Source organism: Geodermatophilus sp. URMC 64 (assembly GCF_053502555.1).
On record NZ_CP199955.1, the window covers coordinates 1 to 56,705 of the forward strand.

General features: G+C 72.6%; 50 protein-coding genes and 3 rRNA genes (1 of these 53 running past the window's edge). 30 read left to right on the forward strand and 23 right to left on the reverse strand.

Going from position 1 to position 56,705, the window contains the following annotated elements; all coding sequences use genetic code 11:
* From rrf to ACWIYF_RS00025, 5 genes are all read right to left on the reverse strand, one after another.
* Positions 1–116, reverse strand: a 5S ribosomal RNA gene (gene rrf, locus ACWIYF_RS00005).
* Between the two features lie 119 nt (positions 117–235).
* A 23S ribosomal RNA gene (locus ACWIYF_RS00010) occupies positions 236–3,364 on the reverse strand.
* Positions 3,365–3,820: 456 nt separating this feature from the next.
* Positions 3,821–5,341: ribosomal RNA gene (locus ACWIYF_RS00015) — 16S ribosomal RNA — on the reverse strand.
* Together the 16S, 23S and 5S rRNA genes form the textbook arrangement of a ribosomal RNA operon.
* Before the next feature lie 517 nt (positions 5,342–5,858).
* Positions 5,859–6,458 carry an alpha-ketoglutarate-dependent dioxygenase AlkB gene (locus tag ACWIYF_RS00020; RefSeq protein WP_448626059.1) on the reverse strand — a complete coding sequence of 200 codons (600 nt, stop codon included), beginning with the start codon at positions 6,456–6,458 and terminating at the stop codon, positions 5,859–5,861.
* A gap of 58 nt (positions 6,459–6,516) precedes the next feature.
* Entirely contained in the window at positions 6,517–8,742 is a 2,226-nt protein-coding gene (locus tag ACWIYF_RS00025) for a RecQ family ATP-dependent DNA helicase (protein WP_448626060.1), read from the reverse strand.
* A gap of 80 nt (positions 8,743–8,822) precedes the next feature.
* Here ACWIYF_RS00025 and ACWIYF_RS00030 point away from each other — a divergent pair, with 80 nt between their 5' ends.
* Both ACWIYF_RS00030 and ACWIYF_RS00035 read left to right on the forward strand, forming a co-directional pair.
* Positions 8,823–9,641, forward strand: a complete 819-nt coding sequence (locus ACWIYF_RS00030) for a PHP domain-containing protein (protein WP_448626061.1) — start codon at positions 8,823–8,825, stop codon at positions 9,639–9,641.
* Entirely contained in the window at positions 9,638–10,159 is a 522-nt protein-coding gene (locus ACWIYF_RS00035; protein ID WP_448626062.1) for an arsinothricin resistance N-acetyltransferase ArsN1 family B, read from the forward strand. The genes ACWIYF_RS00030 and ACWIYF_RS00035 overlap by 4 nt, the downstream gene beginning before the upstream one ends.
* 10 nt (positions 10,160–10,169) lie before the next feature.
* Here ACWIYF_RS00035 and ACWIYF_RS00040 read toward each other — a convergent pair whose 3' ends face one another.
* Complete coding sequence (locus ACWIYF_RS00040; RefSeq protein WP_448626063.1) at positions 10,170–10,619, reverse strand: pyridoxamine 5'-phosphate oxidase family protein; 450 nt, start codon at positions 10,617–10,619, stop codon at positions 10,170–10,172.
* A 96-nt stretch (positions 10,620–10,715) separates the two neighbouring features.
* On the opposite strand from ACWIYF_RS00040, the gene ACWIYF_RS00045 reads away from it, so the two are divergent.
* The 3 genes from ACWIYF_RS00045 to ACWIYF_RS00055 all read left to right on the forward strand — a co-directional run bounded on the left by ACWIYF_RS00045 (position 10,716) and on the right by ACWIYF_RS00055 (position 13,617).
* A complete protein-coding gene (locus ACWIYF_RS00045; RefSeq protein ID WP_448626064.1) occupies positions 10,716–11,762 on the forward strand; it encodes a carbamate kinase in 1,047 nt (348 codons plus the stop codon).
* Positions 11,763–11,775: 13 nt separating this feature from the next.
* Positions 11,776–12,879, forward strand: coding sequence for a barbiturase (bar, locus tag ACWIYF_RS00050; protein WP_448626065.1), 1,104 nt, complete (start codon positions 11,776–11,778; stop codon positions 12,877–12,879).
* Between the two features lie 147 nt (positions 12,880–13,026).
* Entirely contained in the window at positions 13,027–13,617 is a 591-nt protein-coding gene (locus ACWIYF_RS00055; protein ID WP_448626066.1) for a hypothetical protein, read from the forward strand.
* A gap of 7 nt (positions 13,618–13,624) precedes the next feature.
* Here the strand turns inward: ACWIYF_RS00055 and ACWIYF_RS00060 are convergent, their stop codons facing one another.
* From ACWIYF_RS00060 to ACWIYF_RS00070, 3 genes are read right to left on the reverse strand one after another with little or no spacing between them, the layout of a single operon-like run.
* Entirely contained in the window at positions 13,625–14,866 is a 1,242-nt protein-coding gene (locus ACWIYF_RS00060) for an MFS transporter (RefSeq protein WP_448626067.1), read from the reverse strand.
* Positions 14,863–15,450 carry an ArsR/SmtB family transcription factor gene (locus tag ACWIYF_RS00065; protein WP_448626068.1) on the reverse strand — a complete coding sequence of 196 codons (588 nt, stop codon included), beginning with the start codon at positions 15,448–15,450 and terminating at the stop codon, positions 14,863–14,865. Before ACWIYF_RS00065 ends, ACWIYF_RS00060 begins: the two co-directional genes overlap by 4 nt.
* 57 nt (positions 15,451–15,507) lie before the next feature.
* Complete coding sequence (locus ACWIYF_RS00070; protein WP_448626069.1) at positions 15,508–16,098, reverse strand: hypothetical protein; 591 nt, start codon at positions 16,096–16,098, stop codon at positions 15,508–15,510.
* A gap of 311 nt (positions 16,099–16,409) precedes the next feature.
* On the opposite strand from ACWIYF_RS00070, the gene ACWIYF_RS00075 reads away from it, so the two are divergent.
* Positions 16,410–16,898 (forward strand): beta-class carbonic anhydrase, encoded by a 489-nt coding sequence (locus ACWIYF_RS00075; protein WP_448626070.1) that lies wholly within the window; start codon positions 16,410–16,412, stop codon positions 16,896–16,898.
* A gap of 94 nt (positions 16,899–16,992) precedes the next feature.
* Here ACWIYF_RS00075 and ACWIYF_RS00080 read toward each other — a convergent pair whose 3' ends face one another.
* From ACWIYF_RS00080 to ACWIYF_RS00090, 3 genes are all read right to left on the reverse strand, one after another.
* A complete protein-coding gene (locus tag ACWIYF_RS00080; protein WP_448626071.1) occupies positions 16,993–17,622 on the reverse strand; it encodes an NADPH-dependent F420 reductase in 630 nt (209 codons plus the stop codon).
* Positions 17,623–17,696: 74 nt separating this feature from the next.
* Positions 17,697–19,118 (reverse strand): DUF1116 domain-containing protein, encoded by a 1,422-nt coding sequence (locus ACWIYF_RS00085; RefSeq protein ID WP_448626072.1) that lies wholly within the window; start codon positions 19,116–19,118, stop codon positions 17,697–17,699.
* The gene (locus tag ACWIYF_RS00090; RefSeq protein ID WP_448626073.1) at positions 19,115–20,632 is read right to left on the reverse strand and encodes an FdrA family protein; all 1,518 of its coding nucleotides are present in this window, start codon (positions 20,630–20,632) and stop codon (positions 19,115–19,117) included. The genes ACWIYF_RS00085 and ACWIYF_RS00090 overlap by 4 nt, the downstream gene beginning before the upstream one ends.
* Before the next feature lie 181 nt (positions 20,633–20,813).
* Here ACWIYF_RS00090 and ACWIYF_RS00095 point away from each other — a divergent pair, with 181 nt between their 5' ends.
* The 5 genes from ACWIYF_RS00095 (at position 20,814) to ACWIYF_RS00115 (ending at position 26,832) form a co-directional block, all read left to right on the forward strand.
* The gene (locus tag ACWIYF_RS00095) at positions 20,814–22,319 is read left to right on the forward strand and encodes a uracil-xanthine permease family protein (protein WP_448626074.1); all 1,506 of its coding nucleotides are present in this window, start codon (positions 20,814–20,816) and stop codon (positions 22,317–22,319) included.
* Entirely contained in the window at positions 22,316–23,188 is an 873-nt protein-coding gene (locus tag ACWIYF_RS00100; RefSeq protein WP_448626075.1) for an FAD binding domain-containing protein, read from the forward strand. The genes ACWIYF_RS00095 and ACWIYF_RS00100 overlap by 4 nt, the downstream gene beginning before the upstream one ends.
* Positions 23,185–23,703 (forward strand): (2Fe-2S)-binding protein, encoded by a 519-nt coding sequence (locus ACWIYF_RS00105; protein WP_448626076.1) that lies wholly within the window; start codon positions 23,185–23,187, stop codon positions 23,701–23,703. Before ACWIYF_RS00100 ends, ACWIYF_RS00105 begins: the two co-directional genes overlap by 4 nt.
* Before the next feature lie 64 nt (positions 23,704–23,767).
* Positions 23,768–26,176, forward strand: a complete 2,409-nt coding sequence (cutA, locus tag ACWIYF_RS00110) for an aerobic carbon-monoxide dehydrogenase large subunit (RefSeq protein ID WP_448626077.1) — start codon at positions 23,768–23,770, stop codon at positions 26,174–26,176.
* Positions 26,173–26,832 (forward strand): SRPBCC family protein, encoded by a 660-nt coding sequence (locus ACWIYF_RS00115; RefSeq protein ID WP_448626078.1) that lies wholly within the window; start codon positions 26,173–26,175, stop codon positions 26,830–26,832. Before cutA ends, ACWIYF_RS00115 begins: the two co-directional genes overlap by 4 nt.
* Before the next feature lie 143 nt (positions 26,833–26,975).
* Here ACWIYF_RS00115 and ACWIYF_RS00120 read toward each other — a convergent pair whose 3' ends face one another.
* Both ACWIYF_RS00120 and ACWIYF_RS00125 read right to left on the reverse strand, forming a co-directional pair.
* A complete protein-coding gene (locus tag ACWIYF_RS00120) occupies positions 26,976–27,614 on the reverse strand; it encodes a LuxR C-terminal-related transcriptional regulator (RefSeq protein ID WP_448626079.1) in 639 nt (212 codons plus the stop codon).
* Between the two features lie 390 nt (positions 27,615–28,004).
* Positions 28,005–28,733, reverse strand: a complete 729-nt coding sequence (locus ACWIYF_RS00125) for a LuxR C-terminal-related transcriptional regulator (protein WP_448626080.1) — start codon at positions 28,731–28,733, stop codon at positions 28,005–28,007.
* Positions 28,734–29,120: 387 nt separating this feature from the next.
* Between ACWIYF_RS00125 and ACWIYF_RS00130 the strand changes: the two genes are divergently transcribed.
* From ACWIYF_RS00130 to ACWIYF_RS00200, 15 genes are all read left to right on the forward strand, one after another.
* Positions 29,121–29,447 carry a TcmI family type II polyketide cyclase gene (locus ACWIYF_RS00130; RefSeq protein WP_448626081.1) on the forward strand — a complete coding sequence of 109 codons (327 nt, stop codon included), beginning with the start codon at positions 29,121–29,123 and terminating at the stop codon, positions 29,445–29,447.
* 62 nt (positions 29,448–29,509) lie between these two features.
* Positions 29,510–31,231 carry an acetyl-CoA carboxylase carboxyltransferase subunit alpha gene (locus tag ACWIYF_RS00135; RefSeq protein WP_448626082.1) on the forward strand — a complete coding sequence of 574 codons (1,722 nt, stop codon included), beginning with the start codon at positions 29,510–29,512 and terminating at the stop codon, positions 31,229–31,231.
* A gap of 1 nt (position 31,232) precedes the next feature.
* On the forward strand, positions 31,233–31,760 hold the full coding sequence (locus ACWIYF_RS00140; RefSeq protein WP_448626083.1) for an acetyl-CoA carboxylase biotin carboxyl carrier protein: 528 nt from the start codon (positions 31,233–31,235) through the stop codon (positions 31,758–31,760).
* The gene (locus ACWIYF_RS00145) at positions 31,757–33,508 is read left to right on the forward strand and encodes an acetyl-CoA carboxylase biotin carboxylase subunit (protein ID WP_448626084.1); all 1,752 of its coding nucleotides are present in this window, start codon (positions 31,757–31,759) and stop codon (positions 33,506–33,508) included. Before ACWIYF_RS00140 ends, ACWIYF_RS00145 begins: the two co-directional genes overlap by 4 nt.
* 22 nt (positions 33,509–33,530) lie before the next feature.
* Positions 33,531–34,028, forward strand: a complete 498-nt coding sequence (locus tag ACWIYF_RS00150; protein ID WP_448626085.1) for an SRPBCC family protein — start codon at positions 33,531–33,533, stop codon at positions 34,026–34,028.
* A complete protein-coding gene (locus ACWIYF_RS00155) occupies positions 34,025–34,993 on the forward strand; it encodes an ACP S-malonyltransferase (protein WP_448626086.1) in 969 nt (322 codons plus the stop codon). The genes ACWIYF_RS00150 and ACWIYF_RS00155 overlap by 4 nt, the downstream gene beginning before the upstream one ends.
* Positions 34,990–35,412, forward strand: coding sequence for a cupin domain-containing protein (locus ACWIYF_RS00160; RefSeq protein ID WP_448626087.1), 423 nt, complete (start codon positions 34,990–34,992; stop codon positions 35,410–35,412). The genes ACWIYF_RS00155 and ACWIYF_RS00160 overlap by 4 nt, the downstream gene beginning before the upstream one ends.
* Complete coding sequence (locus ACWIYF_RS00165; protein ID WP_448626088.1) at positions 35,409–36,701, forward strand: beta-ketoacyl-[acyl-carrier-protein] synthase family protein; 1,293 nt, start codon at positions 35,409–35,411, stop codon at positions 36,699–36,701. The genes ACWIYF_RS00160 and ACWIYF_RS00165 overlap by 4 nt, the downstream gene beginning before the upstream one ends.
* The gene (locus tag ACWIYF_RS00170; protein WP_448626089.1) at positions 36,698–37,933 is read left to right on the forward strand and encodes a beta-ketoacyl synthase N-terminal-like domain-containing protein; all 1,236 of its coding nucleotides are present in this window, start codon (positions 36,698–36,700) and stop codon (positions 37,931–37,933) included. Before ACWIYF_RS00165 ends, ACWIYF_RS00170 begins: the two co-directional genes overlap by 4 nt.
* Positions 37,930–40,428: an FAD-dependent monooxygenase gene (locus ACWIYF_RS00175; RefSeq protein WP_448626090.1), complete on the forward strand. Its 2,499-nt coding sequence runs from the start codon at positions 37,930–37,932 to the stop codon at positions 40,426–40,428. The genes ACWIYF_RS00170 and ACWIYF_RS00175 overlap by 4 nt, the downstream gene beginning before the upstream one ends.
* 24 nt (positions 40,429–40,452) lie before the next feature.
* Complete coding sequence (locus ACWIYF_RS00180) at positions 40,453–41,724, forward strand: cytochrome P450 family protein (protein WP_448626091.1); 1,272 nt, start codon at positions 40,453–40,455, stop codon at positions 41,722–41,724.
* A 12-nt stretch (positions 41,725–41,736) separates the two neighbouring features.
* A complete protein-coding gene (locus ACWIYF_RS00185) occupies positions 41,737–42,708 on the forward strand; it encodes an oxidoreductase (RefSeq protein ID WP_448626092.1) in 972 nt (323 codons plus the stop codon).
* A gap of 22 nt (positions 42,709–42,730) precedes the next feature.
* Entirely contained in the window at positions 42,731–43,036 is a 306-nt protein-coding gene (locus tag ACWIYF_RS00190; protein ID WP_448626093.1) for a hypothetical protein, read from the forward strand.
* A 34-nt stretch (positions 43,037–43,070) separates the two neighbouring features.
* Complete coding sequence (locus ACWIYF_RS00195; protein WP_448626094.1) at positions 43,071–43,751, forward strand: hypothetical protein; 681 nt, start codon at positions 43,071–43,073, stop codon at positions 43,749–43,751.
* 106 nt (positions 43,752–43,857) lie between these two features.
* Positions 43,858–44,550: a TcmI family type II polyketide cyclase gene (locus ACWIYF_RS00200; RefSeq protein ID WP_448626095.1), complete on the forward strand. Its 693-nt coding sequence runs from the start codon at positions 43,858–43,860 to the stop codon at positions 44,548–44,550.
* Between the two features lie 89 nt (positions 44,551–44,639).
* On the opposite strand, the gene ACWIYF_RS00205 is transcribed toward ACWIYF_RS00200, so the two are convergent.
* Positions 44,640–45,716 (reverse strand): alkene reductase, encoded by a 1,077-nt coding sequence (locus ACWIYF_RS00205; protein WP_448626096.1) that lies wholly within the window; start codon positions 45,714–45,716, stop codon positions 44,640–44,642.
* A gap of 109 nt (positions 45,717–45,825) precedes the next feature.
* Between ACWIYF_RS00205 and ACWIYF_RS00210 the strand changes: the two genes are divergently transcribed.
* The gene (locus ACWIYF_RS00210; RefSeq protein WP_448626097.1) at positions 45,826–47,502 is read left to right on the forward strand and encodes a Na+/H+ antiporter; all 1,677 of its coding nucleotides are present in this window, start codon (positions 45,826–45,828) and stop codon (positions 47,500–47,502) included.
* A gap of 52 nt (positions 47,503–47,554) precedes the next feature.
* On the opposite strand, the gene ACWIYF_RS00215 is transcribed toward ACWIYF_RS00210, so the two are convergent.
* Both ACWIYF_RS00215 and ACWIYF_RS00220 read right to left on the reverse strand, forming a co-directional pair.
* A complete protein-coding gene (locus ACWIYF_RS00215) occupies positions 47,555–48,316 on the reverse strand; it encodes a hypothetical protein (protein WP_448626098.1) in 762 nt (253 codons plus the stop codon).
* Positions 48,317–48,355: 39 nt separating this feature from the next.
* Positions 48,356–49,231: an ABC transporter ATP-binding protein gene (locus tag ACWIYF_RS00220; RefSeq protein ID WP_448626099.1), complete on the reverse strand. Its 876-nt coding sequence runs from the start codon at positions 49,229–49,231 to the stop codon at positions 48,356–48,358.
* Between the two features lie 182 nt (positions 49,232–49,413).
* Between ACWIYF_RS00220 and ACWIYF_RS00225 the strand changes: the two genes are divergently transcribed.
* A complete protein-coding gene (locus tag ACWIYF_RS00225; protein ID WP_448626100.1) occupies positions 49,414–50,553 on the forward strand; it encodes a sensor histidine kinase in 1,140 nt (379 codons plus the stop codon).
* On the forward strand, positions 50,550–51,209 hold the full coding sequence (locus ACWIYF_RS00230; RefSeq protein ID WP_448626101.1) for a response regulator transcription factor: 660 nt from the start codon (positions 50,550–50,552) through the stop codon (positions 51,207–51,209). Before ACWIYF_RS00225 ends, ACWIYF_RS00230 begins: the two co-directional genes overlap by 4 nt.
* A gap of 1 nt (position 51,210) precedes the next feature.
* Here ACWIYF_RS00230 and ACWIYF_RS00235 read toward each other — a convergent pair whose 3' ends face one another.
* The 3 genes from ACWIYF_RS00235 to ACWIYF_RS00245 all read right to left on the reverse strand — a co-directional run bounded on the left by ACWIYF_RS00235 (position 51,211) and on the right by ACWIYF_RS00245 (position 54,006).
* Positions 51,211–51,921, reverse strand: coding sequence for a DUF4386 family protein (locus ACWIYF_RS00235; protein ID WP_448626102.1), 711 nt, complete (start codon positions 51,919–51,921; stop codon positions 51,211–51,213).
* Positions 51,922–52,129: 208 nt separating this feature from the next.
* Positions 52,130–52,876 (reverse strand): alpha/beta fold hydrolase, encoded by a 747-nt coding sequence (locus tag ACWIYF_RS00240; protein ID WP_448626103.1) that lies wholly within the window; start codon positions 52,874–52,876, stop codon positions 52,130–52,132.
* Positions 52,873–54,006 carry a serine hydrolase domain-containing protein gene (locus ACWIYF_RS00245; protein ID WP_448626104.1) on the reverse strand — a complete coding sequence of 378 codons (1,134 nt, stop codon included), beginning with the start codon at positions 54,004–54,006 and terminating at the stop codon, positions 52,873–52,875. The genes ACWIYF_RS00240 and ACWIYF_RS00245 overlap by 4 nt, the downstream gene beginning before the upstream one ends.
* A gap of 172 nt (positions 54,007–54,178) precedes the next feature.
* Between ACWIYF_RS00245 and ACWIYF_RS00250 the strand changes: the two genes are divergently transcribed.
* Entirely contained in the window at positions 54,179–55,387 is a 1,209-nt protein-coding gene (locus ACWIYF_RS00250; protein ID WP_448626105.1) for a globin domain-containing protein, read from the forward strand.
* Between the two features lie 49 nt (positions 55,388–55,436).
* On the opposite strand, the gene ACWIYF_RS00255 is transcribed toward ACWIYF_RS00250, so the two are convergent.
* The 3 genes from ACWIYF_RS00255 to ACWIYF_RS00265 all read right to left on the reverse strand — a co-directional run.
* Positions 55,437–56,075, reverse strand: coding sequence for a dihydrofolate reductase family protein (locus tag ACWIYF_RS00255; protein ID WP_448626106.1), 639 nt, complete (start codon positions 56,073–56,075; stop codon positions 55,437–55,439).
* 99 nt (positions 56,076–56,174) lie between these two features.
* The gene (locus ACWIYF_RS00260; RefSeq protein ID WP_448626107.1) at positions 56,175–56,696 is read right to left on the reverse strand and encodes an SRPBCC family protein; all 522 of its coding nucleotides are present in this window, start codon (positions 56,694–56,696) and stop codon (positions 56,175–56,177) included.
* Positions 56,696–56,705 carry the end of an ArsR/SmtB family transcription factor gene (locus ACWIYF_RS00265; protein ID WP_448626108.1) on the reverse strand. The gene runs 305 nt beyond the window's last position, so the window shows 10 of its 315 coding nt (coding positions 306–315); its start codon lies beyond the right edge, outside the window — the gene reads right to left on this strand; the stop codon is at positions 56,696–56,698. The genes ACWIYF_RS00260 and ACWIYF_RS00265 overlap by 1 nt, the downstream gene beginning before the upstream one ends.

Consider the following 56,705-nt stretch of genomic DNA (forward strand, 5'->3'; position numbering starts at 1 on the left):
TCCGGCGGCGTCCTACTCTCCCACCCCGTCCCCGGGGCAGTACCATCGGCGCTGAGAGGCTTAGCTTCCGGGTTCGGAATGGGTCCGGGCGTTTCCCTCTCGCCATGGCCGCCGTAACGCTGTGAACATGTCAAACCGGGCACCCCGGGTGGGGGTGGGCTGGTTTGTGCGTTCAGAACCGCACAGTGGACGCGAGATCTCCCTGCCGCTGCCGGCAGGAGAACAAGTAGATGAGTGTGTCAAGTCCTCGGCCTGTTAGTACCGGTCAGCTGCACACCTTGCGGTGCTTCCACTTCCGGCCTATCAACCCGCTGGTCTGGGCGGGGGCCTTACCCTCTCGTGGAGGTGAGAGACCTCATCTTGAAGCGAGCTTCCCGCTTAGATGCTTTCAGCGGTTATCCCTGCCGAACGTAGCCAACCAGCAGTGCACCTGGCGGTACAACTGGCACACCAGAGGTTCGTCCGTCCCGGTCCTCTCGTACTAGGGACAGCTCTTCGCAAGTCTCTTACGCGCACGGCGGATAGGGACCGAACTGTCTCACGACGTTCTAAACCCAGCTCGCGTACCGCTTTAATGGGCGAACAGCCCAACCCTTGGGACCTACTCCAGCCCCAGGATGCGACGAGCCGACATCGAGGTGCCAAACCATCCCGTCGATATGGACTCTTGGGGAAGATCAGCCTGTTATCCCCGGGGTACCTTTTATCCGTTGAGCGACACCGCTTCCACCTGCCGGTGCCGGGTCACTAGTCCCAGCTTTCGCTCCTGCTCGACCCGTCGGTCTCGCAGTCAAGCTCCCTTGTGCACTTGCACTCGACACCTGATTGCCAACCAGGCTGAGGGAACCTTTGGGCGCCTCCGTTACATTTTGGGAGGCAACCGCCCCAGTTAAACTACCCACCTGACACTGTTCCTGATCCGGATCACGGACCGAGGTTAGACATCCAATTCGACCAGAGTGGTATTTCAACGGCGACTCCACGAACACTGGCGTGCCCGCTTCCCAGTCTCCCACCTATCCTACACAAGCCGAACCGAACACCAATATCAAGCTGTAGTGAAGGTCCCGGGGTCTTTCCGTCCTGCCGCGCGTAACGAGCATCTTTACTCGTAGTGCAATTTCGCCGAGCCTGTGGTTGAGACAGCTGAGAAGTCGTTACGCCATTCGTGCAGGTCGGAACTTACCCGACAAGGAATTTCGCTACCTTAGGATGGTTATAGTTACCACCGCCGTTTACTGGCGCTTGAGTTCTGAGCTTCGCCCCGAAGAGCTAACCCGTCCCCTTAACGTTCCAGCACCGGGCAGGCGTCAGTCCGTATACCTCGTCTTACGACTTCGCACGGACCTGTGTTTTTAGTAAACAGTCGCTTCTCACTGGTCTCTGCGACCCCCTCCCGCCGCCCACCGCGAGGGTGTTGACGGGCTGGGGTCCCCCTTCTCCCGAAGTTACGGGGGCATTTTGCCGAGTTCCTTAACCACAGTTCGCTCGATCGCCTCGGTATTCTCTACCTGACCACCTGAGTTGGTTTGGGGTACGGGCCGCTCGGAACTCGCTAGAGGCTTTTCTCGGCAGCATAGGATCATCGAATTCGCCTCATTCGGCTATGCGTCAGGCCTCACCCTGATGTGGAGCGGATTTGCCTACCCCACGGGCCACACCCTTGCACCGGTCCTACCACTCACCGGCCCGACTACCTTCCTGCGTCACCCCATCGCTTGCCTACTACCAGTCCGGGTCCCACGCTCCGCCGCGCCTCGCTCGAAAGCTCGGCGCGGTTTCGGGTGGTTAGCATCGCCGGGTTCGGCATGGGCGCTCCTTCGCGGGTACGGGAATATCAACCCGTTGTCCATCGACTACGCCTGTCGGCCTCGCCTTAGGTCCCGACTCACCCTGGGCGGATTAGCCTGGCCCAGGAACCCTTGGTCTTCCGGCGGGGGAGTTTCTCACTCCCCTCTCGCTACTCATGCCTGCATTCTCACTCGCGTGGCGTCCACGGCTGGATCCCTCCGCCGCTTCACCCACCACGCGACGCTCCCCTACCCACCCCAGCCCCTGGCCGCCGACTCGAGGCCGGCGGCGGGGACGTGCTGAAGTGTCACGGCTTCGGCGGTGTGCTTGAGCCCCGCTACATTGTCGGCGCGGAACCACTTGACCAGTGAGCTATTACGCACTCTTTCAAGGATGGCTGCTTCTAAGCCAACCTCCTGGTTGTCTCTGCGATCCCACATCCTTTTCCACTTAGCACACGCTTCGGGGCCTTAGCCGATGATCTGGGCTGTTTCCCTCTCGACTACGAACCTTATCGCCCGCAGTCTCACTGCCGCGCTCTCACTTACCGGCATTCGGAGTTTGGTTGACTTCAGTAAGCTTGTGGGCCCCCTAGGCCATCCAGTGCTCTACCTCCGGCAAGAAACACGCGACGCTGCACCTAAATGCATTTCGGGGAGAACCAGCTATCACCGAGTTTGATTGGCCTTTCACCCCTACCCACAGCTCATCCCCCAGGTTTTCAACCCTGGTGGGTTCGGTCCTCCACGCGGTCTTACCCGCGCTTCAACCTGGCCATGGGTAGATCACTCGGCTTCGGGTCTAGAGCACGCGACTCAAAGGCGCCCTGTTCGGACTCGCTTTCGCTACGGCTACCCCCCACGGGTTAACCTCGCCACGTACCACTAACTCGCAGGCTCATTCTTCAAAAGGCACGCAATCACCCCGCCACACGGATGCGGCTAAGGCTCTCACGGCTTGTAGGCACACGGTTTCAGGTACTATTTCACTCCCCTCCCGGGGTACTTTTCACCTTTCCCTCACGGTACTTGTCCGCTATCGGTCACCAGGGAGTATTCAGGCTTAGCGGGTGGTCCCGCCGGATTCACACCGAATTCCACGGGCTCGGTGCTACTTGGGAAACAGATCCGGGAGGCGACACGCTTTCGTGTACGGGGCTCTCACCCTCTACGGCGACCCCTTCCAGAGGCCTTCCACTAACGACGCCGCTTTCTCACTCCCCGCCACTCCGGCAGAAATGGCTGGATCGTCCCACAACCCCGACCGCACAACCCCTGCCGGGTCTCACATGCGACCGGTTTAGCCTCCTCCGCTTTCGCTCGCCACTACTCACGGAATCACGGTTGTTTTCTCTTCCTGTGGGTACTGAGATGTTTCACTTCCCCACGTTCCCTCCACACGCCCTATGTGTTCAGGCGCGGGTCACACCACATGACTGGTGCGGGGTTCCCCCATTCGGACACCCTCGGATCAACGCTCGGTTGGCAGCTCCCCGAGGCTTATCGCAGCCTCCCACGTCCTTCATCGGCTCCTGGTGCCCAGGCATCCACCGTGTGCCCTTACCAACTTGACACAACAAAACCCCACCCACACCACCACACCCCCGAAGAGGGTCCGGCGATCCGGGCGGGCCTACACACCCTGCAAAACAGAGTCAGAAGATGCTCGCGTCCACTGTGCAGTTCTCAACGAACAAACAGCCACCGGTTGAGCCTCCGCCGCCGGCCCCGGGAACCCACGGCCCCGGGCGGTACGACAGACAACCGGCCCTGTCGGCAAGGAAGCATGCCCGCTCCCTCAGGACCCAACAGCGTGCCTACGACCGACCCCCCCGAGCACACCGCGCTCCACGCACCCCGCGGACGGGAGTGCAGTACTAGCGGCGCCCACCGGACGCACCGGCCGAACTGGTCAGCGTTCCACCCTCGAGCACCACCCAGACGACCCGGCAGCACCCACCACGGGCGCCGCTCCTGTTCTGGCGTGGCCCTGCACCACCCGGGGCTCCCGGGCGGTGAGTGCTCCTTAGAAAGGAGGTGATCCAGCCGCACCTTCCGGTACGGCTACCTTGTTACGACTTCGTCCCAATCGCCGATCCCGCCTTCGACGGCTCCCTCCCAGGGGGTTGGGCCACCGGCTTCGGGCGTTACCGACTTTCGTGACGTGACGGGCGGTGTGTACAAGGCCCGGGAACGTATTCACCGCAGCGTTGCTGATCTGCGATTACTAGCGACTCCAACTTCATGGGGTCGAGTTGCAGACCCCAATCCGAACTGAGACCGGCTTTTTGGGATTCGCTCCACCTCACGGTATCGCAGCCCTTTGTACCGGCCATTGTAGCATGTTTGCAGCCCTAGACATAAGGGGCATGATGATTTGACGTCATCCCCACCTTCCTCCGAGTTGACCCCGGCAGTCTCCCATGAGTCCCCACCATTACGTGCTGGCAACATGGAACGAGGGTTGCGCTCGTTGCGGGACTTAACCCAACATCTCACGACACGAGCTGACGACAACCATGCACCACCTGTGCACGGCCCTTACGGACCCCCCATCTCTGGGAGATTTCCGTGCATGTCAAGCCTAGGTAAGGTTCTTCGCGTTGCATCGAATTAAGCAACATGCTCCGCCGCTTGTGCGGGCCCCCGTCAATTCCTTTGAGTTTTAGCCTTGCGGCCGTACTCCCCAGGCGGGGCGCTTAATGCGTTAGCTGCGGCACGGAGACCGTGGAATGGCCCCCACACCTAGCGCCCAACGTTTACGGCGTGGACTACCAGGGTATCTAATCCTGTTCGCTCCCCACGCTTTCGCTCCTCAGCGTCAGTATCGGCCCAGAGACCCGCCTTCGCCACCGGTGTTCCTCCTGATATCTGCGCATTTCACCGCTACACCAGGAATTCCAGTCTCCCCTGCCGAACTCCAGTCCGCCCGTATCGACTGCAGACCCGGAGTTGAGCTCCGGGATTTCACAGCCGACGCGACGAACCGCCTACGAGCTCTTTACGCCCAATAATTCCGGACAACGCTTGCACCCTACGTATTACCGCGGCTGCTGGCACGTAGTTGGCCGGTGCTTCTTCTGCAGGTACCGTCACCTCACGGCTTCGTCCCTGCTGAAAGAGGTTTACAACCCGAAGGCCGTCATCCCCCACGCGGCGTCGCTGCGTCAGGCTTTCGCCCATTGCGCAATATTCCCCACTGCTGCCTCCCGTAGGAGTCTGGGCCGTGTCTCAGTCCCAGTGTGGCCGGTCACCCTCTCAGGCCGGCTACCCGTCGTCGCCTTGGTAGGCCACTACCCCACCAACAAGCTGATAGGCCGCGGGCCCATCCCCAGCCGGAAACCCTTTCCACCACCCGACCATGCGGTCAGCGGACATATCCGGTATTAGCCCCAATTTCTTGGAGTTATCCCAGAGCTGAGGGCAGGTTGCCCACGTGTTACTCACCCGTTCGCCACTGATCCCCCACCGAAGCGGGTTCACCGTTCGACTTGCATGTGTTAAGCACGCCGCCAGCGTTCGTCCTGAGCCAGGATCAAACTCTCCGTAGATGAATTCGAAACCAGGCCGAGAACCAAGAGCTAGCACTCTTGATGTCAATCAACCCAAAGAAACCCACAAAGGGGTTGTTACTTGGCACTGACTTTCGGCACGCTGTTGAGTTCTCAAGGAGCGGACGCGCAACAACTAGACCCTCACGGGCTTCGTCACTGGCGACTTTTTCCACTGTACGCCGCTCTCGGAGATGTTCACCCGGCGGGTTTCTCCGGGGCCCTTTCGGGCCCGGCGGCGCAACGGAGACGAAGGTACACGACCCGGAACACCCTCTGCACGGGGGGTCTCGGTCCGGACCGTCGTCCCAGCCGGACATCGGCACAACGCCGCAGGTGGGGCCCCGTATTTCGGTTCACGTGAGAGTCGGGCCACGCCTCACGGGGACCTCTGTCGCACCCGGTGGAACACCTGACACAGCGCCCAGTCACAGCCGGCCATGGGTCACCGGCGCGCGACCACCCCCTGACGGGTGCCGCCTGGGTCAGAGGACGCCGGCGGGCCGAAACTGGACACTCACGCGCGGCCCCACCGGCTTGTCGTCTTCGGGATGCAGTGCTCCCAGGTGCGCTGGCACGAGCCGCCCATCACGACGAGATCCCCGTGCCCCAGGGGAAAGCGGAGGCTGGGGCCACCGCCACCAGCAGGGCGCAGCATCAGCGGCCGCGGAGAGCCGAAGGACACGATCGCCACCATCGTGTCCTGGGAACGGCCACGGCCGATCCGGTCGCCGTGCCAGGCCACGCTGTCCCGGCCGTCCCGGTAGAGGCACATCCCCGCCGTGACGAACCGCTCGCCGAGTTCCGCCGCGTAGTAGCGGTTCAGGGCCTCGCGCGCGTCCGTCAGCAGCGGGTGCGGCAGCTCCTCGTGGCCGGCGTACCAGCGCAGCAGCCGGGGGACGGCCACCTCGCGGTCGTACATCTGCCGCCGGTCGGCACGCCACCCGATGTCGCCGAGCAGCACCTCGAGGACGGCGTCGGAACCGGTGACCCAGCCCGGCAGGTGGTCCACCCAGGCCCCGCGGCTCAGCTCGTGCCGGACCACCGCGCCCACCAGCGGGGTGAGAGCGGCCTCCTCGGCGAGGTCCCACATCGAGGGCTGGTGCGCCAGGGTCATGCCGGCACGCTACTCCACGTTTCGCACATGTGTGCGAAAACCTGTGGAGAACCGGAGGTCAGGCCGTCAGGGCGAGCGCGAACGGGAGCACCGCGCCAGCTCCCGCCCGGCGCAGCTCACGACCGGCGACGGTCATCGTCCACCGGGAGTCGGCGAGGTCGTCGACCAGCAGCACCGGCGCGGGGCCGATGGAGCAAAGCACCTCGGCCAGCTCCGGCCCGACGACGATGCGCCCCCACACCCCCGCCAGCCGGAAGGCGCTGTTGCCACCGGGCTGGCCGGTGGGCCCGCCGTGGGCGAGCGAGAGCGCCCCCAGGAAAGGCAGACGTCCCATCCGGGCCAGCCCCTGCGCCACCCCGGTGATCAGCGTGGGGCGGCGCCGGGACGGCATCGCGACGACCGCCCCGGGGCGCTCGGCCCAGTCCCACGCCTTGAGCACCCGGGCGCAGGCGGCCAGCAGCTCGTCGTCCGGAGGCAGGTCCGACACCGACCGGCGGACCGGCACGTCGAAGGCGGCGTCGGGATCCTCCTCGATGCCGGGCGCCTCCAGGTCCACGACCCCGCCGACGCCGTCGTCCCCGAGCAGGCTGCGCAGCCGCTGGCCCCAGCCCAGGTCGGTGAGCCGGGCGACCGCCCGGCCGGGGGCCAGCTGCTCGTGGGGCGAGATCTTGCCCTTCACCTCGACGCCGAGCCGGTCGGCGCCGGTCGGCCACTGGGCCCGCGGCGGGAGCTCCACGCCCGGCCGGTCCAGCACGGCGGCCGCGGCCTCGGCGGCCCCCGCCAGCACGTCCACCGCGTACCAGGGACCCGCGCAGACGTCGCAGCGGCCGCACGGGGCGGCGGTGGGGTCGTCGAGCGCCTCCTGCAGGAAGGCCATCCGGCACAGCGCCTCGTCGACGGGCTTCGCGTAGGCGATCATCGCCCGCTGCTCGGCCTCCCGGGTGCGGTGCACGCGGGCGTAGCGGTCGCCGTCGTAGACCCAGGGCTGCCCGGTGGAGCGCCAGCCGCCCTGCACGCGCTCCACCGCCCCGTCGACGGCGAGCACCTTGAGCAGCAGCTCGAGCCGCGACCGGCGGACGTCGGCGACCGTCTCCAGCCGCGCCACCGACCACGCCTTGCCGTCCGCCATCGCCGTGAGTACGGCGGCAGCGTGGTCCTCCCGCGGCATGGACGACGTCGCGAACCACTGCCAGATCGCGAGGTCCTCCGGCCCGGGGAGCAGCAGGACGTCGGCCGACTCCACGGCGCGGCCCGCACGGCCGACCTGCTGGTAGTACGAGACCGGGGAGGACGGCGCACCCAGGTGGACGACGAACCCGAGGTCGGGCTTGTCGAAGCCCATGCCGAGCGCCGACGTGGCGACCAGTGCCTTCACGCGATTGGCCCGCAGCGCCTCCTCTGCCTCCTTCCGGTCGGCATCGTCGAGCCGGCCGGTGTAGGCCCGGACGTCGTAACCGGCGTCGCGCAGCAGCGCGGCGGTCTCCTCCGCCGCGGCGACGGTGAGCGTGTAGACGATCCCGCTGCCCGGCAGGTCGCCGAGGTGTGCCGCCAGCCAGGCCAGCCGGGCGCGGTCCGTGGGCAGCCGCAGCACGCCGAGGCGCAGGGAGTCGCGGGCCAGCGGTCCGCGCACCGTCGTCACCTCGACGCCACCGGCGCCGAGCTGCTCGGCGACGTCGGCGACCACCCGCTCGTTCGCGGTGGCGGTCGTTGCGAGCACGGGGGTGCCGGGAGGCAGGGTGCCGAGCAGGTCGCGGATCCGGCGGTAGTCGGGCCGGAAGTCGTGCCCCCAGTCGGAGACGCAGTGCGCCTCGTCGACGACGAGCAGCCCGCAGCGGCGCACGAGGTCCGGCAGCTGCTCCTCGCGGAACCGCGGGTTGGTCAGCCGCTCGGGCGAGACCAGCAGTACGTCCACCTCGTCGGCGGCCAGGCGGGCGGCGACGTCGTCCCACTCGGTGGCGTTGGCGCTGGAGATCTCCACCGCCCGGATGCCGGCTCGCGACGCCGCGGCCACCTGGTCGCGCATCAGCGCGAGCAGCGGCGAGACGAGCAGCGTCGGGCCGGTGCCGCGCCGGCGCAGCAGCGCCGTGGACACGAAGTAGACCGCCGACTTGCCCCACCCGGTGCGCTGCACGACCAGCGCGCGCTGCGAGCGCTCGACCAGCGCGGCGACGGCGGCGTCCTGCCCCTCGCGGAAGACGGCGTCGGGGCGGCCGGTCAGCTCCCGGAGGACGGCGAGGGCCTCCTCGCCCACGGAGGTGGTCAGGCCGGCAGGGGGAGCGCTCACCCGTCCGACAGTAGGCAGCGGCACCGACAGGAGGCCCCGCCCGCGCCGAGACCTGTGGAGGGAGAGCAGAATCGGCGGTGATGCGACCGCCGGACAACCACGTGCACACCGAGTGGTCCTGGGACACCGCGGACTCCGCCTCGATGATCAGCGCCTGCACGCGCGCGGTCGCCGAGGGCCTGCCGGCGATCGCGTTCACCGAGCACCTGGACTTCACGGTCTGGCACGACGAGGACCGCGCCACGACGTCCGGGATGCTCGGCCGCCACCCGGGCCAGCAGCTGCCGATCGACGTCGAGGGCTACTTCGCCGACATCGCCGAGTGCCGGGAGCGTTTCCCCCAGCTGCGGATCTGGTCGGGCGTGGAGGCCGGCGAGCCGCACCTGTTCGCCGCGAGCCTCGGCCGCCACCTCGAGCAGTCGCCGGTCGACCGGATCCTCGGCTCCCTGCACTCGCTGGAGCTGGACGGGCACCTGGTCGGTGTCACCCGGCTGCTGTGGTCGGACCCCGACGGCACGATGCGCCGCTATCTGGCCGAGGTCGTGGACATGGTCGAGTCCAGCGACGTCTTCCAGGTGCTGGCGCACGTCGACTTCCCGCGCCGCTACTGGCCCGGGGGGACGGACCGGTTCGTCGAGAAGGACTTCGAGGAGGAGTACCGGGCCGTGTTCCGGGCGCTGGCCGGCACCGGCCGGGCGCTCGAGGTCAACACGAGCAGCCCGCTGGCCTCGGTGGACCTGGTGCGGTGGTTCCGCGAGGAGGGCGGGGACGCGATCAGCTTCGGCAGCGACGCCCACCAGCCGCGCTCGGTCGGCCAGCGCTTCGACCTCGCGGTCGACATCGTCGAGGCGGCAGGGTTCCGGCAGGGTCGCGACCGGTTCGACTTCTGGCGCCGGTGACGACGATCCGCGACGCGACGCCGGAGGACGGCGCCGCCTGCGCCGCCATCTACGCGCCCTACGTCACCGACACCGCGATCACCTTCGAGTACGAGCCACCGACACCGGCCGAGATGGCCGAGCGGATCGCCACGGCGCAGAAGAACCACGCCTGGGTCGTGGCCGAGGACGACGGCCGGGTGGTCGGCTACGCCTACGGCGGCCCCTACAAGCAGCGGGCGGCCTACCGCTGGTCCTGCGAGGTCAGCGTCTACCTCGAGCAGGGACGACGGCGCAGCGGCACGGGCCGCGCGCTCTACGAGGCGCTGTTGGAGCGACTCGCCGCGCGCGGGTTCCGGACCGCCGTCGCCGGCATGACCCTGCCCAACCCCGCCAGCGAGGGCCTGCACCGGGCCCTGGGCTTCGAGCCGATCGGTGTCTACAAGAACATCGGCTGGAAGCACGGCCGCTGGCACGACGTCGCCTGGACCCAGAAGGCGCTGGCGACGGGCCAGGGCCCGCCGGCCGAGCCCCGCTGAGCGCCGCGGATCACTTCCGGCGCCGCTCCTCCAACCCGCGGCCGGGGTGCCACGACTGGATGACCAGCAGGCTCCGGGTCTCGTCCAGGCCGGTCCACACCACCTCGTGCAGGTCGATGTCGAACACGTGGGCGCCGTCCTTCGTGTCCGGCTTCGCGACCGCCCGCCCCGCCACCTTGCCCTCCCCGGGCCAGTCCGCGCCGCCCTCTCCCGGCTCCGCGGTCGGGCTGTGCAGCGCGACGCGCGGATCCCGCAGCAGGTCGCGCGCCTTGACCGCCCCGGGCATCGAGCCCAATCGGAGCGCGCCGTCGTCGCTGAACTCGACCTCGGTCCCGCTGATGCGCGGGGACCCGTCGGCCCGCAGGGTGGCCATGGTCGCGTGCTTGCCGCGACCGAAGGCCGCCCGCACGCGGGTGGCCAGGTCGGGCGCCTCCTGCTGGAACTCCCGCCAGCTCACCATGCCCGCAGTCTGCCGCCAACCGCCGACAACTCCGGACGCTTTCTCACCCCGGACAACTACTTCACCGCTAAGAGAAACGCCGCTAGGCTCCGCCGGGTGAGCAATGACGGCACCGTGGCCGACCGGCTGCGGGCGCGGATGCGCCGGGCCGCCGCCTCCGTCGTCGCCGCGGACCAGGCGGCCGCCCGACGGGTCGTGATCGCGCTGGGGGGCAACGCGATGACCGGGCCCGACGGCTCCGCCACGCCGAGCGCGCAGCGGGACGCGATCGCGGCGGCCTCCGCCCACATCGCCGACGTCGTCGCGACCGGCGCCGAGGTCGTGCTGACGCACGGCAACGGCCCTCAGGTGGGCAACCTGCTGGTCAAGAACGAGATGGCGGCGCACGTCGTCCCGCCCGTCCCGCTGGACTGGAACGTCGCGCAGACCCAGGCGACCATCGCCTTCACCCTGGCCGACGAGCTCGACGCCGCCCTGGAGGCCCGCGGGCTGACCCAGCGCACCGCCGGCCTGGTCACCCGCACGCTCGTCGACGCCGACGACCCCGGCTTCCGCGAGCCGTCGAAGCCGGTCGGTCGCTTCGTGTCCCGGGAGGAGGCCGAGCGCTTCATCGCTCACGGCCAGATCTGGGAGGACCGCGGCGAACGGGGCTGGCGGCGCGTGGTCGCCTCGCCCGAGCCCCGGTCGGTGGTCGACTACCCCGCCATCCACGCGCTGGCGCTCGCCGGTTTCGTCGTCGTCTGCGCCGGCGGCGGGGGCATCCCGGTCGTGGACGACGGTCAGCCCGGGCACGCGCTGCGCGGCATCGAGGCGGTCATCGACAAGGACCTGACCGCGGCGATCCTGGCGCACGAGCTCGGCGCGGACACGCTGGTCATCGCCACCGACGTCCCCAACGTGATGGTCGACTTCGGCCGGCCCGAGCAGCGGCCGCTCGGCCGGGTCACCGCCGCCGAGCTGCGCGAGCACGCCGCGGCCGGCCAGTTCGCGCGCGGCAGCATGGGCCCCAAGGTGGAGGCAGCACTGCGCTTCGTCGAGCGGGCGCCGTCCGACGGCACAGCACGTCGCGCCGTCATCACGTCGCTCGAGCACATCGCCGACGCCGTCGCCGGAGACGACGCCGGCACCGTCCTCACCGAGTAGAGAGAGGTAAGCCGTGCCCGCACCCATCGAGGTCCGCAAGGTCCCGCTGCACAACGTCAGCGACGCCTCCGAGCTGGCCAAGCTCATCGACGACGGCGTCATGGAGGCCGACCGGGTCATCGCCGTGATCGGCAAGACCGAGGGCAACGGCGGCGTCAACGACTACACGCGGATCATCGCCGACCGTGCCTTCCGCGAGGTCCTGCTCGAGAAGGGCTCGCGGAGCAAGGAGGAGGTCGCGCAGATCCCGATCGTGTGGTCGGGCGGTACGGACGGCGTGATCAGCCCGCACGCCACCATCTTCGCGACGCTGCCCGAGGACGCCGTCGAGAAGACCGACGAGCCGCGGCTGACCGTCGGCTACGCGATGAGCGACGTGATCCTGCCCGAGGACATCGGCCGCATCCCCATGGTGGAGAAGGTCGCCGAGGGTGTGCGCCGGGCCATGGCGGAGGCCGGCATCACCGACCCGGCCGACGTCCACTACGTGCAGACCAAGACGCCGCTGCTGACCATCGAGACGATCCGCGAGGCCAAGGCCCGCGGCAAGGACACCTACTACGACGAGCCGCACGGCTCGATGGACCTGTCCAACGGCACGACCGCGCTGGGCATCGGCGTGGCGCTGGGCGAGATCGAGATGCCGAAGCAGGAGCAGGTCATGCGGGACCTGTCGCTGTACAGCTCCGTCGCCTCCTGTTCCTCGGGCGTGGAGCTGGACCGGGCGCAGATCGTCGTCGTCGGCAACGCCCGCGGCCACGGCGGCAACTACCGGATCGGCCACTCGGTGATGAAGGACGCGCTCGACCAGGACGGCATCTGGGACGCCATCCGCCAGGCCGGCCTCGACCTCCCCGAGCGCCCGCACGTCAGCGACCTCGGCGACCGGCTGGTCAACGTCTTCCTCAAGTGCGAGGCCGACCCGACCGGCTACGTCCGCGGTCGGCGCAACGCGATGCTCGACGACTCCGACGTCTTCTGGCACCGGCAGATCAAGGCCACCGTCGGCGGCGTCGCGGCGTCGGTGACCGGCGACCCGGCGGTGTTCGTCTCGGTCGCCGCCGTCCACCAGGGGCCCTCCGGCGGCGGCCCGGTCGCCGCGATCGTCCGGGTCTGAGAACCCGACGCGAGATCCGCGGTCTCGTGGCCTCCGAGCGCCGGAGGCCACGAGATCGCGGATCTCGCGGGACGAGTGGGACGGCGGGGACGACGTCGCCCCGTGCCTCCCGGGCGCGCGCGGCCGGCCGACCTAGCGTCGCCGTCCATGTCGCTCTTCTCCCGCCGCGGTGGCGCCGACGACGCGCCCGCCCTGCCGTACGACCCGCGCTCCAAGGAGGGGCTGGCCGCCCGCTGGCTGCAGTGGGTCGCCGCCGGCGGCATCAACGACCCGATCGACGACAAGACCGGCGAGCTCGCCGCGGCCAACCAGCCAGAGGACGTCTGGTTCCTCGCCGGTTCGTACGGCAAGACGGTGGAGCGGCGCTGCGTCGTCCCCGAGGGCCGCGACCTCTTCCTCCCGCTGTTCAACGTGTGGGAGCGGGCCGAGCACGGGCAGCTGGTCGTCGAGGGTGCCTACGGGTCCCTCGCCGTCGACGGGATGCCGGTGGAGCCCGAGGTGATCACCACCCCGGTGCCGTTCCCCGTCGCCGGGCGGGCGATGAACGTGGTCACCTTCCGGACCAAGCCGGTGGCCATGACGATCTGGGGCCTGTGGGCGCTGGTCCCGGCGCTGCCGCCGGGTGAGCACCTGCTGCGCGCGGTGGGCGGCATCGGCGACGACTTCGCCGTCGACGTCACGTACCGGCTGAGCGTCATGGCGCCGTTCGTGGCACCGGCGAACTACCCCGCCTGGTAGGCGCGGCTCACGGCAGCGCCGGCTCGGCCTCCTGCTCGGCGAGCGCCTCGTCGGTCAGCTCGGCGGCGTGCGCGCGCAGCAGCAGCCCGAGCACGCCGGCCAGGACCAGCAGCCCCGCTCCGGAGACGACGAAGACGGCGGAGATCCCGAGCACGTGCGCCACGGCGCCGCCGGCCAGCGCGCCGAGCGGGATCGCTCCCCAGACCACGGTGCGGTAGGCGCCCTGGACGCGGCCGAACATGTGCTCGGGGATGAGCGTCTGCCGCAGCGACATGGTCAGCACGTTCCAGACCATGATCCCGGCGGCCGAGGTGGCGAGCAGGGCGGACGCCACGTACGCGTGGTCGACCAGGCCCATCAGCAGGACGGCCAGCGCGCTGACGGTGGCGCCGGCCGTCAGCGCGCGGACCCTGCCGAGCAACCGGCCGACCAGGGGCGTCACCAGCCCGCCGAGCAGCGCACCCACGCCGCCGGCCAGCACGACCCAGCCGAAGCGTGACGTCGGGACCTGCAGCACCTCGAGCACGTACAGCACGAGGACGCCGCTGATCATGCTGTTGGTCAGGCAGGTGGCGCCGGACACGAGCGTGAACCCGCGCAGCAGGCGATGGCGCCACAGCCAGCGGACGCCCGCGGCGACGTCGGCCCGCACCGAGGAGGGGCCGGCGGCCCGCTCCGGCCGCCGCACCCCACACACGGTGAGGACGAGCAGCGCGGCGACGGCGAACCCGGCCGCGTTCAGGCCGAAGGGCAGCGCCACGGCCAGGGCGAACAGCGCCGAGCCGGCCGGCGAGCCGACGAACTGCTGCCCGAGGGACTCCTCGACGGTGAGCAGGCTGTTGGCGCGGTCGAGGTCCCGCCGTCCCACGACCTGCGGCAGCAGCGCCCGCGTGGCGCTGTCGTAGACCGTCTCCGCCGTCCCGAGCACGAAGGCGACGACGTACAGCGCGACGACCGAGCCGGTGTCCAGGACGACCAGCAGCGTCAGGGCGGCGAGGGACAGCGCACGGACGGCGTTGGCGGCCGACATGGCGTAGCGGCGGTCGACGCGGTCCACCACTGCGCCGCTGACCAGCGCGAACATCAGCCACGGCAGGAACGCGAACGTCGTCAGTCCCGAGACCAGAACGGGGTCGCGGGTGTAGGAGGCGGCCAGCAGCGGGAGCGCCACCCGGCCGATCCCGTCGGCCAGGTTCGACGTCGCGCTGCTGGCGTACAGCCGCCAGAAGCCGGAGCCGAGCCCGCTCACCTCGGCTCGCGCTCGGCGGTGGGGAAGACGGCGTACTGGACGTCGACGTGCCGCGCGCCCTCTCCGGGCGGCAGCTCGCGGTAGCGGTCGATGACGGCCTTGAGCTCGTCGGCCATGGCGCGGGTCTGGACGGGGTCGAGGGTCAGCGTGCCGTCCATGTCGCTGGAGGCCTTCTGCCACTCCTCCGGCCAGGTGGTCGCGGTCGCGAACCAGTGGGCGAGCCGGCGGCTGCGGCTGGACTCGAACTCACGGAGCAGGAAACCGGCCGCCTCGCTGGTGTCCGGGTCGGACATGAACCCCGTGCCGCTGATGTGGATCTCGTCCACCGCCATGCGCCACAGCCGGCGGCGGCGGCCGACGGCGTGCTGGTCGCCCTCCTCCGGATCGCCCTCCTCCACCAGGCCGTGCCGGGCCAGCTGGCGCAGGTGGTAGCTGACCGCGCCCGTCGACTCGCCCAGCTCCTCGGCCAGGCTGGTCACGCTCACCTGCTCCCGCAGATCGAGCACCCGCATGATCTGCACGCGCAGCGGGTGCGCGAGGGCCTTCAGGGAGGCGGCGTCGAGTTCCTTGCGGCGGACGGGCACGGCACAAGACTAGTTTGCAAAGAGCTGTTTGCAAACTAACCCGGGGAAATGGCTCGGTCAGCCGGCGAACCAGCTGTCCGGCGGGACGTCGGGCGGCTCAGGGCCCCTCGGCTCGTACGGTGTCGGCGGGCTCCACGGCCACAGCTCGACCACGCCGTCGGCCGCCCGGCGGACGGCCGCAGCGTCGAGTTCGACGTCGCTCTCCTCGATCCTCAGCTCGTCACAGCGGACGACGACGCGCAGCCTTCCGTCCGGCGGGAGGGGGCTGAGCCACCACGCCTGGTCGAACGCGGTGCCGTCGCCGTGGCCACCGGCCTGCTGGAAGACGAGATCGTGGTGCCGAACGCTGCCCCGGCTGGATGCCCGGCGTCCGTCGGCCAGCTCCACCCCGAGGAGGAAGGGGCCGTGACCCCGCCGGCGGCCCCACAGCAGCCCGTCCAGCTCATACCGGGCGGCCGCTTCCGAGCGGACCCGTACGGCGAGGTGAAAGGCGAGCCCCGTGGTGTAGACCTGCAGACCCACGAGCGCGACGGCGACGTCGTCGGTCCGGGCGAGCAGGGTGTTGGCCGGCAGCGCAACCGGGATCTCGTTGTCCGGCGCACTCATCCGCCGGAGCTCCTCGTTGCCCGGGCTCCCCGCCGTCCACATGGCCGGCAGCCTGGCGGGTGGCCGCACCTCCGGCAACCACACCGACCGGCGGTTTTCCTGCGGCCCCTTCCGGAGGCAGTGGTTGAAGGTGCAAGCTCGCGGGGTGCGCGGCGCCGAGCTGGAGGCCTTCTGGCCGAGCCGGCGGCTGAACGCGTTCGACGGGCTGTGTCGACCGGCCGCGCCGCCGCGTGCTGCCGGGGCGCCGGGCCGGTCCCGTCCCTGACCGGTTCGCCGGCAGCCGAACCGCCGCGGGGCGCGGCCACGAGGGACGAGTCCGACCGCTCATCCCCCGCCCAGGAGGCCCCTCCGCCATGACCGTGACCGACGACCTGATCGCCAACAACGCCCGCTACGCCGAGAGCTTCTCCGGCCCACTGCCGCTCCCGCCGGCCAAGCACGTCGCCGTCCTCGCCTGCATGGACGCCCGTCTCGACGTCTACCGCGCCCTCGGCCTGAACGAGGGCGAGGCACACGTCATCCGCAACGCCGGCGGCGTGGTCACCGACGACGAGATCCGCTCGCTGGCGATCAGCCAGCGGCTGCTCGGCACGACCGAGATCATCCTCATCCACCACACCGACTGCGGAATGCTCACGTTCTCGGACGAGGACTTCCGCGGCTCCATCGAGCAGGAGACCGGTGTGCGGCCCGACTGGCACTCCGAGGCGTTCCCGGACCTCGAGGACGACGTCCGGAAGTGCGTCAAGCGGATCACCGAGAGCCCGTTCATCCCGGACAAGTCCAGCGTCCGAGGGTTCGTCTTCGACGTGGCCACGGGCAGGCTGTCCGAGGTGGTCTGACGCCGAGCGAGATGCGCGGTCTCGTGGCTTTCCGGCGACGGAAGCCACGAGACCGCGCATCTCGCCGGACGTGCGCTGCGCCGTCGGCTGAGCGTCAGCCGGTCGGGCCGACCAGCTGCCACGCACTCTGCCACGCCCAGCCGTTGGCCACGTTGAGCGCGATGTTGAGGAAGGCCATCTCCTCGAGCGTGCGCGCGAACCGCAGACCGCCGGCGTCCAGCGGCGCGAACCCGAGTGAGCCGGCCAGCTCGGCGACGCGCGCCTTGGCCGCGGGGTCGTCCCCGGCCACGAGCACCTGGATCGGGGCACCGTCCTCGGTCGGGGCGGCGTAGCGGGCGGCCAGGACGGTGTTGAACGCCTTGACCACCGGCACGTCGCCGGCCCGCCGCTGGACCGCCTCGGCGCCCGAGGTGCCGGCGATGTCGAGGTCGTCGAACGTCGCGTTCAGCGGGTTGCTGACGTCGATCAGGACCGCACCGGACGCCGCGGGCGCGACCTCGGCCGCGATGTCCGGGGCGGCGGAGCCCGCGACGGCGAGCAGGACGACGTCGGCCCCATCCACCGCCTCGGTGTTGCTGGCGGCGGCGCGGGCGCCGACCTCGGCCGCGAGCGCCTGCGCCTTGTCCGGGTGCGCCGCCGCGAGGACGACCTCGTGGCCCGCGGCGGTGGCCGCGCGGGCGAAGCCCGAACCGACGTTCCCGACACCGATGATGGCGATCCGCATGCCGCCGTCCTCCAGGTACTTGATCTCTCAAGGATCCCCGTGGAGGACGACGCTAGGCGTCGCCGCTCGAGCGGTCAAACGGTGCTGCGGGACTCCTCCGCCAGCGCCGCGAGCGCCTTCTCGAAGCACTCCTGAGGCGGCTGCACCAGCCCGGCGCCGACCTGGCCGGTGCCGGCGACCCGCCCGGCCATGCCCGTGTTGATCTGCGGCAGCCAGCCGGTGCGGGCCACCTTGACGACGTCGATGCCGGTGGGCGAGCCGCGGAAGCCGAGGATCGGGATCGCCATCGCCGGGTTCTCCGAGAGCGTGATCTGGTACATCCGCTCGGTCGTGGCCAGGGCGTCGGGCACGGTGCCGCCGACGAAGCGCACGATCGCGGGTGCCGCCGCCATCGAGAACCCGCCGACGCCGTAGGTCTCGGTGATCGCGGAGTCGCCGATGTCGGGGTTGGCGTCGTCGGGGCCGTAGTCGCCGAGGAAGAGCCCCACCGGGGTCTGCGCTGGACCGGTGAACCAGCGGTCGCCGGTGCCGGCGGTCTGGATGCCGAACTCGGTGCCGTTGCGGGCCATCACGGTGAGCATCGTGGAGCCCGGGATGCCGCGCGCCGCGTCCATCGCGAGCTTCGCCGTCGGCATGCCGAGGTTGAGGAAGAAGTGCTCGTTGCCGCCGATGAACCGCAGGACGGCGGCGATGTCCTTGGCCGGGGCGTCCACCTCGACGACGGCCGGGGACAGCTCCCGGAGGGTCATCAGCGAGCCGGCCCGGTTGCGGTTGTGCCCTTCGTCGCCCATCTGCAGCATCTGGGCGAGCACCGCCTTGACGTCGAGCGGGCTCCCGCCGGCGTCGATCGCGCCGCGCACCGCCTTCGACAGCACCGGGCCGAGGACGTCGCGCATCCAGGCCAGCCGGGTGAGCACCTCGTCGTTGTAGGCGCCGTAGCGCAGCACCTTGCCCAGCCCCTCGTTGAGGTTGCAGAAGGCCCGCCCGCCGTGCACCGGGTCCTCGAGGCACCACATCCACATCGATGGGCTGGTCACGCCGGCCATCGGCCCGACCGCGCGGTGGTGGTGGCACGGGTCGAGGGCGATCTCCCCGGCCGCGAGCATCTTCTCGGCCTCCTCCGCCGAGGAGGCCCAGCCCTCGTGCAGTACGGCGCCGATCAGCGCGCCGCGCAGCGGACCGGAGGCGTCGGCCCACTCGATCGGCGGTCCGGCGTGCAGCAGGGTGCGGTCGGCCGGGCCGAGCACCTCCCGCGCCGGCCGGACGTCGACCAGCTGCGACCCGGCAGCCATGACCCGCTCGACCGCCGTCCGGTTGGCCGCGGCGCGGCGGGCGTCGAGGGCGAGCGCCGCGAGGTCGGCCGGGTCGCCGAAGGCCGGCGGCCGCCAGTCGACGTCGTGGACCTCGGCGCCCTGGGCGCGCAGCGCGTCGGAGAAGACGTCGACGCCGGCGGCGACGATCGTCGGCGGGGCCGCGAGCAGCTCGGACAGGCTCATCGAGAGGCTCCCAGCAGGTCGAGGGCGTACCGCGTGGCCGCGGCGTTGGAGGCGAAGACCGCTGCGCCGGCCGCCTGCAGCGCGTCGGCCTGGCGGCTCCAGCCCTGCGGGTCGGCCTCGGTGCCGATCAGCGCAATGACGACCGGCAGCGTGCGCGCGGCCCGGGCGGCGGTCAGCGCGGGCACCAGCGTGGCCGCCGGGTCGGGGTCCGCGCCGTGGCCGAGGACGACGTCCAGCAGCAGGACCGCGGCCTCGCCCTCGGCGGCCAGGGCCGCGATCGCCTCCAGCCGGAGGGTCGGGTCGATCATCGGGTGCGCGCGGCCGACGGTCAGCGCGTCGTCCCCGAAGTCGACGACGACGTGACCGCTGACCGACAGGTCCGCCCCCAGGTCGAGCTCCGGCCGCAGCGGGATGTTGGAGCGGATGTCACCGAGCACGGGGCTGGCGAGCAGCATCGCCTCGTCGGCGAGCGTGCCGCCGGAGTAGAGACCCTTGAGCACCGCTCCGGGCACGGGCGCCTCCGCGGGCCCGGGCCGCGACGGCCACTGCGGGACGTCGAGGCCCATGTCGGCGAGCAGGCCCTCGACGGCGGCGGTGAGGTCCGGGCTGTCGGGCGAGAGGACGGCGGAGCGCACCGGGACGTCGAGCTTCGCGGCCGCCTCCTCCACCGCCGCGGCCACCGACGGCGCCGGCGGCTTGGACACCAGCAGCACCCGCTCGGTGGCAGGATCGGCGTCCAGGGCGGCGAGCGCGTCGAGCGTGGCCAGCCCGCCGACCTCCTCCTTGAGGTCGCGGCCGCCCACGCCGAGCACGTGCGACACGCCGACGCCGGCCATGTCGAGCAGGCAGGAGACCTGCTGGGCGCCGGTGCCGGAGGCCGCCACCAGGCCGACCGGCCCGGGGCGGACGACGTTGGCGAAGCCCAGGGCGACACCGGAGACGATGGCCGTGCCGCAGTCGGGGCCCATGACCAGCACGCCGGCGTCGTGGGCCGCGCGCTTGAGCAGCACCTCGTGCTCGACCGGGACGCCGTCGGAGAACACCAGCACGCTGCGGCCGGCGGCGATCGCGTCGGCGGCCTCCGCGACGGCGTACTGCCCCGGCACGCTGACGATGGCCAGCGCCGAGCCGTCGGGCGCCAGCTCCTCGAGGCCGGCCCCGATGGTGCGCAGCGGGATGGTGGCGGCGGTGGCTGTGGAGCGCTCGCGCTCGGCGAGGGCCGCGTCGACGGCGGCGGTGGCGGCGGCCAGCGCGTCGTCGTCCGTGGCCCGGATCGCGACGAGCAGCTGCTCGGGTGAGGCCTCCTCGGCGGGGGCGAGGCCCATGTTGGCCGCCAGCTCGAGGTTCAGCGGGGTGGCCATGGCGACCAGGACGGCGGTGACGCCGTCCCGCGCGCCGACGTCCCGGCTGACCTGCATGAGCCGCACGGAGTCGGCGTAGACGCCCGATCGCAGGGTGACCGAGCGGACCCCGTCGGGGACGGGAGGGGCGCCCGGGGAGGGTGTGGCAACCACGTCCAGGACCGTACTCACCGGTGTCTCAGCGGTGAAGTATCGGCGGCAAACCGCAATAACGATTTAGCACTGAGGTACTTCCGCCGGGCTGTGTGCGGTGACACAGTGGCGCCGCCCGGTGCTCGCAACGCCCGTTGACCGACACCGGATCGGGTCGTAAGTGCACGTCGAGGAGGCACTCATGGCGTTCAGTTGGAAGCTCTACGGGGACGGCAAGACGCCGCCCTTGGGCGAGGCGGTCGCCCCGGACGAGCGCCTGTCGTGGCCGCGCACGGTCGGCATCGGCGCTCAGCACGTGGTCGCCATGTTCGGCGCCACCTTCGTCTTCCCGATCGTCATGGGCCTGGATCCCAACCTGGCGATCATGATGAGCGGCATCGCGACGATCATCTTCCTGCTCATCGTCAACGGGAAGATCCCCAGCTATCTGGGCACCAGCGCCTCGTTCGTCGGCGGGGTCGCCGCCATCCGCGCCCAGGGCGGCGACTCGAGCGACGTCGTCGGCTCGATCCTGATCGCCGGTGTCGTACTCGCGCTGGTCGGCCTGTTCATCCACTTCGCCGGCGCCCGCGTGGTGCACCGCGTGCTGCCGCCGGCCGTGACCGGCGCGGTGGTCATGCTGATCGGCTTCAACCTGGCCCCGGTCGTGGCCGACATCTACTGGCCGCAGGACCAGTGGGTCGCCCTCGCGACGATGGCGTTCGTCATCGTCTGCGCACTCGCCCTGCGCGGCTTCTGGGCCCGCATCTCCATCCTGCTCGGGCTGATCTTCGGCTACCTGCTCTCCTGGCTGCTCGACGCCACCGCCGGCCCGATCACCTCGGTGCTCGGCGGCGCCACGGAGGCCACGACGCACAACCGGGTCAACCTCGACGGCGTCGAGAGCGCCCCGTGGCTCGGGACCCCGAACTTCACGGCGCCGAGCTTCTCGGTGAACTTCAGCCTGCTCGTGCTCCCCGCCGTCATCGCGCTGATCGCGGAGAACGCCGGTCACGTGAAGGCGGTCAGCGAGATGACCAAGCGCGACCTCGACCCGCTGCTCGGCCGGGCCATCGCGGCCGACGGTATCGCCACCGTCGTCGCCACCTCGGTCGGCGGCTCACCGACCACCACCTACGCCGAGAACATCGGCGTCATGGCCGCGACCCGGGTGTACTCGACGGCGGCCTACTACGTGGCCGCGCTCGTGGCCATCCTGCTCGGCTTCGTGCCGAAGTTCGGCGCGCTCATCAGCGCGACTCCGGGCGGCGTGCTGGGCGGCATCACCGTCGTCCTGTACGGGATGATCGGCCTGCTCGGCGCGAAGATCTGGAAGGAGAACCGCGTCGACTTCGCCAACCCGATCAACCTGGTCCCGCTGGCGGCGGGCATCATCATCGCGGTCGGCGACGTGGCTCTGCAGTTCACCGACACCTTCACGCTCTCCGGCATCGCCCTGGGCACCATCGTCGCCGTGGTGGGCTGGCACGTGGCCCGGGTGCTCGCGCCGGCCGACATGCGGAACGCGCTCCGCCACGAGGCCGGCTACTACGGTGCCGGCGAGACGGTGATCGAGGAGTTCGACTTCCGCGGGGTGCACGAGGCGGAGGGGCGCCACGAGTCCGCCGACCCGTCGTCGGTCGACCAGGTCGGCCGCCCGGGTGCCACCGGTTCCCGGACGCCTGGAGAGGGCACGCGCAACCAGTGAAACCGGCACCGTTCCGCTACGCCGACCCCGGCTCCCTCGACGAGGCCCTCACGGTCCTGTCCGACGAGGGGGAGGGCGCCAAGGTGCTGGCCGGGGGTCAGTCGCTGCTGCCGCTGCTGTCGATGCGGCTCGCGGCGCCGACGACCCTGGTCGACATCAACCGGGTGCCCGGTCTCGACACCGTCGAGGCCACCGGGGACGGCGTGCGGGTCGGTGCGCTCGTCCGGCACAACGCACTGCTCCACGACGACGCCGCCGCGCGGGTGCAGCCGCTGCTCGCCCGCGCGACGGCGAACGTCGCCCACCCCGCGATCCGCAACCGCGGGACGACGGTCGGCTCCATCGCGCACGCCGACCCCTCGGGCGAGATGACCTCCGTCCTCGCCCTGACCGACGGCTCCGTCACGGTGGCCACCCCCGAGGGCGTCGAGACGGTCGGCTGGCAGGACTTCTTCGTCGGGCCGCTCGAGACCTCCGTCCACGGCCCCGCCGTCGTCACCTCCGCCTTCTTCCCGGCGCTGCCGCCCCGCTCGGGGACGGCGTTCGCCGAGGTGGCCCGCCGCAAGGGCGACTACGCGGTGTGCGGCGCCGGCGTCGTCGTCACGCTGGACGAGGACCGCCGCGTGTCCGCCGTCCGCGCCTCCTACATCTCCGTCGGGCTGGTGCCCGAGGTGCACGACCTGACCGAGGCCGTCGCCGGGTCGCCGGTGGAGAAGGCCGACTGGGCCGCCGCCGGCGAGCGGGCGAGGACCCTGGTGGACCCGGACTCCGACATCCACGCCAGTGCCGACTACCGGCGGCTGCTGGTCGGCGTCCTGACCGAGCGAACGCTGGCGGCTGCTGCTGCCGAGGCGAAGGGACGGGCATGACCGCCTCCGTCGACACCGAGCGGAACGTCGTCCTGACCGTGAACGGCGTACCGCACGAGGTGACCGTGCCCGTGCGCCGGCTGCTGTCGGACGCGCTGCGCCACGACCTCGGGCTGACCGGCACCCACGTCGGCTGCGAGCACGGCGTCTGCGGCGCGTGCACGGTGCTGGTCGACGGCCGGCCGATGCGCTCGTGCCTGCTGCTCGCCGTCCAGGCAGCCGGGCACGAGGTGCAGACCGTGGAGGGCCTGGCCCGGGACGACGGCCGCGGCGGGCAGGTGCTGCACCCGGTGCAGGAGGCCTTCCGCGAGTGCCACGCGCTGCAGTGCGGGTTCTGCACGCCGGGCTTCCTCATGACGATCAAGGCGGGGCTCGAGGAGCGGCATGCCTCGGCGGAGCTGACCGAGGAGGAGGTCGACGAGATCGTCGGCGGCAACCTCTGCCGGTGCACCGGCTACGCCAACATCAAGAAGGCGGTCCGCCACGCCGCCGCCGCGATGAAGGACGGCGCCTGATGCGCTTTATCGGGCTGACCCACGGTGCTTCAGCCCGAAAAAGCGCGGGTGAGGGGGGACGGCGGTGACCACGAAGCTGTTCGGGGAGCCGGTCCGCCGCCGGGAGGACGCCCGGCTCATCATCGGCAAGGGCCGCTACCTCGACGACATCGGGCACACCGCGCTGGCCGCCGCCTTCGTGCGCAGCCCGCACGCGCACGCCCGCATCGTGGACATCGACGTCGAGGCCGCCCTGGACGTCGACGGCCTGATCGCGATCTACACCTACGAGGACCTCACCGGCCCGATGGCCGAGCCGCTGCCGGTGCTCATCCCCCATCCGCAGCTGCACGCGCCGCGCACCGGCTACCCGCTGGCCAAGGGCGTGGTCAACCACGTCGGCGAGCCCGTGGTCATGGTCGTCGCCACGGACCGCTACCTCGCCGAGGACGCCGCCGAGAGGATCGTCGTCACCTACGACGAGCTGCCGGTCGTCGTGGGCGTGGACGCCGCCCGTGAGGCGACGGCCGCCGTGCACGACGACGTCCCGGACAACGTCGCCGCCGTCCACCACCAGGAGACCGGGGACGTCGACGCGGCGCTCGCCGCCTCGCCGCGGACGCTGAGCTTCACGCAGTACATCGAGCGCAGCGCCTGCACGCCGATGGAGGGCAAGGGCGTGCACGCGCGGTGGGACCCCGACGACCGGTCCCTGCGCGTGTACTCGAGCACCCAGGCGGCGACGTCGGTGCGCGCGGCGATCGCCGCCAAGCTCGAACTCAGCCTGGACAAGGTCGAGGTGATCGCGCCGGACGTCGGCGGCGGCTTCGGCGTGAAGATCGTGCACCCGTGGCCGGAGGAGCTGCTGGTGCCGATGGCCGCCATCGCGCTCGGCCAGGAGGTGAAGTGGACGGAGGACCGTCGCGAGCACTTCATCTCCAGCGCGCACGAGCGCGAGCAGCGGCAGGAGATCACCGTCGGCTTCGACGACGACGGCCGGATCACCGCCCTCGACGTCCACATCTGGCACGACAACGGCGCGTACACGCCCTACGGGATCATCGTGCCGATCGTGACGGCGACCCAGCTGGTCGGGCCGTACGCGATCCCGACGTACCGGGTCAAGGTCGCGAGCGTCTACACGAACACCGTGATCGTGACGCCGTACCGCGGCGCCGGGCGGCCGCAGGGCTGCTACGCGATGGAACGCACGATGGACCGCATCGCCGACGCGCTCGGGCTGGACCGGGCCGTCGTCCGTGAGCGCAACCTGATCCAGCCCGACCAGTTCCCGTACGACCACCGCCTGACGTTCCAGGACGGCCGGCCGGTCATCTACGACTCCGGCGACTACCCGGGCCTGCTCACGAAGCTGCGCAACCTCGTCGGCTGGGAGTCGATGGATGACCGGCGCAGGGACGCCGAAGCGCGGGGGAAGCTGCTCGGCGTCGGGATGGCGCTCTACGTCGAGGGCACCGGACCCGGGCCGTACGAGGGCGGGCACGTGCAGGTGCTCGGCAGCGGGAAGGTGCTGGTGTCGACCGGGCTGACCTCGCAGGGCCAGGGCCACGAGACGGTCTTCGCGCAGATCGTCGCCTCGGAGCTCGGGGTGCCCATCGAGGACGTCGAGGTGACGACGGGCGACACGCGGCGCTTCGGCTACGCGGTCGGCACGTTCGCCTCGCGGGCCGCGGTGATGAGCGGCAACGCGATCGCACTGGCCGCGCGCGGGGTGCGGCAGAAGGCGCTGCGCATCGCTGCGGACGTGCTGGAGGCCAACCCGGACGACCTGGAGATCGCCGACGGCGTCGTGCAGGTCAAGGGGACGCCGGGCGCCGCGATCCCGCTGCGCACGGTCGCCGTCCTGTCCAACCCCCTGCGGTACGCCTTCGACGAGGCGGCGAAGCAGGCGACCCAGTTCGCGAGGACGACGTCCGACGACCGGCCGCCGGTCGCCGAGGGCGACGCTCCCGGTCTGGAGCACCGGGACTACTACTCGCCGATCCGCTCGACGTTCGCCTCCGGCGCCCACGCGGCGGTCGTGGAGATCGACCCGGCGACGTGGCAGATCGAGGTCGTCGACTACGCGGTCGTGCACGACTGCGGCAACATCGTGAACCCGATGATCGTCGAGGGGCAGGTGCAGGGCGGCGTCGCGCAGGGCGTGGGCGGGGCGCTGTACGAGCGGATGGCCTACGACGCCGACGGGCAACTGCAGAACGCCTCCTTCATGGACTTCCTGATGCCGTACGCGTCCGAGATCCCCGACGTCGTCATCGACCACCAGCAGACGCCGTCGCCGCTGAACCCGCTCGGGCTCAAGGGCGCCGGCGAGGCGGGGGTCATTCCGGGGACGGCGGCGATCGCCTCGGCGATCGAGGACGCGACCGGACGGCGGATCGCCTCGATGCCGATCTCGCCGACCGAGCTCTACGACATGATGCGGAACGAGAACGCCGAGCGAACCGCTCGGGGGACGGGAGTGCTGGCGTGAACCTCGACGGCTCTGCGGTGCTGCACGCGGACCCCGATCGCGTCTGGTCGGTGATCACCGACCCGGCGGTGCTGGCGCGGACCATCCCGGGCTGCGAGTCCCTCGAGAAGACCGGGGACGACGAGTACAGGATGAACGTCTCGGTCGGGGTCGGCGCGATCCGCGGGACGTACGCCGGCGAGGTGCGGCTGTCGGACCAGGACCGGCCGAAGTCCTACGTCATGCACGCCTCCGGTGCGGGTGCGCCGGGTCAGGTCCGCGCGACGGTGCAGATCAACCTCGAGCCCTCCGACGAGGGCACGGCGCTGACCTACTCCGCGGACGCCGTGGTCGGCGGGCCGGTGGCCGGGGTCGGGCAGCGGATGATGACCGGCGTCGCCAAGCGGATGGCCGGTCAGTTCTTCAAGGCGATCGACGCCGAGCTGACCGGTGCCGTGGTGCCGATCGGCGCCGCGCCGTCCGCCCGTGTCCCGGCCGAGGCCGAGCCGGCCGCGCCCGCCGCCTCGGGAGCCGTGCCGCAGGTCTTCGCCGGCCGGGCGGCGTCCGCTGCCGCCGGCGGCAGCGACACGCAGACGTTCCTGCTCGGGGCCGGCGTCGGCGCGCTGCTCACCGCCTTCGGCGTCGCGATCGGCTACCTCCTGGGCCGCCGCCGCTGACCCGGCCGCGCGTCGGGCCGGCAGCGCGGCTCGATCCCCCAGGACGCGAGGGACCCACCTCGGGTCGGAGGAGCGGCGCGACCGGGGGATGAGTTCTCCCGACCTCCGGATGACTCCCGGCCGTCCCGAAGGCGCGGGCCACGTCAGGCCGCCGGCGACCGGTCCCGGTTGACCAGGATGGCGAGCTGCGTGCGGGTCCGGACATCGAGGCGGCGCATGACCGCCGTCAGGTGGCTCTTGACGGTCGCCAGGCTCAGGAACAGCCGGCCGGCGATCTCCTCGTTGGACAGGCCCTGCGCCACGAGCTCTGCGACTTCGCGCTGCCGCTCGGTGAGCCTGTCGAGCACCCGCCGGCAGTCCGACGGCGCGGTCGGCGCGGTCAGGTAGTGCACCAGCTGGTCGGTGGCCGCGGTGTCCAGCGCGGCCTCGTGCCGGGCGAGCGCGCGCACCCCGTCGACGAGCCGCTGGGCGGCCGAGCGGCGAGGGAGGTAGCCGCGGACGCCGGCCTGGAGCACCTCGACCAGCTCGGTCTCGGCCTCCTCTCCCGTCTCGGCGAGCACGAGGACCGCCGTCCCCCGCCGGCAGAGGTCGCGCAGGAGCGGCAGCGTGGCCTCACCCACGAGCCCCTGGCGGACGACGACGACGTGCGTCCCCATCCCGTCGGCCGCCGCCACGGCCCCGGGCAGGTGAGCCGTCTCGGCGACCACGGCCATGTCCGGCTCGGCCTCCAGGACCACGCGGAGCCCCAGGCGGAAGACCTCCTGGTCCTCGCACAGCAGCACGCGGACCAGGGACGTCGGCGGACGCGCGGCATCGGGGCAAGGCACCGGGGCGCGCGCGGACGGCGCGGGCCGCGGCACGGCGGGCACGCCGGTCCGACCATCGGGACGACCCGGGAGCGGGCGCACCTGCCCCGGCCCGGCGGCGTTGTGCACATGGTTCACGAGACGCGACCCCCTGCCCAGCTCGAGCGATCCGTGTCCGGTCGCAAGTCCAGCGGTAAGAGGTAATTCGGCACCGGTACGTTCCGGCTGTCGAACAGAACGGTAGCGCACAACCTATCGCTCTCGCGCAGCAGAGTGTCACACCGCCTCACAGTCGGACCACAGTCGGATCACAGCGCGATCACAGGACAGTCGCCTCTCCGCCGAGGCTTCACCGTGCGTGGTGGTTCAGCTACTCACTCTGCCGTCGTCCCACGTGCCGGGAGGGCGGGCGGACCGGTGCACGTAGATGGCGAGCTGCGTCCGGTCCCGCAGGCCGAGCCGCCGCAGGGCGACCGTGATGTGGCCCTTGACGGTCGCCCTGCTCACGTGCAGCCGCTCGGCGATCTCCGCATTGGTCAACCCCTCGGCGACCAGATCGGACACCGCCTGCTGCCGCGCGGTCAGCTGCCCGGCGCTCGCCTGGACGTCGTCGTCCGGCTCCCGGGTCCGGTCCAGCCGGTGGAGCAGTTCCCCGGTCACGACGGCGTCGAGGACGGTCTCTCCCCGCGCCACGGCGCGCACCCCCTCGACCAGGCGCTCCGGGCTCACGGTCGTGTGCACGTACCCCCGGGCGCCGGCCCGCAGGGCATCGACGAAGTCGCCGCCCGTGCCGGGCTCGCCGAGCAGCACCACGCGGACGCCGATCCCGGTGAGCGCACGCACGAGTTCATGGACGACGGGGCCCTGGGCGCCGAGGCCGACGAGGGTGACGTCCGGCCGGAGGCGGACGGCGAGCGCCAGCGCCTCGTCGGCCGCACCCGCCTCAGCCACGACGACGAGGTCCGGAGCCCAGCGCAGGACTGTGCGCAGCCCGTGACGCAGGACCTCGTGATCGTCGCAGATGAGGACACGGACGGCCGTCCCGTCCCTGGGCCCGGTCCCTCGCGGCGTGCTGTCATCCGGTCCGCCGACCATGCTCGTCAGCTCCCGTCCCGGTCCGCCGCAACGTCACAGCGACACCGCCCGTTCGGAAAACCGGAAGCTAGGCGATTCCCCCGACGGGCCGCCACCAGGACGGGCACGCCACGGGCGATTCGGGTCGACGTTCATACCCGGGTAGGGGGTCGGCCTCGTCCGGAGAGCGAGCAGCACCACCGCACTCGGTCGCGGTCCCCTCACCCGCGGGAAGGGCCCGGCATCCTCCGGGAGCGCCTGCCCCACGCTCCAGGTCGGAGCGCCCAGCGCGCCCCGGAGCGCGGTTGCGAACCAGACGCGCGGCCGATGCCGTCGGCGGAGGCGCACTCCTAGCGTTCGGCGCATCCGTTCCGGCCCGTCGGCGCCGGTCGCGACGCGGGAGGCCCCGTGCACCAGACGATGATCATCGCGAAGATGGCGCCGGACAGCGCGTCCGAGGTGGCCGCGATCTTCGGCCGCTACGACGGGACGTCCATGCCGCACGAGATCGGCGTGCGGCACCGGTCGCTCTTCTCGTTCCACGACCTGTACGTGCACCTCATCGACTTCGACCGGCCGGCGCCCGAGGCCATGCGGATCGCCCAGTCGCTGCCGGCCTTCCGCGCCGTGAGCGACGACCTGCGGCCCTACATCGAGGCCTACGACGCGAATTGGCGCTCGCCGCGGGACGCGATGGCCCGGCGCTTCTACCACTGGACGTCCTCACCCGAGTGAGGCCCGGTCTCCGACGAGGCACCTCGCACAGCAGCCTCGCGACCACGCCTGAGAGGCACGAGATGACGACCACGGCACCCGGCGCCGCCGTCCCGGCGGCCGATCAGGCGGACTGGCTCTCCTGTCCCGACTGCGGCTGGTTGCTCTACCGCAAGCGCCTGGACCGGAACCTGTCCGTCTGCCCCGAGTGCGACCACCACCTCCGGCTGGGCGCCCGCACCCGGATCGAGCTGCTCGTCGACCCGGGCAGTTTCACGGAGACCTTCTTCCCGCCGGGCCCCCGCAACCCGCTGTCCTTCACGGACGTGCGCGACTACCCGGCCCGGCTGCAGGAGGCCGCACGCCGCTCCGGCGAGTCCGAGGCGGTCGTCGTCGGCACGGCCGGCATCGGCGGATCGGGTGTCGTCGTCGCCGTCATGGACTTCGCGTTCCTCGGCGGCAGCATGGGCGTGGAGGTCGGGCGGCGGGTGAGCGGGGCGGCGGCGATGGCCCTCGAGCGGGACCTGCCGCTGGTGACCGTCTGCGCGAGCGGCGGCGCGCGGATGCAGGAGGGCGTCTTCTCGCTCTTCCAGATGGCGCGGACGAGCGCCGCCTTCGCCCGCCTGCGGGAGGCCGGCCTGCTCACCGTCTGCGTGCTCACCGACCCCACCTACGGCGGGGTGTCCGCGTCCTTCGCCACCCTCGCCTCGGTCCTGATCGGCGAACGGGGCGCGCACGTCGGGTTCGCCGGCCCCCGGGTCGTGCAGGAGACGATCCGGGCCGCCCTGCCCGACGACTTCCAGACGGCGGAGTTCCTGCTGGCGCACGGCCTGGTCGACCGGGTCGAGAGCCGGGCGGAACTGCGCCCCCTGCTGGCCCGGCTGCTGGCCCTGCACCGTCGCCGGCCGGGGGCCGGCCCGGGGAGGGGCGGCGGCCGGGAACGGCCGCTCGGCCCGCCCCGCGGCGCCCCCGACGTGGACCCGTGGGAGGTCGTGCAGCGGGCGCGTCGCACCGACCGGCCCACCACGCTGGACTACCTGCACTCGGTGTTCGACGACTTCGTCGAGCTGCACGGCGACCGCGCCTTCGGGGACGACCCCGCCGTGGTCGGTGGCGTGGCCTCGCTGGGCGGGCGCACGGTCGTGGTGATCGGACACGAGAAGGGGCACACCGTCCGGGAACGGGTGGCCCGCAACTTCGGGATGCCGCACCCGGAGGGGTACCGGAAGGCGCTGCGACTGCTGGGGTACGCGGAGACCTTCGGCCTGCCGGTGGTCACCCTCGTGGACACCCCGGGGGCGCATCCCGGGCCGGAGGCCGAGGAGCGCGGCCAGTCCCACGCGATCGCGGAGATCATCCAGCGCAGCAGCCGGCTGCGGGTCCCCGTCGTCGCCGTGGTGACCGGCGAGGGAGGTAGCGGCGGCGCGCTCGCGCTGTGCACCTCCGATCGGCTGCTCGTGCTCGAGAACGCCTACCTGTCGGTCATCAGCCCCGAGGGGTGTGCCGCCATCCTCTGGCGCACCGCGACCGAGGCGCCCACCGCAGCCCGGGCCATGCGGCTGGGCGCGGCGCACCTGTACGAGACCGGCATCGCGACGTCCGTCGTCCCCGAACCCGAGGGCGGCGCGCACACCGACCCGGGAGCGGCCGCGGACGCGCTCCGCGAGGCCCTGCTCGACGAGCTCGACGACCTTTCGCGGCTCGACATCTCGGAGCTGCTGGAGAGGCGGTCCCGGAGGTTGGCCCGCATCGGCGGGGACGACGGCCTCCGCGCCGTCCGTACCGAGGTCCCGGAGGGGAGCTGACGTGCAGCCGACCGAGCTTCCCCCGAGGACGGCGAAGAGCCCGGCCCAGCCGCCCGCCGACGACGCCGCCCGGGCGCTGCGGGACGAGGTCGTCGAACTGGCCCGGGCCCTGCCCGGGGGCCTGCGCCGGCTGACTGTGCGCAGCGGGGACCGCGCGATCGAGGTCGAGTGGGCGGCCGACTCCCCCGGTCCGGGCGACGGCGCCCCGCGCCCCGCGCCGGCGCCGCAGCCCGGCACCCACGGCCCGGCGGACGCGGCCCCGGAGGTGCCGGAGGGCCTCAGCGCCGTCCGCGCGCCCCTCGTCGGCACCTTCTACGCGGCGCCGTCCCCCGATGCGGACCCGTTCGTCCGCGAGGGCGACGAGGTCGAGGTCGGCCAGACGCTCGCCATCGTCGAGGCGATGAAGCTGATGAACCCGATCCTCGCCGAGGAGCCGGGAGTCGTGGCCGAGATCCTCGTCGGGAACGCCGGGTCCGTGGAGTACGACCAGGTCCTGATGCTGTTGCGGCCCTCCGGACGGCCGCGATGATCAGCCGCCTGCTCATCGCCAACCGGGGCGAGATCGCCGTCCGCATCGCGCGGGCCTGCCGCGAGCTCGGCATCGAGGTCGTCGCTGTGCACTCGACCTCCGACCGGAACTCCGCGGTGGTCGACCTGGCCGACGAGGCGGTGCACATCGGGCCGCCGGCGCCGCGGTGCAGCTACCTGCACGTGCCCAACATCGTGGAGGCAGCGCTGCGCGCCGGCGCCGACGCCGTCCACCCCGGCTACGGGTTCCTGTCCGAGGACCCGGACTTCGCCGAGATCTGCGCGGCCGAGGGCCTCACCTTCGTCGGTCCGCCGCCCGCGGTGATGCAGTCGATGGGCAACAAGGCGACGGCGCGCCGCCTCATGGCCGACGCCGGCCTGCCGCTGCTGCCGGGGGTCGTGGAACCGGTCCGGACGGCGGACGAGGGGCGGCAGATCGCCGAGAGCATCGGCTACCCGGTGATCATCAAGGCGGCGGCCGGCGGGGGCGGGCGCGGGATGACCGTCGTGACCTCCCCGGCCGACTTCGCCGAGGCCTTCACCAGCACGCGGGCCACCGCGCGCGCTGTCTTCCGTGATCCCGCCGTCTACGTCGAGCGGTTCCTCCCGTCGGCCCGGCACGTGGAGGTGCAGATCCTCTGCGACACCCACGGCAACGGGATCTTCCTCGGCGAGCGGGACTGCTCGCTGCAGCGCCGGCACCAGAAGCTGCTCGAGGAGGGGCCGGCCGGGCACCTCTCGCCCGCCCAGCGCACCGGGCTCGGCGCGCTCGCCGTGCACGGCGCCCTCTCGGTCGGCTACACCGGGGCCGGGACGATGGAGTTCCTCGTCGACGGCGCCGGGCGCGCGTACTTCATGGAGATGAACGCCCGGATCCAGGTGGAGCACCCGGTCACCGAGCTGCTCACCGGGGTGGACCTCGTCCGCGAGCAGATCCTCGTCGCCGGCGGCCGCCACCTCCGCATCCGCCAGGAGGACGTCGTCCCCCGGGGTGCCGCGATCGAGTGCCGGATCAACGCCGAGGACCCCGCCCGCGGCTTCGCGCCGGCGCCCGGCCGCCTCGAGGTCCTGCAGTCCCCCGACGGCCCCTGGACCCGCTTCGACACCGGCTACCGCCAGGGCGACGAGGTCAGTCCGCACTACGACTCCCTGCTGGGCAAGCTCGTCGTCTGGGCCCCCGACCGCGAGCAGGCCATCCGCCGGATGGACCGCGCGCTCGCCGAGCTGCGGGTCCAGGGGCCGGGCGTGCACACCACCGCCGCCCTGCACCGCGCCCTCCTTCGCCACCCCGACGTGATCGCCGACCGGCACGACGTCCAGTTCCTCGACCGCGCGCTGCCCGAACTGCTCGCCCGGACCACCGCGCTCGCCCGGGAGCCGGCGCCGGCCCTGCCCGCCGCGCGCGGCTCCCTGCAGCTCGTCCGCTCCGCGACGCCGGACCGACCGGCGCCGCCCCGTCCCCGCACCGCTCACGAGAGGAACCGCGCCATGCCCGACCCGTCGTTCACCATCGACGACCTCATGGACCTGCTGACGGAGAAGGCGGGTCTGCCCCCGTCGGCGCGCACCTCCGATCCCGACGCCCGCTTCGCCGACATCGGCCTGGACTCCCTGGCCTTCCTGTCGATGCAGACCGAGCTGCAGGAGCGCTACGGGACCGAGATGCCCGACGACAGCCCCGACCGCTACACGTTCGGCGAGATCGTCGCGACCGTCGCCGGCTCGTCCTCCCCGGCCGGCATGGCCTGACCTCTCACACGAGGAGATCCCCATGAGCACGATCGAGCAGGACAGCCTGACCATCGGCCACACCGACAACTCGATCTTCATCGACGCCGACATCGACCACGTCTGGCGCATGACCAACGACCTGCGCTCGTGGCCCGACCTGTTCACCGAGTACAGCGAGGTCGACGTGCTGGCCCAGACCGGGTCGACGTTCCGGTTCCGGCTCAAGATGCACCCGGACGAGTCGGGGCGCGTGTGGAGCTGGGTGTCCGAGCGCACCCTCGACGAGGCCAACCACGAGGTCGTGGCCCGCCGTCTCGAGCCCGGCCCGTTCGAGTTCATGGACATCCGCTGGAGCTACGTCCCCGAGGGCAGCGGGACGCGGATGCGGTGGGTGCAGGACTTCCGGATGCGCCCGGAGGCCCCCATCGACACCGCCGGGATGACCCAGCGGATCGATGCCAACAGCAAGATCCAGATGGCGGTCATCAGGGACAAGGTGGAGGCCGCCGCCGCGGGGCGGGCGGAGCGGGCGACATGACCCGCACCCGGGGGGTCGCCGTCGTCCTCCCCGGCGAGAGCGGCGCCTTCGGCGGCATGGCCAACCCCTGGCGGTTCGACGACGCGGCCGCCGCCGTCCTCGCGGAGGCCTCCGCGGTCGTCGGCCGCGACGTGGCCGACTGGTGGCGGGACCCGCTCAACCTGGCCGACCCGGCCGCCGCCCACCTGGCGGTCGTCGTCACCGGCGTGGCCGGCTACCGCAGCCTGGCGGCGCGCGGCCTGCGGCCGCTCGCCGTGGCCGGCCACGGGGTCGGTGAGTACGCCGCCCTGGTTGCGGCCGGCGCCCTGGCCCTGGACCAGGTGGTGGAGGCCGTGCACTGGCGGGCCGAGCTGCTCTCGCTGGCCCCCCGCTCGTCCTGCGCCGGCATGGCCGCGGTCATCGGCCCGCGGGCCGGGGACGTCGCCCGCGCGGTTGTGGCGGAGGCCGGGAGCACCGGGACGCTCGCCGTCGCCTGCATCGACGGCCCGCGCCAGGTGGTGCTCTCGGGCGACCGCGAGGACCTCGGCCGGGCCCGCCAGGCGGTGCTCGCGGCGGGGCTGGACATGGTGCGCCTGCCCGGGCGGGCGGTCTGCCACGGCCCGCTGATGCGGCCGGTCGCCGCGCACCTGGCCGCGGCGCTGGCCGACCTCGACTGGTCGGCACCCGCGGTCCCGGTGCTGCCGAACGCCGATCCGGTGCCCACCCGGGACCCCGACCGGCTGGCGCACTGCCTGTGCGCGCAGCTCACCGCCCCCGTGCAGTGGGAGGAGACCTCCCGTGGGCTGGTCGCGGCGGGCGCCGAGACCGTGGTCGAGATCGGCAGCGCCCCCGTCCTCGGGCCGCTGGTCCGGCAGGTCCACCCCGCGCTACCGGTCCACCTCGTCACCGGTCCCGGGTCACCGTTCCCCGTCGCGCCCCCGGAGCCGGCCCTCGCCGGACCCGCGCTCACCCGAGGAGAGACATGACGACCATCCAGCACGCCCCTCCGGCGGTGCGCGTCGGCCCGACGGTGTCCCGTGCGGACACGCCGCCGAACCGCCGCCGGGGCGGCGACATCCGGGTGCTGCTCTCCCCGGCCAGCGTGGGGGCCACCGCTGGGTTCATGGGCACCCTGACCCTGGAGCCGGGCGAGGTCGTGACCGAGCACTGGCACCCGTACTCGGAGGAGTTCCTCTACTGCGAACGCGGGGACGTGCTGGTGACCCTCGACGGGGAGGAACGACGGCTGGTCGCCGAGTCCGCGGTGCACATCCCGATCGGGGTGCGGCACCGCATCGTCAACGACACCGCGTCGACGGCCTTCTTCGTCTTCCTCTGCGGCCCGCTGGCGCCGCGGCCGGAGCTGGGCCACGTCGACACCGAGCTCCCGCCGGGCCTCCGGTGAGCACCCACCGCCGGGTCGTCGTCACCGGGATCGGCGTCGTCGCGCCCGGCTCGATGGGGCGCGAGGGCTTCTGGGACATGCTCACGGCAGGGCGGACGGCGACCCGGCGGATCACGTTCTTCGACCCCAGCCGCTTCCGCTCCCAGGTGGCGGCGGAGGTGGACTTCGACGGCCGGCTCCTCGGGCTCACCGCCCACGAGGTGCTGCGCAACGACCGCTTCGTGCAGATGGCCCTCGTGGCCGCCGACGAGGCGGTCGCCGACAGCGGGCTGACCCTCGGGGCCGGCGGCGCCGAGGACGCGCCCGACCCCGAGCGGGTCGGGATCACCCTCGGCAGCGCGGTCGGGGCGACGATGCGGCTGGAGCAGGAGTACGTGGCGGTCAGCGACGCCGGCACGCACTGGCTGGTCGACCCGCGCTACGCCTCCCGGTTCCTCCACCACGCGCTGGTGCCCAGCTGCGGCGCCACCGAGCTCGCCGTCCGCTTCACCGCCCACGGGCCGGCGACGGTGGTCTCCACCGGCTGCACGTCCGGGATCGACGCCGTCGGGTACGGCAGCCAGCTCATCGAGGACGGCGACGCCGACGTCGTCCTGTCCGGGGCCAGCGACGCCCCCATCTCGCCGATCTCCATGGCCTGCTTCGACACCATCCGCGCGACCACCGGCAACAACGCCGACCCCGAGCACGCGGCGAGGCCGTTCGACGCCCGGCGGGACGGTTTCGTCATGGGGGAGGGCGCCGCCGTCCTGGTCCTGGAGGAGCTGGGGCACGCCCGGCGGCGGGGCGCGGAGGTCTACTGCGAGGTCACCGGCTACGCCAACCGCTGCAACGCCTTCCACATGACGGGCCTGCGCCCCGACGGCACGGAGATGGCGGAGGCGATCCGTCAGGCCCTCGACCAGGGCCGGACCGATCCGGGCGAGGTCGGCTACGTGAACGCGCACGGCTCGGGGACCAAGCAGAACGACCGGCACGAGACCGCGGCGGTCAAGCTCAGCCTAGGCCCGGCCGCGCAGAAAGTGGCGATGAGCTCGATCAAGTCGATGGTCGGCCACTCGCTCGGCGCCATCGGGTCGATCGAGGTCGCCGCGACGGCGCTGGCCCTGCAGCGGGGCGTGCTGCCGCCCACGGCCAACTACGAGGTCCCCGATCCCGAGTGCGACCTGGACTACGTCCCCAACACCGCCCGGGAGCAGAAGGTCGACGTCGCGGTGTCGGTGGGCAGCGGCTTCGGCGGCTTCCAGTCGGCGATCGTGCTGGCCCGGCCGTCCAGGAGGACACCGTGACAGGACTGCTGGTGACCGGCCTGGGGGTCGTCGCGCCGACCGGGGTCGGCGCGGAGGCCCACTGGTCCTCCCTGGTGCGCGGCGAGCCGGCCATCCGACCGATCGAGGGGTTCGACCCGACGCGCTACGGGGTCGCGCTGGCCGGTCAGGTCCGCGACTTCGTGCCCGAGGAGCACGTGGACCCCCGCCTGATGGTGCAGACCGACCGGTGGACGTGGCTGTCCCTGGCCGCGGCCACGCTGGCGGCCGAGGACGCCGACTACCGCGCGCCGGAGGACGTCTACGCGACGTCGGTCTTCCTCGCGGCGGGCTCGGGGGGCAACGAGTTCAGCCAGCACGAGATCCAGGGCCTGTGGGCCAAGGGCCCCAAGTCGGTCGGCGCCTACCAGTCGATCGCCTGGTTCTACGCGGCCAGCACCGGCCAGATCTCGATCCGGGACGGGTACAAGGGCCCGTCGGGCGTCGTGGTCAGCGAGGCCGCGGGCGGGCTGGACAGCATCGGCTGGGCGCGGCGCGTCGTCCGACGGGGGACGCCGGCGGTGCTCGCCGGCGGCACCGAGGCCGGGATGTGCCCCTATGCGCTGCTGTGCCAGGAGACCTCCCGGCGGCTGTCCACCGCGATCCGGCCCGAGGAGGCCTACAAGCCGTTCGACCGGCGGGCCAACGGGCACGTCGTGGGCGAGGGCGGCGCCGTCCTGCTGCTCGAGGAGCCGGGTGCGGCCCGGGCCCGGGGCGTCCAGCGGGCGTGGGGAGAGGTCGCCGGCTACGGCGCCACCCACGACGCCCACCACCACGAGGATCCGCCGCCGGACGCCACGCAGTACGCGCGGGCGATCCGGCTCTCCCTCGCCGACGCCGGGGTGACGCCGGACCAGGTCGACCTGGTCGTCGCCGACGGGGCCGGGACGCCGGAGCTCGACGCGCTGGAGCTGGCCGCGATCGGCGCGGTGTTCGGGGGCCGGTCGACGCCGGTGCCGGTGACCGCGCCGTCGTCCTTCACCGGCCGGCTGATGGCCGGCGGGTCCGCCCTGGACGTGGCCACGGCGCTGCTGGCGATGCGCGACGGCATCGTCCCCGGCACCGCCTACCTCGACGACCCGGTCGACGCCCCGGGCGTCGACCTCGTGCAGCGGGCCCGCGTGCAGGACCTCGCCACCGTCGTCGTGCTCGCCCGCGGCTTCGGGGGCTTCAACAGCAGCCTCGTGCTGCGCCGGCACAGGGGGACGGCGTGACCCGGGCGGCGGGGGTGCGGACCCTGCTGCGGATGCGCACCCGCGAAGGGTGCGAGGCGCAGTTCGAGGAGGCCTGGCGGAAGGCCGCCGCCGAGATCAGCCGCGTGCCCGGGAATCTGCGGCAGGAGCTCGTCCGGGACGCCGACGACCCCCGGACGTTCGTGATCACCAGCGACTGGGTGGACCGCGCCGCGGTGGACGCCTTCGGCCGCAGCAGCGCCCGCGAGGTCCTCACGGCCGCGCTGCGCGACCTGCGCGAGGACGCCTCGCGCAGCACGTACCAGGTGCTGTGCACGGTGCCCGGTGAGCAGGGCCCGCACGTCCGGGTCGACATCCGGACGGTGGTGCGCCCCGGCGAGGAGGAGGACTTCGAGCGCGCCTACCGGAAGACGGTCGAGCGGCTGCGCGGTACGCGTGGGCTGATCCGGGAGGAGCTGCTCAAGGAACCCGACGAGCCGATCTACCACATCTTCGCCGAGTGGGAGACCGAGCAGGACTTCACCGACTGGGTCGACGACCCGTCGCACGCCGACCAGACCGCCTCGCTGGTCCGGTGGCTGTCGGTGGACTTCGACCGGCAGCTGTTCGAGATCCGCTACCGGCCGCCGGACCACGACACCGGCGACCGCGGCTACGAGCCACCGCCGCTGCGCCCGACCCGGGAGACGCCGGCCGCCGCCCCCTCCTCCCCCACCGGGCTCTCGGTACCGAAAGCCCCCGAGGAGACCGGGCTTTCCGTACCGAAAGCCCCCGAGTGGACGCCGGTGCCCAGCGCGCCGGTGGAGGAGTTCGTCGAGAAGCCGCAGACCGCGCCGTCCCTGACCCCGACGGCGTCCCTCCCCGACGGGCCGACCGACGTGGAGGTGCTCGTCGTGGGGGCCGGCCCGGCCGGGTTGACCCACGCGATCGAACTGGCCCGCCGCGGCATCGCCGTCCGGATCGTGGACAAGCGGTCGCAGGCCGCGACCCAGGCGGACAAGGCGATCGGCATCCACTGCCGGACGATGGAGATCTGGGAGGACCAGGGCATCGCCGCCGAGGCGATGGACGCCGGGATCTGGCTGCACGGGCAGACCGTCTTCGTCAACGGCAGGCAGACCCACCAGGTCGACTGGGCCGGCCTCGACGAGCTGCCCTACGCCCACCTCGGGCTGCCGCAGTACGAGACCGAGCGGCTGCTCACCGACCGGCTCCTCGCCGCGGGCGTCGCCGTGCAGCGCGGGGTCGAGCTGGTCGGGTTCACCCAGGACGCCGCCGGCGTCACTGCGCAGCTGCGGCACCCGTCCGGCGAGGTCGAGGCCACCCGCGCGCAGTACCTCGTGGGGTGCGACGGCGCGCACAGCGCCGTCCGCGCCGGCCTGGGCCTGAACTTCGTGGGCGGGCTGTCGATGTTCCCGCAGCTGTTCATGCTCGGCGACGTCGACGTCGACTGGGACATGCCGGCCGGCCACCTGCTGCGCTGGGTGCGCATCGAGGACGGCGGCGAGTTCACCGGGATGCTCGTCTGCGTCCCGCTCAAGGGCCGCAACCGCTACCGGATCGCCACGCTCGCCCCCGAGCGGCTGCAGAAGACCATCGGCTCCGGGGTCGTGCCGGCCGGGTTCTGGCAGGAGTACGAGCCGCCGTCGCTGGCCGACCTGCAGGCGGCCATCGACGACCTCGGCCCGGCGGGGACGACGGCGAGCAACCTGCGCTGGTCGTCGATCTTCCGGATCAAGCACGGCATCGTCGACCGCTACCGGGAGGGCCGGGTGTTCGTGGCCGGCGACGCCGCGCACCTGCACCCGCCGGCCGGCGGGCAGGGCATGAACACCGGCATCCAGGACGCCTGGAACCTCGGCTGGAAGCTGGCGCTCGCCGTCCGCGGGCTGGCCGCACCCGGCCTGCTCGACAGCTACGAGGCCGAACGCCGCCCCGCCGGCAAGGCGATCGTCGACCGAGCCGTGGCCATCGCGTTCACCGACGAGATGGACATGGCGGACGAGAAGGCGCAGTTCCTGCTCGAGATGCAGATGACGATGAACTACGCCGGCAGCCCGCTGGTCGGCCAGGCGGGCGACGCGGTGGGGTGCGCGGGCGGGCCGGAGCCGGGGCACCGGGCGCCGGACGTGCACGGGCTTCGCCGCTTCGGCGTGGCCCACGACCTGCGGCTGTTCGACCTGACCCGCGGCACCCACACGACGCTGCTGCTCGCCGCGGGCGCCGGTGTCGCCGAGGAGCAGGTGCTCGCCCTGGAGAAGCTGGCGACCTCGGTCCGCCAGGCCACCCGGGGGCAGGTCCGCCCGTATCTGGTCGCCGACGCGGCCGCGCGGCTGCCCGCCCTCGTCGACCTGCCCGTCGTCCGGGACCCCGGGACCTTCCGGGTGGCCTACGGGCTGGCGGACGCCGACACGGCCGCCTACGTCGTCCGTCCCGACGGCCACGTCGGGTTCCGGGCCCGCCCGGTCGCCGACGGCGCACTGCTCGAGCACCTGGCGCGGGTGTTCGCGCCCTGACCGACAGCTGCAGAGGGGAACCCCATGTCACTCACCGCCGAACGGCACGCCTCCGGGCGCGAGGTGGAACCCGTCCCCGGGGCCGCGATCTACACCCCCGAGTTCCGCGCCGACCCCTATCCCATCTATGCGCGACTGCGCGCCGAGAGCCCGGTGATCAAGGTACGGACCCCCCGGTTCGACTCCTACCTGGTCACCCGGTACGAGGACGCCCGTGCGGCCCTGTCGGACCCACGGCTGTGCAAGGACCTGTACCGCGCGGGCGACACCTACCTGCAGGTCTTCGGCGAGAAGGCCCGGCAGATCAACACGAACATGCTCAACTCCGACGAACCGGAGCACAGCCGGCTGCGTCGGCTGGTGACGCAGGCGTTCACGCCGCGGCGGATCTCGGCGATGCGGCCGCGGGTCGAGCAGATCGTCGAGACGCTGCTGGACGGCATCGCCCCCCGCGGTCGGACCGACTTCGTCAACGACTTCGCCCTCCGGCTGCCGCTGGCCGTGATCGGCGACCTGCTCGGGATCCCCAGGGCCGACCACGAGGAGATCCTCGCCGGCACCCAGGTGATCCGGACGGTGGGCACCGGGGGACGCAGCCCGCAGGAGGACCGGGCCGCGATCGGCGAGGCCCAGTCGCGGCTGCACGCGTATTTCAGCGGCCTGGTCGCGGCCAAGCGCCGCGAGCCCGGCGACGACCTGGTGAGCGCGCTGATCGCCGCGCGGGACGGCGACGGGAAGCTGTCGGAGGCCGAGCTGGTGTCCACGGCCTTCCTGCTCCTGTTCGCCGGGTACCAGACGACCTCGGACTTCCTCGGCAACGCCGTGGTGGCCCTGCTGACCCACCCCGCGGAGATGGCCAAGCTGCTGGCGGAGCCGAGCCTGGTGCCCGACGCCGTGGAGGAACTGCTGCGCTTCGACGGCTCGGTGCCCGTGTCGAGCTTCCGGTTCGCCGCCGAGGACCTGGAGATCGGCGGCGTCCCCATCCCGGCGGGGTCGATCGTCACGATCGTGCTGAGCGCGGCGAACCACGACCCGGCGCTGGTCCCGGACCCGGACCGGCTCGACGTCACCCGGGGCTGCACGTCGCACATGTCGTTCGGCCACGGCATCCACTACTGCCTCGGTACCGCGCTCGCACGGCTCGAGGCGACCACGGCGTTGCGCCGGGTGCTCGTGCGGCTGCCCGGCCTGCGGCTCGACGTCCCGGTGGAGGAGCTGCAGTGGCTGCCCGCCGCGTCGGCCTTCCGGGGGCTCCTGCAACTGCCCCTCCGCTTCACCCCGACCCCTGCCGGCTGAGGAGGCCGCCACATGTCCGAGCTGACGGAACTGCGGGCGACGCCCGTTCCCGCGGCGGCCTCCGGCCGCTTCGTCTTCGGGAACCGCCCGGTGCACCGCCTGGGCTACGGCGGCATGAAGCTGACCGGCCCCCGGCTCATGGGCCCACCGGCGGACCGCGAGGCCGCTCTGGCCGCGCTGCGTCGTGCCGTCGAGCTCGGGGTGGACCACGTCGAGACCAGCGACCACTACGGCCCGCACGTGGTGAACGAGCTGATCCGCGAGGCACTGCACCCCTACCCCGACGGCCTGGTCATCGCGACCAAGGTGGGGGCCCGCCGGACGCCGGACGGCGGGTGGGCCGAGGCGCTCGCCCCCGCGGAGCTGCGCCGGGCCGTGCAGGACAACCTGGACCAGCTGGGGCTGGACGTGCTGGACGTCGTCTGCCTCCGGATGCCGGGGATGGGCCACCAGCCGGAGGAGCGCTCCCTCGCCGAGCCGTTCGAGGCGCTGGTGCGGCTGCAGGAGGAGGGGCTCGTCCGCCACGTCGGGGTGAGCCACGTGAGTGCGGCGCAGGTCGCGGAGGCCCGCAGCATCGCCCCGGTGGCCTGCGTGCAGCACGACTACAACCTGATCAACCGCGTGGACGACGACCTCGTCGACGAGCTCGCGCGCGACGGGATCCCCTACGTGGCCGTGCAGGGGCTCTCGTACACGGAGCTCTTCCGCGTCCGCCAGCTGACGCCGGAGCAGTCGGCGGTGTTGGCCTCGATCGCGAGGCGGGCGGAGGCGACTCCGGAACAGGTGGCCATGGCCTGGCTGCTCGCCCGCTCCCCCAACCTGCTGCTCATCCCCGGTGCCACCTCGGTGGCGCAGGTGGAGGACAACGTCGCGGCGGCCGCCCTCCGGCTCGACCCGCGGGACGCCGCACAGCTGGACCGCATCGCCGACCTCGCCGGGGCGCCGTCGCCGGCCGATCGCCCCCGACCCGCACGCATTCCCTGACCCGGGATCCAGGAGGACCGCGATGAGCGTGTTCGACCCCGATCGCGACGCGCGGCGGGTGGCGCCCGCCGGCGGTCGGCGCTGGGCCGCCGTCGGCGCGACCCTCGGCCACCGGTTGCTGACCGGCCTGGTGCTTGCCGGCTCGCCGGCCGTGCCCGGGTGGTGGTGCGGCTCCGGCCCGTGGGACGACTGCTGGGCCGGCGGATGGGACGGCTGGTGGAGCGCCGCCGTCCCGCCCGCGCCCCTCGGGGAGGACGCGCCTCCCGGCGCCGGGACGCGCGTCCCCCCGCCGGCCGACGACCTCGGCGGCGACCTGCCGACCTGGTGACGCCCGCACCCCTCGGACCTGGAGGAGGCCCACGATGGACCGACCCGATCTCGACAGCCGCCGCGGGGACGCGGCGCCGCCCGACCGCCGCCGGCGGTGGCTGGCCGCCGGGGCCGCCGTCGGGGCGGGGCTGCTCACCGGAGCGGTCGCCGCGGGCGTGCTGGGAGACGCCCGTGCGGCGACCACCGAGACGGCCGCGGCCACCCACCCCGCGACGGTGACCGACCCCGTCCGGTGGTGGCCGCACTGGTCGCCGGGTGGTGACCCGTGCCCATCCGGGACCGCGGACGCCGTGCCATCCGACACCGCCGCCCGGGTGCGCAGCGCCGTGTCGGCCGGGTACCCCGGCGCCACGGTGGGCTGGGTGCGGCCGGACGGCGCCGGCGGCTACGTCGCCTACGGCCACACCGCCGACGGCGCGCACGTCGCCTGGCACCTGGACGGCTCCTTCGCCGTCACCGGCACCGACGACCTCCCGCAGCCCGACCCGGACTGGCCGGACGGGGGCCTGTCAGCGGACACCGCCGCCCGGGTGCGCAGTGCGGTGCAGGCCCGGTACCCCGGGGCCGTGGTGTGGCGGGTGCAGGCGGACGGCTCGGGCGGCTACGTGGCCTATGCCGACACCGACGGCAGGGGCACCGCCGGCGACGACGTCGTCGTGCACCTGAACGCCTCCTTCGCCGTCACCGGCACCGACGACCTGCCCGGGTGCTGACCGCGGCGCCGTCCACCCCCGAGCCGCGACAGCCGGACCAGGCCGGGGCGACAGGCCCGGCCGACCCATCACCGATCCAGCCCGACCCACCCATCAAGGAGGAGCCATGACCTTCCGACCGTTCCGCAACGTGATCGTCTGTCACATGGTCCCCGGCAGCGAGGACAAGGTCGGCCCCGTCTTCGCCTACTACGACCGGACCACGCGACCCCAGGACCTCGGCGTCATCGGCCGGTACCTGCTCTCGTACGAGGACCTGTACCTCCACGTCATCGAGCGCAAGGAGGACCCGGCGGTCTCGGGCCAGCGCCGCGGGCTGCCCGCCTTCCAGCAGATCGCCGAGCAGATAGCCCCCTACGTGACGCCCTACCCGAGCTACTGGGAGAACCCGTCCCACTCCGTCGCCAAGGAGTTCTACCGCTGGCTGCCCGACGGCGACGTGCCCGCCGACCGCGAGCTGACCGTCATCGTCCAGCGGATGAAGCCCGGAGCCGAGGAGGACATCGCACGGGTCTTCGCCGAGTCCGACGCCGGGCCGCTGCCCGTCGAGACCGGCGTCACCGGGCGCTGGCTGTACTCGATGGAGGACGTCTTCGTGCACCTGCTGGAACAGGACCCGGTCAAGGCCGCGGCCGTCCGGGCCAACCACGAGTCCCACCGGCCGGCCTTCGCCCGGATCATGCAGGACCTCAGCGCCTACGTCGGTCCGTACAACCCGGAGAAGTGGCAGACCCCGCGGGACTCGGTGGCGAAGGTGTTCCACCGCTGGCAGGCCGACGACTGGCACCCCGAGGGCTGAGGGCGACAGGCACCATCGGCTGACCGGCATCCGTCGAGGGCCCCCTCGATCGGTTCGAGAGGGCCCTCGACGGGTGTTCGCCGTGCGGGTCAGCCGGCCCGGAGCGTGGGGTAGTCGGTGTAGCCCTCGGCGCCGGGCGCGTAGAACAACGCCGCGTTCGGCGGGTTCTCCGGGTGCTCGCCCTGCCAGCGCTCGACCAGATCGGGGTTGGCGACGACCGCGCGGCCCACGGCGACGGCGTCGGCGTGCGCGGCCTCGATCAGCGCGACCGCCTCCGCGCGCGTCGTCACGGAGCGGAAGCCGCTGTTGGCGATCACCTTGCCGCCGAAGCGCTGCCGCAGCTCCTGCACCAGCTCCCCCGTTGGTTCCACGTGCAACACCGACAGGTAGGCCAGGCCGAGCGGGCGCAGCGCGTCGACGAGCGCGCCGTACGTGGCGCGGACGTCGTCCCCGTCGGTCTCGAGCGCGCCCTGGATGTTGTGCTCGGGCGAGATGCGCAGGCCCACGCGGCCGGCACCGATCTCCGCAGCCACGGCCGTCACCACCTCGATCACGAACCGCGCCCGGTTCTCCGGGGAGCCGCCGTACTCGTCGGACCGCTGGTTGGACGCCGGCGACAGGAACTCGTGCAGGAGGTAGCCGTTGGCGCCGTGGATCTCCACGCCGTCCAGGCCGGCCTCGACCGCCCGGCGGGAGGCGGCCACGAAGTCCTCGACCACGGCCCGCGCCTCGTCGACGGTCAGTGCGTGCGGCACCGGGTACGGCTGCTTCCCCCGCGACGTGTGCGCCTCGCCGTCGATCGCGATCGCGCTCGGCGCGACGACTCGCCGTCCGCCGTTGACGTCGGGGTGCGTGACCCGGCCACCGTGCATCACCTGCATGACGATCCGGCCGCCGCGGTGGTGCACCGCGTCGGCGACCCGGCGCCAGCCCGCCACCTGCTCGTCGGTGACGATGCCGGGCTGCCCGACGAACGCCTGCGACTCGAAGCTCGGGTAGGTCCCCTCGGCGATGATCAGCCCGACCCCGGCCCGCTGCCGGTAGTGCTCGACCAAGAGGTCGTTGGGGACGCCGGAGGCACCGGCCCGCAGCCGGGTCAGCGGCGCCATCACGACGCGGTTGGCGAGCTCGAGGTCGCCGAGGGTCACGGGGCTGAACAGGTCCATGCCAGGGCCAACCGGCGACGCCGAACCCAGGATTCCGGAACCCGACCGACTGCGGCGCGCGTCACGGCCCCGACCTGAGGGCCGGCGCGGGGCCAGAGAGGATGGGGCCGTGGACATCGAGGCGACCCTGCTGTTCGTCCTGGCCGCGGTCGCCGTGGTCGTCGTCCTGCACTGGGTGGCGGAGAGAACGGGGCTGCCCGCAGCCGCGCTGATGACCCTGGCCGGCATCACGTACGCGGTGCTCCCGGGCCCGAACGTCGGCCTGGACCCGCACGTCGTGCTGACCCTGGTCATCCCGCCGCTGCTCTACAGCGCCGCGCTGGACTCCTCACTGCTCGCCATCCGCAAGCACCTGCGCACGGTCATCAGCCTCTCGGTGCTGCTCGTGTTCGTCACGGCGGTGCTGGTCGGCGTGGGCTTCGACCTGCTGATCCCCGGCGTGACGCTGGCGGCCGGCATCGCCCTCGGCGCCGCCGTCGCCCCACCCGACCCGGTCGCCGCGCTGTCCGTGGGCCGGCGGGCCGGCCTCCCGCCGCGGGTGGTGACCCTCATCGAGGGCGAGGGCCTGCTCAACGACGCGACCGCGCTGACCATCCTGTCGGTGGCCGTCGCCGCGGCCAGCGGCGAGGGGTTCTCGACCTGGGCGGCGCTCGGGCAGTTCCTGCTCGCCGCCGCGGGCGGGATCGCCGTCGGGCTGGCGGTGGCCTACGCCGTGCGGTGGGCCCGCCGGCTGCGGCGCGACACGATGACGCTCAACGCCGTCTCGCTGGCCACCCCCTTCGTCGCCTACCTCGCCGCCGAGCGGCTGCACGTCTCCGGCGTCCTCGCGGTCGTCATCGCCGGGCTGCTCATCGGCCACGACAGCTCCCGCGCCGTCTCCAGCGACTACCGGCTGCAGGTCAACGCCGTCTGGCGGCTGATCAACTACCTGCTCGAGGGCCTGGTCTTCCTGCTCATCGGCCAGCAGCTCCCCACCGTCGTCTCCGGCCTCGGCCAGTACGAGACGTCCACGGTCGTCACCGCGTCCGTCCTCTGCGTCGGCGTCGTCCTGCTGGTGCGCCCGCTCTGGCTGATGCTGACCCAGCTGCTGCCGCGCTCCCTGCACATGCGCCTCGGCGGCGGCGACGACGTGGAGAACGCCACGGACGACCAACCCGCGGACGAGCGCCGGGCGCACGCGGCCCAGCGGCTGACCAACCGCGAGATCGTCGCGCTCAGCTGGGCCGGCACGCGGGGCGTCATCAGCCTCGCCGCCATCTTCACGCTGCCGCGGCTGACCGACGGCGGCGATCCGTTCCCCGGCCGCGACCTGCTGCTGTTCTGCACGTTCCTCGTCGTCCTCGTGACGCTGGTCGGGCAGGGCGTGACGTTCGGGCCGCTGGTGCGGGCGCTCGGGCTGCGGGCCAACGCCGCCGACCAGGCCCGGGAGCGCAACGAGGCACGGGCGGCCGCGGTGCAGGCCGGGCTCGACCGGCTGTCGGACCTGGAGCGGGAGGAGCACGACGACGTCGACGACCAGGCGATCGCCGCGCTGCGCGCCCAGCTCGAGGCCCGGCTGGCCCGCTACCAGCAGCGGCTGGACATCCTGGAGGGCGCCGACCACGAGGTGCCGTACAACCCGCAGTACGAGGCGGCCGTGCGCGTGCACCGGGCGGTCATCGACGCCGAGCGGGACACGCTGCTGCGCTGGCGGGACGTCGGCCGCCTCACCGACGCCGGCATGCGCGTGCTCGAGCGCGAGCTCGACCACCAGGAGGGCCTGCTCCCCAGCCGGCCGTCCGGCTGAGCGCACGCGAAGGGCCCTCCCGACGGGATCGGGAGGGCCCTGGGCGAGGCGGCTACTGCACCGCGCGGCGGTGGGTGAGGACGGCGCCGGCCACGGAGGCCACGACCACCCAGCCGGCCAGGACGGCGATCGACTGCGTCTGCTCGAAGCCCTGCCCCAGGTTCAGCACGGCGTTCGCCGGGTCGATCTTCTCCGCGATCGCAGGCTTCACGTTCTCCAGCACCGGCATGACGCCGAGCAGGACCAGGTAGAGGCTGGTCAGCGCGGCCGGGGTGTTCCCGAGCGCCGCGCCCACGCCGGCACCGGTCACCGCGAACGCCGCGCCCGCGGCCACGACGGCGACCACGGTCTGCGGCACACCGTCCCAGGACAGCTCGCCGCCCATCGTGAGCGCCAGGACGCCGGCCGACAGCCCGGCCGACACCGCGGCGAAGGTGGCGCCCATCAGCGCGACCGCCGTCCCCTTGGCGGCGAGCACCCGGCCGCGGTGCGGCACCAGCAGGAACGTCGTCTGCGCCGTGCGGTGGCTCCACTCCCCGGCCGTCGACAGCACGCCCAGGGAGACGAGCACGAAGGCGGTCAGCACGCCCATCACCGCGATCGGCCCGGTCGCCGAGCCGATCGGCTCACCGGTGGACGACGCGATCGCCATCGCGGCCGGGGCGAGCACGACCGACGCGGCGGCCAGCGACTTGCCCGACCGGGTGGCCAGGGACTTGCGGATCTCCAGGCCGACCATCGTCGGCAGTGACGGACCGGTCCGGCGCACCGTGGGCCGGTCGATGGCGGCGGTGCGGGGCAGGGTGTCGATCATCGGAATCTCCTCGAGACGTCGAGAGGTGGCCGGCGCCGGTCAGGACGCCGTGGTGAGCTGGAAGAACAGGTCCTCGAGACCGCGCTGCAGCGGCCGCAGGTCGGTGAGCACGAGGCCGGCGGTGGCGGCGACGGCACCGACCGCGGCCGGGTCGGCGGAGGGCACGACCAGCGCGCCGTCCGAGCCGTGCTGCACGTCGAAGCCGGCAGCCCGCAGCGCCCGGGTCAGCCCGGCGGGGTCCACCGCGGAGACGGCGGTGCCGTCGGCGCCGAGCAGCTCGGCGACCGCGCCGTCGGCCACGATCCGCCCCTGGCCGATCACCAGCAGCCGGTCGACGGTGTGCTCGACCTCGCCGAGCAGGTGGCTGGACAGCAGCACCGTGCCGCCGCGGGCCGCGTGGTGACGGAGCAGGTCGCGCATCCACCGGATGCCCTCCGGGTCCAGCCCGTTGGCCGGCTCGTCGAACATCAGCACCGGCGGGTCGGCCAGCAGCGCGCCGGCGATCCCGAGCCGCTGCCGCATGCCCAGCGAGTAGCCGCCGATCCGGCGCTTGGCGGCGTCCTCCAGGCCGACGAGCTCCAGGACGTCCTCGACGCGCTCCCAGGAGACGCCGACCGTGTCGGCCAGCAGCCGCAGGTGCGTCCGCCCGCTCACGCCGGGGTGCACGGCCGAGGCGTCGAGCAGGGTGCCGACGACGGCGCCCGGGTTGGCCAGCGCCCGGTACGGGCGGCCGTCGACCAGCGCGGTCCCGGACGTCGCCGGCACCAGGCCGGTCATCATCCGCATCGTCGTCGTCTTGCCGGCGCCGTTGGGCCCGAGGAACCCGGTCACCGTTCCCGGCTCGAGGGTGAAGGACACGTCGTCCACGACGGTCCGGGTGCCGTACTGCTTGGTCAGTCCGCTGACCGTGATCATCGAAACCTCCGGGGATCTGGTTCTGCCGGCGAGAAATCTGCCGGGCACGCCCCGGTCCCCGCGTCGGCCGGAGGCAGCGAATCCGGGTCGACGGACGGCGCGACCTCGTCATCCGAAAGTTGACCCGGGTGATCCACTCGCGGGCGACCCGCAGGCGGTGCACCGGGAAATACGCTCGCCGCATGGGGATCCGGGCGCGCCTGTGGCCGGGTCTGCGCACGCGCAGCATCTGGTTCGAGGCGGGCCTCGCCCTGCTCAGCACGTCGGTCGTCGCCGTCGGCGCCGCGGCCCCGGAGCCTCAGCTGCTGCCGGACGTCCCCCTGGTCGTCCTCGGCGTGCTGCAGACGCTCGCGCTCCTCCTCTTCCGGCGGCGCGCCCCGCTGGTCCCGTTCGTGCTCAGCGCCGTCCTCGCCGTCGTGTCCGCTCCTCTGACGGTGGCGCTGCTGATCACCGCGTACGCCGTCGGGCGCTACACCCCCCGGTGGCCGCTGCGCATCGGTGCCGCCGTCGTCGGCGCGGTCGCCGTCGTCCAGCCGTGGGCGCTGTCCGGACTCGACCAGTGGATCGGGTCGATCGGCGCCGCCGCGCTCGTGATCGTGCTCCCCGGCGCCGTCGGGATCTGGCAGCGCACCCGCGCGCTGCTGCTGGTCGCCCTGCGGGAGCGGGCCGAGCGCGCCGAGGCCGAGCGGGAGCTGCTGGCGCGCGACGCCGTCCTGACCGAGCGGACCCGCATCGCCCGTGAGATGCACGACGCCGTCGGGCACCGGGTGAGCCTCATGGTGCTGCAGGCCGGCGCGATCGAGATGGCCGCCGGCGACCGCGACCGGGTGGAGCAGCTGGCCGGCAACGTGCAGGCCGCCGGGCGGCAGGCGCTCGAGGAGCTGCGGCAGATGGTCGGCGTGCTGCGCGCCGGGGAGGTGGACGACGCCGCGCCGCTCGGCCCGCAGCCGGAGCTGGCCGACCTGCCCCGGCTGGTCGCGCAGTCCCGGGAGGCGGGGATGCCCGTGGAGCTCACCGGCTGCACCGACGCCGCGGTCGACCCGGTCGTCGGCCGCGCCGCCTACCGGATCGTGCAGGAGGCGCTGACCAACGCCGGCAAGCACGCGCCCGGCTCCGCCGTGACGGTGACCGTGGAGCGCCCGGACGGCGCACTCACCGTCCGGGTGGTGAACGGGCCACCGGCCGGACCGGTCGGCGAGGCCGCCGGCGGCGGCTTCGGCCTGGTGGGGTTGGGTGAGCGGGTGCGCACCCTGGGCGGCCGGCTGACCGCCGAACCGAGGCTGGACGGCGGGTTCACTGTGGAAGCCGTGCTGCCGGCATGACGATCCGCGTGGTCCTGGTGGACGACGAGGAGCTGGTGCGGTTCGGGCTGCGGACGGTGCTCGAGGCCGCCGGTGACTTCGAGGTCGTCGGGGAGGCCGGGGACGGCGCGGCCGGCCTGCGGGCGGCGCGCGAGCTCAAGCCCGACGTCGTCCTCACCGACATCCGGATGCCGGGCATGGACGGGCTGGCCGCGACCCGGGAGATCCTCGCGCTGCCCGACCCGCCGCAGGTCGCCGTCCTCACGACCTTCCACGTCGACGAGTACGTGTACGCGGCGCTGGCCGCGGGCGCGGCGGGCTTCCTGCTCAAGGACACCCCGCCGCGCGAGATCGCCGCCGCGGTGCGGGCGGTCGCCGACGGGACGGCGACCCTGTCGCCGGCCGTCACCGCGGCGCTGATCGAGTCCTACGTCGACCGCCGCGCCGCCCCGCGCAAGGCCGAGGCCCTGCGGCGCATCGCCGATCTCTCCGACCGCGAGCGCGAGGTGCTGCAGCTCCTGGGCAGCGGCGAGTCCAACGCCGAACTGGCGCAGCGGCTCTACGTCAGCGAGGCGACGGTGAAGACCTACGTCTCCCGGCTGCTGACCAAGCTGGACCTCGCCAACCGCACCCAGGCCGCGATCCTCGCGCACGAGGCCGGCCTGCTGGAGAGTTGACTCACTCGACCCGGGCGGTCCGGCGGCTGCTCATGAGCAGCAAGGCGGTCGTGGCCAGCATCCAGACCAGGAGCAGCAGGTATCCGACGAACGCGATGATGCCGAGCGCGCTGTCCTCGACGCTGTCGTCGAACACGGTCGCGAGGCCCACCAGTAGGCACACCGCGGTCAGCGCGGCCAGCCAGCCCAGCCACCGCGGGAACGCGTGCGTGCTCTGGATGCCCGCGGCCACCGCGAGCAGCATCACCACGCCCGCCGGGAGAGCGGCGCCGCCCACCCAGTCGTTCAGGACGACCAGCGTCCGGACGACGCCCGGCTCGTCGGCCGTCGCGCCCTGCACGAGCGCCAGGTAGAACCCCTCGGAGACCGCGATCACCGCCACGAACGCCGCCGCGGCGATGGCGAACAGGCCGCCGAACAACCCGCCGCGACCCTCGGCCCGCCGCAGCCGGCCCCAGACGCCGGCGAGGAAGAACAGGAAGCCCAGGTCGGCGAGGAAGCCCAGGAACACCGACCACTGGTGTCCGGCCCGATCGGCCTCGATCGCCCGGGCGATCACGTCCACGGACTCGTCGCTCGCGGGTGTCGAGGGGGTGAAGAAGCTGACGATGACCAGGACGACGAACACCACGCCGCCCACACCGGCGATGAGGTCCCACCTCCGCGCCGCCGCGACCTCCACCGTTCCCGCAGATCCACTCGTGCGGTCCATGACGACTCGCCTCCCGGTGTCAGGACCAGCCGTTGCCGCAGTTCTCGGCGAGGCGAGTGTGGACCCTCGGCCGGAGCGATGGGGACGGTTCCATCACGGCAGGTCAGGCGGCCGGCGCGACGTCCCGCTCGGCGGCGCCGACCAGGCGGGCGTAGCGCCCGCCCGCGGCCAGCAGCTCGTCGTGGGTCCCGGACTCGAGGAGATCACCTCACGGGGCGAGGAGAGACCACACCGCCTCGGGCTGCTCCCAGTGCGCGTTGTGCCCCGCGCCCGCGAGCACGCGCGCATCTGGGTCGAGCCGTCGCATCGCCTCGAGCGACACCATCGGGTCGCCCTCGCCCGCGGCCAGCCGCAGCGGCGCCTGCGCGCGCCGCAGGATTCCCGGCACGGACGGGCCGACCGCCGAGAACGCGCGGTTGTCCAGCGCGACCGCCCAGCCGCCGTCGACCGCGCGGACGCCGGCCCGCGCGACGTCGTCCCCCGGCTCGGCGAGACCGCGCAGCCCGGCCAGCGCCAGGTGCCGGGCCGCGGCCTCCTCCTGGGTGGCGAACACCTTCGCGGGGCGGTCCGCGAGTGCGCGGGCGCCGTCCTCCTCCTCCGCCGTCCATTCGAGCTTCGTGCCGACCGCGACGACGAGTGCGACGTCGATCCCGTACTCACCGCTGCCCAGCAGCGCGCCCACCACGCCGCCGAACGAGTGCGCGAGCACGGTCACGCGCGCGGCACCCAGCTCCACCGCGAGCGTGGCCATGTCGGCCGCGTGCACGCCGTAGCCGTAGGGCGGCTCGGCCACGGACCGGCCGTGCCCGCGCAGGTCGGGCGCCGCCCACCGGCCGGGGATCTGCGGCAGCAGCCGCTGCCACACGGCCCCGGTCGCGCCGAGGCCGTGCAGGAGGAGGAGGAGGTCCTCGCCGGAGCCTCCGGTCTCGTAGGCGATGCCGGTCCGGGTGATCACAGGGCGGCGTAGACGGCGTTCAGGTACGCCTCGGCCCGCGGGGAGCCGACTATGCCCGGGGCCATGCGGTTCATCATGTAGCTCGTCGTCACGCGGCGGTCGAGGTCCATGACGATCAGCGAGCCGCCCCAGCCGCCCCAGAAGCAGACCCGCCCCTCGGGCAGGTACGGCACGGCCCCCGACGGCGAGAGCCCGAAGCCGATGCCGAACCGGAACGGCACGCCCAGCACGAGGTCGACGCCGTCGGCCTGGACGTCGAAGACCAGGTCGATCGTCTTGTCCGACAGCAGCCGGACGCCGCCGGCCTCCCCGCCGAGCGACATCACCCGCATGACGTCGAGGACGCCGCGCGCGTTGCTGTGCCCGTTGAGGGCGCCCATGTCGGCGGCCCGCCAGTCCGGCGTGTTGGCCTTGTTCGCGTCGGCGGCCGGGCCGGTGAAGCAGCGCACCACCGGGCTGTCCGGGTCCAGCGTGGCGAGGTCGATCGGCAGCGGCGGCGGGGGGACGACGGGCGCGATGCGGTCCGTGTCCTCCGGCCGCGCGCCGATCTGGAAGTCCGCGCCCAGCGGGCCGGCGAGCTCCTCGGCCACGTACTGCTTGAGCGAGCGGCCGTCGATGCGCCGCAGCACCTCGCCGAGCAGGTGCCCCTGGTTGTTGGCGTGGTAGCCCGACGCCGTCCCCGGCTCCCACCACGGCGCCTGCGCGGCCAGCCGGGACGTCGCGGTCTCCCAGTCGTACATCTCCTCGACGGTGAACGGCGCGTCCCAGCCGGCCACGCCGGAGGTGTGCGACATCAGGTGCTTCACCCGCACGTCGGCCTTGCCGTTGGCCGCGAACTCGGGCCAGTACTCGGCGACCGGGGCGTGCACGTCGAGCCGGCCCTGCTCGACCAGGGTGAGCATCGCCAGCGCGGTGATCGTCTTCGTCGTCGACCAGACGTTGACGATCGTGTCCCGGGTCCAGGGCGTCGTCCGCGCCTCGTCGCGGTGGCCGCCCCAGATGTCGACGACGGTCTCACCGTCGACGTCGACCGCGACGGAGGCGCCGAGCTCCTCGCCGTCGAGCTGGGTGGCGAGCGCGTCGCGCACACCTGCGAACCCGTCGTCGAACGTGCCGTGGACCTCCGCCATGGGGCCTCCCTGGGATGGGCGCGACCGCCTGTCGCGCCGCCGCGATCAGACCACGACCGCCTCGGGCGGGACAACGATCATGCGGTCGCGGGAGCGGTCGATGGGTAGACCGGCCGTGAACGGGGCAGGGGCGAACCCACGGGGGTCCGGAACCGAACCCTGGGGGAGAGGAATGCTCACAGAGAAGTCCCGGCCCGTCATCGAGGCCACGTTGCCCGTCGTCGGCGAGAACATCGGCAAGATCGCCGAGCGCTTCTACCAGCACCTGTTCGGCGAACATCCCGAGTTGCAGGACGGGATCTTCAACCGCGGCAACCAGGCCGAGGGCACCCAGCAGCAGGCGCTGGCCGGCTCGGTGGCGCTGTTCGCCAGCGCGCTGGTCAGCCACCCGGACCACCTGCCCGAGCACCTGCTCCAGCGGATCGCGCACAAGCACGCCTCGCTCGGCATCAGCCCCCCGCAGTACCAGGTCGTGCACGACAACCTGTTCTGGGCGATCGTCGACGTCCTCGGGGACGCCGTCACGCCCGAGGTCGCCGCCGCGTGGGACGAGGTCTACTGGCTGATGGCCCGCGCCCTGATCAACCAGGAGCGCGGCCTCTACAGCGCCCGCGGCGTCCGGCCGGAGACGGTCTGGCGGGACTGGGAGGTCACGGAGAAGCGCCGGGAGACCGAGGACGTCGTCGTCTTCACCGTCAAGCGCGTGGACGACCGGCTGGTGAAGACGTCGCTGCCCGGCCAGTACGTGTCCGTGAAGGTGCAGATGCCCGACGGCGTCCACCAGCCGCGGCAGTACAGCCTCATCAAGGCCGACGACGGCGAGCACCGCTCCTTCGCGGTCAAGCGGGTCACCGGCGGGGGCAAGCCGGACGGCGAGGTCTCCAACTACCTGCACGACCGCGTCGACGTCGGCGACCGGATCACCATGTCGCTGCCGTTCGGCGACGTCGTCCTCGACGACTCCGGCCGGCCGGCGGTGTTCGCCTCCGCGGGCATCGGCATCACGCCCATGGCCGGCATGCTCTCCCACCTGGTCACGGCCGGCTCGCACCTGCCGATCACCGTGCTGCACGCGGATCTGGACGAGGAGTCCTTCGCGCTGCGGCAGCAGGTGGCCGACGACGTCGCGAAGCTGGCCAACGCGCGGATGCACGTCTGGTACGAGCACGGTCCGCAGGGCGACCTGCCGGTCGACGGCCGCTACGGCGGGATCATGAACCTGGACGACGTCGAGCTGCCCGCGGAGGCCTTCTACTACCTGTGCGGCCCGCTGCCGTTCATGCGCGGGATCCGCGGCACCCTGCTCGACCGCGGCGTGTCCCCGGCCGACATCCAGTACGAGGTCTTCGGCCCCGACCTCTGGCAGGCCGACGCCGACTGATGGAGTGCGGGGAGCGAGGTTTCCTCGCTCCCCGCACTCCGGTCACTGACTAGGCGCCCTGCATCTCGTCCTCGAGCGTGAACTCTCCGGTCCGCAGCTCGCCGACCCGCTGGTAGGTGGCGATCAGCGCGCCGGTGGAGGTCGCCTTCGACGACGCCAGCCGCCAGGTGCGCGGGATCGTCCCGTCGCCGAACAGCCGCTTGCCGCTGCCGACCGTCACGGGGTCGATGATCAGACGCAGCTCGTCGACCAGGTCGTTCGCCAGCAGGGTCTGGATCAGCCCGGCACTGCCGTGCACCTGGAGCTCGCCGCCGTCCTCGGCCTTGAGCCGGCGCACCGCCTCGACGACGTCGCCCTCGATCAGCCGGGCGGTGTCCCAGTCGACCGACGTCAGCGTGCGGGACGCCACGTGCTTGGTCTTGGTGTTCAGCGCGTCCGCGATCGGGTTGCCGCTGCCGACCGGGACCTGCGGCCAGAAGCCGGCGAAGATCTCGTAGGTGGTCCGGCCGAGCAGGAAGTCCTGCGCGCCGGCGAACCACTCGGTCACCTGCCGGCCGAAGTCGTCGTCGGCGTAGGGGTGCGACCACCCGCCGTGGGCGAACCCGCCGGAGGTGTCCTCCTGCGGGCCGCCGGGGGCCTGCATGACCCCGTCGAGGGTCACGAACGTGGTGACGGTGAGCGGGCGCATGGCTGCCTCCTGCGGTGGGTCCGTTCGGTGTCTGACATCAAGACGTCGAACGGGTCCGGCACTCATCGACAGCGCGCCCGCGAATTCCCCCGCGGTGGGTCAGCGCTCCACGGGGTCGGGGATCGGGGCGCCCGAGGGCAGGCCGGCATCGATGTGCGCCTGGTAGATCGGCTCCCACTCGGCCTGGTCGCCGTGCGGGCCGCTCGTGGGGACGCCGTCCAGCCGCTTGGCCAGCACGTCGAGGCAGACGAACCAGCCACCGGCGTTGCGCGCGGCCGCCGAGCGGTCGTCGAGCACGTTCAGCAGCGTCAGCCGGCACCCGCCGTCGTCCGCGGGCTCCAGGGTCAGGTGCAGCTCGTCGGTGTACCAGGTGAACGCCAGCCGGTGCGGCGGGTCCCAGACGAGGATCGTCCCGGTCGCCGCCTCGGCGTAGGGGTCGTCAGCGAACGCGATGCTCCCGCCCTCGCGCGGCTCGAGCTCCACGGACGACGGGAACCACTGCCGCAGCTCGCCGGGGTCGCTGATCGCCGTCCACACCCGCTCGACCGGGTGCCGGTAGGTCCGCACGAACCGCACCGCGGGCCGGCCGTCGTGCTCCACGTAGGTGCCCAGGTCGTCCATCACCGTTCC

Excerpts from the sequence above, each read along its gene's own strand:
- ACWIYF_RS00135 (WP_448626082.1), top strand. The coding sequence starts at position 29,510 with ATGACGACCACGGCACCCGGCGCCGCCGTCCCGGCGGCCGATCAGGCG.
- ACWIYF_RS00160 (WP_448626087.1), top strand. The coding sequence starts at position 34,990 with ATGACGACCATCCAGCACGCCCCTCCGGCGGTGCGCGTCGGCCCGACG.
- ACWIYF_RS00245 (WP_448626104.1), bottom strand. The coding sequence starts at position 54,006 with ATGGCGGAGGTCCACGGCACGTTCGACGACGGGTTCGCAGGTGTGCGC.
- ACWIYF_RS00200 (WP_448626095.1), top strand. The coding sequence starts at position 43,858 with ATGACCTTCCGACCGTTCCGCAACGTGATCGTCTGTCACATGGTCCCC.
- ACWIYF_RS00225 (WP_448626100.1), top strand. The coding sequence starts at position 49,414 with ATGGGGATCCGGGCGCGCCTGTGGCCGGGTCTGCGCACGCGCAGCATC.
- ACWIYF_RS00190 (WP_448626093.1), top strand. The coding sequence starts at position 42,731 with ATGAGCGTGTTCGACCCCGATCGCGACGCGCGGCGGGTGGCGCCCGCC.
- ACWIYF_RS00205 (WP_448626096.1), bottom strand. The coding sequence starts at position 45,716 with ATGGACCTGTTCAGCCCCGTGACCCTCGGCGACCTCGAGCTCGCCAAC.
- ACWIYF_RS00105 (WP_448626076.1), top strand. The coding sequence starts at position 23,185 with ATGACCGCCTCCGTCGACACCGAGCGGAACGTCGTCCTGACCGTGAAC.
- ACWIYF_RS00195 (WP_448626094.1), top strand. The coding sequence starts at position 43,071 with ATGGACCGACCCGATCTCGACAGCCGCCGCGGGGACGCGGCGCCGCCC.
- ACWIYF_RS00155 (WP_448626086.1), top strand. The coding sequence starts at position 34,025 with ATGACCCGCACCCGGGGGGTCGCCGTCGTCCTCCCCGGCGAGAGCGGC.
- ACWIYF_RS00055 (WP_448626066.1), top strand. The coding sequence starts at position 13,027 with ATGTCGCTCTTCTCCCGCCGCGGTGGCGCCGACGACGCGCCCGCCCTG.
- ACWIYF_RS00080 (WP_448626071.1), bottom strand. The coding sequence starts at position 17,622 with ATGCGGATCGCCATCATCGGTGTCGGGAACGTCGGTTCGGGCTTCGCC.
- ACWIYF_RS00235 (WP_448626102.1), bottom strand. The coding sequence starts at position 51,921 with ATGGACCGCACGAGTGGATCTGCGGGAACGGTGGAGGTCGCGGCGGCG.
- ACWIYF_RS00220 (WP_448626099.1), bottom strand. The coding sequence starts at position 49,231 with ATGATCACGGTCAGCGGACTGACCAAGCAGTACGGCACCCGGACCGTC.
- ACWIYF_RS00020 (WP_448626059.1), bottom strand. The coding sequence starts at position 6,458 with ATGACCCTGGCGCACCAGCCCTCGATGTGGGACCTCGCCGAGGAGGCC.
- ACWIYF_RS00215 (WP_448626098.1), bottom strand. The coding sequence starts at position 48,316 with ATGATCGACACCCTGCCCCGCACCGCCGCCATCGACCGGCCCACGGTG.
- ACWIYF_RS00145 (WP_448626084.1), top strand. The coding sequence starts at position 31,757 with ATGATCAGCCGCCTGCTCATCGCCAACCGGGGCGAGATCGCCGTCCGC.
- ACWIYF_RS00085 (WP_448626072.1), bottom strand. The coding sequence starts at position 19,118 with ATGAGCCTGTCCGAGCTGCTCGCGGCCCCGCCGACGATCGTCGCCGCC.
- ACWIYF_RS00150 (WP_448626085.1), top strand. The coding sequence starts at position 33,531 with ATGAGCACGATCGAGCAGGACAGCCTGACCATCGGCCACACCGACAAC.
- ACWIYF_RS00250 (WP_448626105.1), top strand. The coding sequence starts at position 54,179 with ATGCTCACAGAGAAGTCCCGGCCCGTCATCGAGGCCACGTTGCCCGTC.
- ACWIYF_RS00260 (WP_448626107.1), bottom strand. The coding sequence starts at position 56,696 with ATGGACGACCTGGGCACCTACGTGGAGCACGACGGCCGGCCCGCGGTG.
- ACWIYF_RS00075 (WP_448626070.1), top strand. The coding sequence starts at position 16,410 with ATGACCGTGACCGACGACCTGATCGCCAACAACGCCCGCTACGCCGAG.
- ACWIYF_RS00180 (WP_448626091.1), top strand. The coding sequence starts at position 40,453 with ATGTCACTCACCGCCGAACGGCACGCCTCCGGGCGCGAGGTGGAACCC.
- ACWIYF_RS00255 (WP_448626106.1), bottom strand. The coding sequence starts at position 56,075 with ATGCGCCCGCTCACCGTCACCACGTTCGTGACCCTCGACGGGGTCATG.
- ACWIYF_RS00030 (WP_448626061.1), top strand. The coding sequence starts at position 8,823 with ATGCGACCGCCGGACAACCACGTGCACACCGAGTGGTCCTGGGACACC.
- ACWIYF_RS00230 (WP_448626101.1), top strand. The coding sequence starts at position 50,550 with ATGACGATCCGCGTGGTCCTGGTGGACGACGAGGAGCTGGTGCGGTTC.
- ACWIYF_RS00185 (WP_448626092.1), top strand. The coding sequence starts at position 41,737 with ATGTCCGAGCTGACGGAACTGCGGGCGACGCCCGTTCCCGCGGCGGCC.
- ACWIYF_RS00040 (WP_448626063.1), bottom strand. The coding sequence starts at position 10,619 with ATGGTGAGCTGGCGGGAGTTCCAGCAGGAGGCGCCCGACCTGGCCACC.
- ACWIYF_RS00125 (WP_448626080.1), bottom strand. The coding sequence starts at position 28,733 with ATGGTCGGCGGACCGGATGACAGCACGCCGCGAGGGACCGGGCCCAGG.
- ACWIYF_RS00095 (WP_448626074.1), top strand. The coding sequence starts at position 20,814 with ATGGCGTTCAGTTGGAAGCTCTACGGGGACGGCAAGACGCCGCCCTTG.
- ACWIYF_RS00070 (WP_448626069.1), bottom strand. The coding sequence starts at position 16,098 with ATGTGGACGGCGGGGAGCCCGGGCAACGAGGAGCTCCGGCGGATGAGT.